The organism is Bacillus sp. FSL R7-0166, assembly GCF_038008935.1.
GTDB classification, from domain to species: Bacteria; Bacillota; Bacilli; order Bacillales; family Bacillaceae; genus Bacillus; species Bacillus altitudinis.
This window is the reverse complement of sequence record NZ_JBBPAC010000001.1, coordinates 3,683,022-3,725,624: the sequence shown is the minus strand read 5'-3', so window position 1 is coordinate 3,725,624 and position 42,603 is coordinate 3,683,022. Positions and strand designations below refer to the sequence as shown.

Sequence of the window (42,603 nt, the reverse complement as noted above, 5' to 3'; positions counted from 1 at the left end):
AAGGCTTCTCCCCCCTCCTTTTCTTTTTAAAATGACCAGTATCAAACTGTTATAGAACACGAAAAAGAGCAAATGGTCATCACCATTCGTGCACATACTTTGTTGAAAACAATTAATATAGTAGAAAAACGTCTTTTCGACAAATTACACAGGTTGTGGATAAACAATTCAACAAGCTGTGTAATAACTTTCCACAGGTTATCCACAAATTGTGGATAAGATAAATAGGCCAGATAAGTAATTAAGAGTTAAAACACAAATATAATATCAAAATAAACAAGATGGTGCAATGGGTGTCACAAACTTATCCACACACTTTACATCCTGTTGAAAAATAATTATCCACATAGGTTATTTGTGTGAAAAAAATGTCGATAATGGATGTGGATAGTCAAAATATGCCGGAAAAATATCCACAATCTTGTTTTGAAGGTTTTTTTGAAGGAAAAAAAGAATAAAATGCTGGAAACTAAAAAAGAAGGTTTCTTCACTTGATAACTTGTGTTATGCTTATAAGGTTGATAATAAGAGTTTTATCATTGATATTGACAATCGATGGGTTACACAAATATAATGAGTTAGACTGTCTTAAACAGCTATTCCTCAGGGAGGTGTCATAAATGAAAAGAACGTTTCAACCAAATAACCGTAAGCGTAGTAAAGTTCATGGCTTCCGCAGCCGTATGAGTTCTAAAAACGGACGTCTAGTTTTAAAGCGACGCCGCAGCAAAGGTAGAAAAAAATTATCAGCTTAGGCCACTGAATAATGTCAGTGGTCTTTTTTACATAAAATCGTAAATGAACTGTCAGTTTTTATCGGAGTGGAAGAAAACATGAAGAAGCGAAACAGGCTAAAAAAAAATGAAGAGTTTCAAACAGTGTTCAAAAAAGGTCAATCAATGGCTAATCGCCAATTCGTCATTTATCAGCTGGACCAACCAAATCAAGAAGAACTGCGTTTAGGATTGTCTGTCAGTAAAAAGATAGGGAATGCAGTGATAAGAAACCGGATTAAACGACTGATCCGTCAGGTGTTCTTAGAGGAAGGTCATAAGCTAAAGCAAGAAAAAGACTACATTGTTATCGCACGAAAACCAGCAAGCGAATTGACCTTTGAAGAAACAAAGAAGTCTCTCCAGCATTTATTTAGAAAATCCGCTGTTTATCAACAACAACCGAAAAAGTCTTCGTAATAGAAACTTTCGTTGAATCAATTTTTAAAAGCGCTTCCTTCATCTAGTGAATTAAAATGAAACCACCACTTTGTAATGAAAAAATGTTACCATACTGATTAGGTGAGTCACTTTCGTAATCAATTCCAACTTAAATAAAGTTTGAAGTAATGGGAGGAATCTTGTTGAAAAGGCGATTATTACTAATATTTAGCTTGATTGGCGTGTTGGTTCTATTGGCAGGATGTACACAAATCAATGAACCAATCACATCAGATAGTAAGGGATTCTGGAATTCTTACATTGTATACCCGCTATCTCAATTAATCACTTACATGGCAAACTTAACTGGTGAAAACTATGGTGTAGCGATTATTATCGTAACTCTTTTAATTCGTTTGCTTATTTTACCATTAATGATTAAACAATTAAGAAGTACAAAAGCAATGCAAGCACTTCAGCCAGAACTAAAGAAGCTTCGTGAAAAATATAGTTCAAAAGATCAAAAAACACAGCAACAGCTTCAACAGGAAACAATGGCTCTTTTCCAAAAGAATGGTGTAAATCCATTAGCAGGGTGTTTCCCAATCTTAATTCAAATGCCAATCTTAATTGGTTTTTATCATGCGATCATGAGAACAGCTGAAATCAAGAAACATACTTTCTTATGGTTTGACTTAGGCAGTCCAGATCCATTATTCCTGCTACCGATTATTGCAGGTGTAGCTACTTTTATTCAGCAGAAGCTAATGATGGCTGGAAATCCTTCGGACAACCCTCAAATGGCGATTATGCTTTGGGTGATGCCAATTATGATCATTGTATTTGCAATCAGTTTCCCAGCGGCACTTTCACTGTACTGGGTTGTAGGTAACATTTTCATGATCATTCAAACTTTGGTCATTAAAACACCTCAAGTAAAAGTTGATACAAAAGAAAAAGCTGGCGGGAACAAAAAATGAAGGAAATAACTGCTGTCGGTCGCACAGTCGAAGAAGCAGTAGATTCCGGACTGAAACAAATTCAACTACTACAAGAAGAAGTAGATATCACAATAGTAGATGAAGGAAACAAAGGGTTTTTAGGATTATTTGGTAAAAGACAAGCTGTTGTCAAGTTAGTAGAAAAGCGAGATGCGCTCAAATTAGCAACACAGTATTTAGATAAAATTGTTAAATCAATTGATCCTAAAGCAAACATTGTTTCGAAAAAAGAAACGAAAAAGATTTCTTTTCACATTAATGGAGACAAAACTTCATTAATGATTGGAAAAAGAGGACAAACACTGTACTCTTTAGAAACCTTGGTGCAGTTAGTGTTTAATCGTTATTCTGATCAGTATCATCATATTACAATTGATATTGGAGATTATAGGAAGAAACGACAAGAAGCACTTGAACAATATGCAATCAAAACGGCAAACCGTGTTTTAAAAACGAAGAGAAAGGTTCATTTAGAACCGATGCCTTCGAATGAACGAAAAGTCGTTCATGATACGATTGCAGCATTTTCTAAAGAACTTGCCACGGCATCTGAAGATACGGGCACCAAGCGTCATGTTGTGGTGTTTTATAAAAAATAGCAGAAAGGCTAAGATTCAGCAAAGCTGGATTTTAGTCTTTTTTTATTGAAAAATTACCTTTTAATAGTAGATTCCTCCTTTATTTCTAAAAAGTTAGTGTGTTATTTAGATCGAAAACGTCATTTTCCCTTAGTTGCAAAGGGAGAAGGACGTTTTAATTTATTGGATTTAGGTGTAAGATGTGAAGACAAGTTTAGAACGTCGTTATTCACATGTGGATAAGTTAAGTGTTAAAATAGACAGGGTGCAAAACTGTGGATAATTAAATGTGGGCTACTTTCGCTTCGCATGCATTTGTGGTATCTTTAAATTTTGGATTAAGCGTTTTTGATATAGAGATGGACAACGTCCATTTAATAGATATAAGACTGTCTATTGAATAGAGAAAGAGGTGAATGAGCGGTGGATACAATTGCAGCAATTTCTACACCAATGGGTGAAGGGGCAATTGCCATTATACGTTTAAGCGGGCCTGATGCAGTTCAGATTGCTGATCGCATGTATAAGGGGCCTAAGGAGAAAAAACTTGTATCAGTGGATTCTCATACCATTCATTATGGTCATATTGTAGATTCAAGTACCGAGCAAGTGATAGAAGAGGTCATGGTGTCTGTATTAAGAGCACCAAAAACATTTACGAGAGAAGACGTTATTGAGATCAACTGCCATGGCGGAATTGTCACGGTCAATAAAGTCTTGCAGCTTGCTTTAAAAGAAGGAGCGAGATTAGCGGAGCCAGGTGAGTTTACAAAACGTGCTTTCCTAAATGGAAGAATCGACTTGTCACAAGCAGAAGCCGTAATGGACTTGATTCGTGCAAAGACTGACCGTGCGATGAATGTCGCAATGACTCAAATGGAGGGACGTCTCTCCGGTTTGATTAAACGTCTTCGTGGTGAGATATTGGAGACACTTGCCCATGTAGAAGTGAATATTGATTATCCAGAGTATGACGATGTGGAAGAAATGACACATCGAGTCTTAGTTGAAAAGGCGACATCTGTGAAAAAGGAAATTGAATCGCTTCTAACGACTTCACAGCAGGGGAAAATCCTACGTGAGGGTTTATCTACTGTTATTATTGGAAGGCCAAATGTTGGGAAGTCTTCCTTATTAAATAGTCTTGTTCAGGAAACAAAGGCGATTGTGACCGATATTCCTGGAACAACCAGAGATGTCATCGAGGAATATGTGAATGTAAGAGGAGTGCCGCTCCGTTTAGTAGATACTGCAGGTATACGTGAGACTGAAGACATTGTTGAGCGTATTGGGGTCGAACGATCAAGACAGGTCTTAAAAGAAGCTGACCTGATTTTACTTGTGCTCAATTATAGTGAAGAGTTATCTGAGGAAGATATTAAGCTATTTGAGGCTGTCTCGGGTATGGATATTATTGTGATTGTCAATAAGACTGATCTTGAGCCTAAACTTGATGTAGAAAAAGTAAAAGAGTTAGCGAAAGATCGTCCAGTCGTGACAACATCTTTATTACAAGAAAAAGGGATTGATGAGCTTGAAATGGCCATTCAATCTTTATTCTTCACTGGCTCAATTGAAAGTGGAGATTTAACGTATGTAAGCAATACTAGGCATATTGCGCTCCTTCAAGAAGCAAAACAATCGATTGAGGATGCTCTAGAAGGAATTGAAATGGATGTACCGATCGACATTGTTCAAATAGATTTAACACGCTGTTGGGAGCAGCTAGGTGAAATTATTGGGGATGCTGTTCATGAAAGCTTAATTGATCAGTTATTCTCTCAATTCTGTTTAGGAAAGTAAAGGGAGGAACAAAAGAAATGGGTTATGAAGCTGGCCAATATGATGTAATCGTCGTCGGTGCCGGTCATGCTGGTGTTGAGGCTGCTCTTGCTTCTGCAAGACAGGGCGCCAAAACACTTGTATTGACCATCAATCTCGATATGGTTGCTTTTATGCCATGTAATCCGTCCGTAGGAGGTCCCGCTAAAGGGATTGTCGTCAGAGAAATTGATGCGCTAGGCGGGGAAATGGCACGAAATATAGATAAGACGCATATTCAAATGCGTATGCTGAATACTGGGAAAGGACCTGCTGTCCGTGCGTTAAGAGCGCAAGCAGATAAGTTTCAATATCAGCACGAAATGAAAAAAACAATGGAAAATGAACCAAACCTAACAATGCTGCAAGGGATGGTAGACCATTTAATTGTAGAAGATGATGAATGTAAAGGTGTTGTGACTCAAACAGGTGCAAATTATCGCGCGAAGTCTGTTGTTCTAACGACTGGTACTTTCTTAAAAGGCCGCATTATTTTAGGGGATCTTTCTTATTCAAGCGGTCCTAATAATCAGCAGCCTTCCATTAAATTATCGGATCATCTAGCAGAATTAGGATTCGATTTGGTTCGCTTTAAAACTGGGACACCACCTCGAGTAAACAGCCACTCGATTGATTATAGTAAGACGGAAATTCAACCAGGTGACGATGTACCACGTGCGTTTTCTTATGAAACTGTGGAATATATTACAGATCAATTACCATGCTGGTTAACATACACGAGTTTAGAGACTCATCAAATTATTGATGAGAATCTTCACCGTTCTCCTATGTATTCAGGTATGATTAAAGGAACAGGTCCTAGATACTGCCCGTCTATTGAGGATAAGGTGGTTCGTTTTAATGATAAACCGAGACATCAAATTTTCTTAGAGCCAGAAGGCCGTAATACGCAAGAAGTGTATGTTCAAGGTTTATCTACAAGTCTGCCAGAGGATGTACAGCAGCGAATGCTGTCAACCATTCCAGGGCTTGAAAATGTACAAATGATGCGAGCGGGTTATGCCATTGAGTATGATGCGATTGTGCCTACACAATTGTGGCCGACACTTGAGACGAAGAAAATTTCTGGATTATATACAGCTGGCCAAATTAATGGTACCTCTGGTTATGAGGAAGCTGCAGGTCAAGGAATTATGGCAGGTATCAATGCAGGAAGAAAAGCATTGGGTAAAGAAGAAGTCATTTTAAGCCGATCTGATGCATATATCGGTGTTCTCATTGATGATCTTGTCACGAAGGGTACAAATGAACCTTACCGTCTTTTAACTTCTCGTGCAGAGTACCGCTTACTTCTGCGTCATGACAATGCTGATTTAAGATTAACGGAACTTGGATATAACATTGGTTTAATTTCTAAAGAGAGATTCCAAGCATTCACACAGAAAAAAGAGGCTATTGAAGCAGAGAAAAAACGTTTATATTCTGTCATTATTAAACCTACAGCAGAGACACAGGAATATATCCGTTCTCTTGGTGGAAGTGAATTGAAGGACGGTATTCGCGCTAGTGATCTGATGAAGCGTCCAGAGATGAACTATGAATCTGTTGTGAAACTAGCTCCTGCTGACACACCGCTTCCTGCTGATGTGTGTGAACAGGTAGAGATTCAAATTAAATATGAAGGTTATATTGAAAAGTCGCTCCAACAAGTTGAAAAGCTGAAAAAGATGGAAAACAAAAAGATTCCGGATCGAATTGATTATGATGCCATCAAAGGGATTGCAACTGAAGCGAAGCAAAAGCTAAAAGAAGTCCGACCGCTTTCTGTTGCACAGGCTTCTCGTATTTCAGGCGTTAACCCTGCTGATATTTCTATCCTTTTAGTGTATTTGGAGCAGGGACGTATTGCGAAGATAGCAGAGTAGAAAGGATGTCGGCATGAACATTGAACAATTTACAGCAGCACTAGAGGAGAAAGGGATCACTCTTTCTCCAGTGCAGCTTGAACAATTTGAAACTTACTTCCATATGCTTGTAGAATGGAACGAGAAGATGAATTTAACGTCCATTACAGAAAAGGAAGAAGTATATTTAAAGCATTTTTATGACTCGATATCAGCAGCATTTTTTATTGATTTTCACAATGTGACAACAATTTGTGATATTGGAGCTGGTGCTGGTTTTCCAAGCATTCCTCTTAAAATTTGTTTCCCTCATCTACATGTGACCATTGTTGATTCTCTCCAGAAACGCATTACGTTTCTCAATGAGTTAGCAAAAGGGTTAAACTTACAAGATACTACTTTTTATCATGATCGTGCGGAGACCTTTGGACAACGTAAAGATCAACGTGAAAGCTATGACCTTGTCACCGCTAGAGCAGTTGCGCGCTTATCTGTCTTGAGCGAACTATGCCTGCCTCTTGTGAAAAAGGAAGGTTTGTTTGTTGCATTAAAAGCATCTGCTGCAGATGAAGAGATGCAAGCAGGAAAAAAAGCCGTCACTGTCCTCGGAGGAGAGGTTGTTGAAAAGCATTCCTTTGTTCTTCCTTTAGAAGAAAGCGAACGGAACATCATTGTCATTGAAAAGAAAAAACAAACACCAAAAAAATATCCTAGAAAACCAGGAACACCTAATAAATCACCAATAGAGGGTTGATCATGTAAAAGGTCGGTTTTTCTTCAATATTTATGATTTTACAGAAGGAAAAAACATGAGAAAATAGAATTATAAAAAGGTAGTTTTTAAAGGTGGTGTAGGTTCATGAAGCATTCACTCTCACGCTTCTTCGGGCTTGGTGACAAAGAACATCCAGAGCGTGATACCGAAATAGAGGCAGAGATTGCTGAGCATGAAACATTAAAGGAAGAGATACAGGAGCTCCCGGTCGACACAATTATGCCTAACCGTTTTCAGCCACGCACCATTTTTTCAGAAGAAAAGATACAGGAGCTGGCCACAACCATTCATACCCATGGCATTATTCAACCGATTGTTGTTAGACCAACAGAAGAAGAAGGAAAATATGAACTGATCGCCGGCGAAAGACGTTGGAGAGCGGTACAAACTCTTCAATGGGAGAAGATCCCCGCTATTATAAAAGATTTTACTGATACGGAAACGGCATCTGTGGCATTGATTGAAAATTTGCAAAGAGAAGAGCTGTCTGCAATTGAAGAGGCTCATGCTTATGCACGTCTTTTAGAGCTTCATGATTTAACGCAAGAAGCGCTTGCTCAGCGTTTAGGTAAGGGACAATCGACTGTTGCAAACAAACTAAGACTTTTAAAGTTGCCTGAAGAGGTACAGCAAGCCATTTTGGAGAAAAAAATCTCTGAGAGGCATGCCCGTTCACTTGTACCTCTAAAGCTTCCAGAATTACAAATCACGCTGTTGCAGGAAATCATTGAAAAGCAGCTAAATGTGAAACAGACTGAAGAGCGTGTAGTGAAGATGCTTGAACAAAAAACAGATCGCAAACCGAAGCCGAAACGTAAGGCGTTTAGCCGAGATACGCGAATTGCGATGAATACCATTCGTCAGTCTCTCCATATGGTAGAAGATAGCGGACTTAAAATAAATACCGAGGAAGAAGAATTTGAGGAATATATCCAATTAACCATTCGCATTCCTAAATAGAAAAAAGCTGATGAGCATTACTCGTCAGCTTTTTTTGTCTTTCCATCCCTTAAATTCATGATATTTACTTATTATTAATTAATTGGTAAAATATGATTTTCATAGTAGAAGGGAGGTGACATATAACCAATGAAAATGAAAAAGACTATTTTTGCTATTATCTGTTATTTACTAATCTCTTTTTCTCTTTTTTCAAATGAAACGACTGTGTTTGCTGTGAGCACGTCAACGAATCATGATACTCATTCAGCGGAAGAAACGATTACAAAAGAAGAACTCAGTGCTCTGAAGAAACAAGGTGTGGTTTCGACAGATGTAACGGTTCAACAATTAAATCAAGAGCAAGCGTCTCAGGACGATGCGATCGATGTCATCACAGCTGATGATGATTTGGAGAACTATGGCTTACGGCAAAACAAACAGGATGAAATGGTAACAGATGAAAGGCCGAATACCATTCGCCATCTTTTTGGTAAACCGTATCCTGGAACCGATATTATGCCTCAAAAAGGGGATATATTGGTGACGAGCACTGGTGCTTTGAATGGTTTAATTGGTCATGCAGGCATCGTCATTAATGAGAAAAGCTATGCATCCATTCCTGGGTTCCGGCAGCATCCAAATATTGATTCCATTCAAAGCTGGTTTCGCTATAGTGCCAATACAAAGGTGATTCGGATTAATCATCAGGAAAAGGCAGATTTAGCTGGGGATTGGGCGCACGATTACGTGAAAGACCATCCGAAGGCTCGATATTCGATCACTATGTCTATTCAATCCTTGGACCCTACTTATTGTTCAAAGATTGTATGGCAGGCTTACGCGAAAACCGGGGACGCTGTTGGACATGCCACATTTACCATTAAAGCACCCTATGGGTTTTTGAAAAAGAAGAACTATAAAACAGTGACACCTAAAGTCATTGTGAGCGAAGGCCGTAAAATTGGCGGGTTAAACTTTTGATTGTATCTCCCTCACTTTTCATGAAAAGTGGGGGTTTTTTGTCTCGTTATTTTCTTCAAAAAGATATATTAATATATCTTCTAAGCGCGTTTTTATGCATCTATCCATGTACGGAAACACAGATTCATTCACGAATTTATAATGGAGAAACAAAAAAAGCAAACGTTTCATACTTTTTTTGATAGAATAGGAAGTATGAATGAATGAGAAACTTGTTAAGTTGAAAGTGGGTGACATCGTGGGGAAAATCATAGCGATTACCAACCAGAAGGGCGGCGTTGGGAAGACGACAACTTCTGTTAATTTGGGTGCGTGTTTAGCATACATAGGAAAACGAGTGTTGTTAGTTGATATTGATCCGCAGGGAAATGCCACGAGTGGTATTGGGATTGAGAAGGCCGATGTAGAGAAGTGCGTGTACGATATTTTAGTAGACGATGCAGATGTACTTGATGTGATTAAGACGACAGAGGTCGAAAATCTTGATGTCATTCCTGCGACGATACAGCTTGCAGGGGCGGAAATTGAGCTTGTGCCTACGATCTCACGTGAAGTGAGGCTGAAAAGAGCACTTGAATCTGTGAAGCAAAATTATGATTATATGATTATTGACTGCCCGCCATCACTTGGGTTACTGACGATTAATGCGTTAACTGCATCCGATTCTGTTTTAATACCGGTTCAGTGTGAATATTATGCACTTGAAGGATTGAGTCAATTGTTGAATACGGTTCGTCTTGTGCAGAAACATCTAAATACCGACCTTGCCATTGAAGGTGTCTTACTGACAATGCTTGATGCAAGAACAAATCTTGGAATCCAAGTCATCGAAGAAGTAAAAAAATACTTTAGAGATAAAGTCTATCAGACTGTGATTCCGAGGAATGTGAGACTAAGTGAAGCGCCTAGTCATGGGAAACCTATTATCTTGTATGATCCACGTTCAAGAGGTGCAGATGTCTATTTAGACTTAGCAAAGGAAGTGGACGCGAATGGCTAAAGGTCTTGGAAAGGGTATTAATGCGCTATTTAACAATGTGGATGCCAATGAAGAAACTGTCGAAGAAATTAAGTTGAAGGATTTGCGCCCAAACCCTTATCAGCCAAGGAAAACGTTTGATGATGATGCATTGTCTGATCTCAAAGAATCAATTCAGCAGCACGGTGTTTTACAGCCGATTATTGTTCGTAAATCGATTAAAGGATATGACATTGTTGCAGGAGAACGCCGTTTCCGTGCAGCACAACAAGCTGGTTTGACAACGATTCCTGCGATCGTCAGGGAATTTTCAGAAACACTGATGAGGGAGATCGCTCTTTTAGAAAACTTACAGCGCGAGGATTTATCTCCATTAGAGGAAGCGGAAGCCTATGCCTCCTTACTAGATCACTTAAGTGTGACTCAGGAGGAATTAGCTAAGCGATTAGGCAAAAGCAGACCGCATATTGCGAACCACCTTCGTTTATTAACATTACCGGATGAAGTACAAAAGCTGATTGCGGATGGAACATTATCCATGGGACATGGACGCACGCTGCTTAGTTTGAAAAACAAAAAGAAGCTGGCGCCATTGGTAAAGAAGGTCGTGGACGAAGGATTAAATGTCCGTCAGGTTGAGAAACTTGTTCAGCAATTAAATGAAAATGTTCCACGTGAAACAAAGAAAAAAGAAGCACCAAAGGATCGCATGTTGAAAGAAAGAGAATCTTTCTTACAAAATTACTTTGGTACTTCAGTGACGATCAAGAAACAGAAGAAAAAAGGGAAAATTGAGATTGAATTTCTCTCAAATGAAGATTTAGAAAGAATCCTTGAATTGCTTTCTACGAGAGAATCATCGGAATGACCATCTTGATATGAGATGGTCTTTTTTATATTCTTCCCGTGATATTTTGAATAGGGGTGAAGAGAGAACGGCTTTTTTCTCTCGTCCAATCCATTTGATCAATGTGGGATAGACTTTCAGACAGTGTATTGGCCATAGACATCACAAGATGAAGACGTGTGTTTTGGAGAACGAAGTATTCCATAAAACCGCTCACGTTGACGATTCCATTAATATGAATATTGCCTACTTCTGGAAGATCTTTTTGCACACCTGCACCGGGCTTTAACGGTCCTTCTCCAATTTGAAACGATCCTACACTTTTCACTCTCCCTAAACAGGCATCAACGGCTACGATAAATGGATGTTTATGAGCTTGTTCAATTTCAGCGAGCTTTTCCTTTAAATTGACCGCATGCACTGGGTCAGAGAGAGTGCCGTATACATGCATCTTTTTTAAATCCAGACCTGAAAGCTTTGTTCCTACAAGTGGACCTAGAGAGTCACCGGTTGAGCGGTCTGTTCCTATGCAGACGATGGCAACGGGTCTTTTTCCTGCTTTCTGAAGATGCGAGAATAAAATACTTTTAAGCTGCTGAATGGCATTTGTATCCGTATGGGACACGTATTCTTTCACCCTATTTCTTAAAAAAAGACCGTTCTTGCTATTCATAGGTCTCACTTCCTTGTCATAGTAGTTAGTAACAGTATACGGAAACAAGCTTAATTCTATACCTATGAGGTGATGATTGTGTGGAAGGCTGGTTCAAGGTGGACGCTTTTAATTTTAGGAAGCTTGATAGGAGCGGGATATGCCTCCGGTCAAGAAATTTGGCAGTTTTTTGGCCTTGATAGCGGACTAGCCATTCTACTGTTTACGCTCATGTTTATGCTGTCGACCTATGTGGTGTTAAAAATCAGTTATGAGGTGCGTGCTGATCATTTTGTGCCGGTGTTAGAGCGTCTTGTAGGTCCTTGGCTGGCCAAGGTGTATGATATTTTAATTGTTCTTTATCTATTCACGACAACAACAGTCATGATTGCCGGTGGCGGGGTGACACTTGAGATGTATCATGTGCCATTTTGGGTTGGAATCGGTGCATTTTGTTTATTCTCATTTATGATTTTTTTCTGGGATGTGAAAGGACTCTTATCTGTGAATGCCTTCATTATACCAATTTTGGTGGCGGGGCTCATCTATGCGTTTGTTTTTTATTATATGAATCATGATCATATGTGGAGAATTGATTTTGGCCAGCAATACAATTGGCCTGCTAGTATCGTCTTTGCTTCTTTGAATATATTATCTGTTGTGGCGGTGCTATCTTCAGTGGGGAAAGAAATGAAGGGGCTTGGAGAGGCCAAGGTTGCAAGTATATTAAGCGGTTTGATTTTTGGAGTCATTTCTTATGTGTATAACGAAATACTAGTTGATATTTCTGGGAGTCTTTCAGCAGAAGGGATTCCTTTGTTTACAGTATTAGAGGGGGCACCAACATCATTGTTTGTGTTTATGACCATTGTTCTTTGTTTAGCGATTTATACAACAACCGCTGCGGGATTATTTGGTTTATCCAGCCGCATGCTCTCTTTTGTACGAATGCCCCGCTGGTTCATTGTATTCATCATGCTTCTTTTGATGGCACCTTTAACCTCTCTTGGATTTGCTGATTTGATTGCTTTCTTGTATCCGATTTACAGCTTGCTCAATCTTTATTTGCTTGTCTGTTTAATGCTGTATCCGATTTTAAGTAAAAAGATATTTTTCCGTTCTAAAAATTATACTGATAAAATAAAATAAACACCTCTCTTTTAAAGAGAAGTGCTTATTTTATCCGAATGGAATCAATCGCTTCCTTGATATCGTCATATACAGGCATGTGCTGGAGACGCTGCATGCGTTCCTCTATTTCTGAGATGGCTTGTCCCTTTAAATGCTGGGATACGTGCTGTTTGACAATGGTTGTCTGGTTTATCATGTCTTCGGTTTTGGACAATTGGTACTCCAAGTGCATGCGTGTGTTTGCCAATTCATCGTGAAGCCGCATTTTCAGCAATCGCTTTAAATCTTTTCGTTGTCCTTCTCTGCGCATGGCCTGAATAGCGGCAATTTCTTCAGGTGATTGCGATTGTGTTTGTGGTGCAGATTGACTTTCGAATACAGACATGGAGCGGCGGGCACTCACATTTTGCAAGAAACGCTGGGCGTCACTAGGAGGTTTATTTTGATTGATCATATGTCGACTCCTTTCTTAACGAATACCCATTTGCATCGCAAGGCGTCTATCTGCCTTGGCATAGTCATCACCCATTGTGTACATATGTCTTGAAAGGGTGGAAAGTTCTTGTTCGTAGTCTCTCAAGGTGTACAAGGCATTCAGTTGTTTTTCATGAGAATAAAAGGATGATTGCGGCTGCTCCATCCTTACTTCCTCTAACAGTGCTTCTACATCGCTATGGGTTAATAAATCATAGTGACCAAAGCCGACAAGTCCTTTCAGCTCTTGTTTTACATGATGGACGGCATCTTTGACACTATCATCAATTCCATCTATTTTCTCAAATACAGTGTGTACTTCATGTTCAATAATACTTTGTAGATCATAAGATGAATTTTTTAGTAAATGGGATTTTATGATAATTTCAATCCCGTTTTGTGCATATGCACGGCCTGAATGGATGTCTTGTAAAAGCATCGCTGTAAAACTTGTATTGTGATCAAGCTGTTCATCTAAAATACGAGCGGTTCCATTCGAATGGAATGAATGCCCATTTACTTTAAAATCTCCTGAAACGAGAGCTAAAAATGCATTTGTATCAAATGATTCGTTCCACTCTATATTCATTGATGCAAAAGCTGATCTTAAAAAGGTGTCAATTTCTCTTGGTTTATATTTTATGGATTCTTGGACCGATCCCTGCTCCCGGGGCGGTACGGTGTACTTGACTTGTCCAACTCCATGATCATGGCGATTGAGTAAACCTACATAATGATTGGGTTGAATATATTCTGTGAGAACATGGCTATATTTTCCTTCTACTGCTTTTTGCTGAATGGAAGGTGCCAGGCTGCTCCATATATTTGGGCTATCGAATGTGATGGCTTTTTTGACAGCTGGCTGTTCTGTCGCAATGTAAGCACAAACAGCACCGGCAAGCGCTTGTCCAGTGAGATAGATGGTTGCATTCGGGTGCTTCTGACAGACGTCCTTGATGTATTCCTTCCCTTTAAAAAAGACATGATCTTGTTTCCCGGCTAAGGATTTTCTTTCAATGGGGTAGGCATAATCCGTTTTTAACAATGATTGGGTAGCCGTTTGAACATCTTGTGTCGATGTCACCGTCATTTGTTTTGGCAGAGGACAGTGAAACGCGACAATGAACTCATCTGACTGTTCCTGCTGCATCGTTAAACCATATAATTGATGATCTATTTTTAGAAAATCGTTGACAGTGAGCGTATGCTGACCTACTTCTATCGTATGGTTCTGCTGGTAATTCTCTGCGTTTCCAGCGTGATCGGATATGATTTTATAATCTTTGTCGGTTAATCTATCCTTTCGATTGACCATCGTACCTGCTCCCTCACATAACATTTATGCAGATATCATAAATCAAAAAATATGGAAAAACCACAGCGTTCTACCAATAAAAACCTTTTGACCTACAGTGTTTGTGACAATATTGAAAAAAAGCGGAGTTTAAGTAACTATTGGTCACAAATAAAATGATCTAAAAGAAGGGTTTTTTCTATAAAAAAGAACGGGATTGATACATGACAGCGGCTCTTTATTTTGTGCATTGCTCTCTATCGGCATTTTTTTGTACAATAGATTTAATGAAGTGAGCAAGAGAGGTGAATGCTGATGGCAGACAAAGCATTTGGGTTACATGACGTCGTTGAAATGAAAAAACCCCATCCATGTGGTGCCAATCGGTGGAAAGTCATTCGTTTGGGCATGGATATTCGTATTAAATGCGAAGGGTGCGGGCACAGCGTGATGATCCCAAGAAGAGATTTTGAACGAAAAATGAAGAAAATTCTCGTCAAGCATGAGGAGCCAACTGCTTAAGTAGGCCTCATGCTTTTTTGATGAAATTTGTCTTTTGTTCAGAGAAACAGATGCAATTTCTTATTTTAAAGCTCCGATTTAGTCTTTTTGGTAATGTTTCTTCTATTGAAAATGCATGATGGTTAGCTTGTCTTTTCATGTAAACCTACTTATAATTGCTCTAGGTTCATATTACGCAGTATAACGAGCACGTTTCATATAGAGGAGATGAAAGAATGGCTTTAACAGCTGGTATTGTTGGCTTACCTAACGTCGGGAAGTCAACGCTATTTAATGCAATTACACAGGCTGGAGCGGAGTCTGCTAACTATCCGTTCTGTACCATTGATCCAAACGTCGGAATTGTAGAAGTTCCAGACGAGCGTTTGCAAAAACTGACAGAATTAGTGCAGCCAAAAAAGACAGTTCCGACTGCTTTCGAATTCACTGATATTGCTGGTATTGTGAAAGGTGCATCTAAAGGAGAAGGTTTAGGGAATAAATTCCTTTCTCACATTCGTCAAGTAGATGCAATCTGTCACGTGGTGAGAGCATTTGCTGATGATAACATTACACATGTGTCAGGTAAGGTTGACCCAGTGTCAGATATTGAAACGATTAATTTAGAATTGATTTTGGCTGATCTAGAAACGGTTGAAAAGCGTTTAACTCGTGTGAGTAAGCTAGCGAAACAAAAAGATAAGGAAGCGGTAGCTGAATTTGATATTTTGGAAAAGCTGAAGGACGCATTTGAAGCTGGAAAATCTGCAAGATCGGTTGAATTTACAGATGAGCAGCAGAAGCTTGTGAAGCAACTTCATTTACTCACGTCAAAACCTATTCTGTATGTAGCAAATGTGAGTGAGGACGAAGTAGCAGATCAGGACGGAAACGAATATGTACAGCAAATTCGTGAGTTTGCATCTGGCGAAAACGCTGAAGTCATCGTCGTTTGTGCGAAGATTGAGTCTGAAATTGCAGAGCTTGAAGGAGAAGAGAAGCAAATGTTCCTTGAAGAGCTTGGCATTAAAGAATCAGGTCTAGATCAGTTGATTAAAGCGTCTTATTCACTTCTAGGTTTAGCTACGTATTTCACAGCAGGTGAGCAAGAAGTACGTGCTTGGACATTTAAAAAAGGAATGAAGGCGCCGGAATGTGCTGGAATCATTCATACGGACTTCGAGCGTGGATTTATTCGTGCTGAAACGGTTGCTTATGAAGATTTACTAGCTGGCGGAAGTATGTCTGCTGCAAAAGAAGCAGGAAAAGTTCGTTTAGAAGGTAAAGAATATATAGTGAAAGATGGAGACGTTATTCATTTCCGTTTTAACGTATAGGTTCTTGTCATAGGCCAAGTAATTTGTTATAATATACAATTGTGAGTAATATAATTTATTGCTCCTTGCCCGTATAGGGCCGCTTAGACCAAAAGGAGGTGCAATCAGATGAGAAAGTACGAAGTTATGTACATCATCCGCCCAACAGTTGACGATGAGGCTAAAAAAGCAGTTATCGACCGTTTTAATAACGTGTTAACTTCTAACGGTGCGGAGATCACTGGAACAAAGGATTGGGGTAAACGTCGTCTTGCATACGAAATCAACGATTTCCGTGAAGGCTTCTACCAAATCGTAAACGTTCAATCTGACGCTGCAGCAGTTCAAGAATTTGACCGCTTAGCTAAGATCAGTGACGATATCATTCGCCACATTGTTGTTAAAGAAGAAGAATAAATCATTGAAATATATATTTAAAGGTGGTCTTTCAATATGCTAAACCGTGTTGTATTGGTCGGAAGACTAACAAAAGACCCTGAGCTTCGCTACACGCCTAATGGTGCGGCTGTAGCCACGTTTACTCTAGCTGTGAATCGTACGTTTACGAATCAATCTGGAGAGCGTGAAGCCGATTTCATTAACTGTGTTACTTGGAGAAGACAAGCCGAGAACGTGGCTAATTTCTTGAAAAAAGGAAGTCTTGCCGGTGTAGACGGTCGCTTGCAAACAAGAAACTATGAAAACCAGCAAGGACAGCGTGTCTTCGTGACAGAAGTTCAAGCTGAAAGTGTTCAATTTCTTGAGCCTAAAAGCGGCGGTGCTGGTTCAGGTGGATACAGCGGCGGTGGCAATAGCGGAGGCCAGTATTATGGCGGTAGCCAAAATGATCAGAATCCATTTGGAAATGAACCAAGTCAAAATCCATATGGCAATCAAAACAACCAAAATCGTAATCAGGGAAATAGTTTCAATGATGACCCATTTGCGAATGATGGTAAACCGATTGACATCTCCGATGATGATTTGCCATTCTAATTGATCTGAAAAAAATGACCAAAGGAAAGGTGTGAAAACAAATGGCAGGTGGACGCAGAGGCGGTCGTGCGAAACGTCGTAAAGTATGTTTCTTTACTTCTAACGGAATCACGCACATCGATTACAAAGATGTTGATCTTCTTAGAAAGTTTGTTTCTGAGCGTGGTAAAATTTTACCTCGTCGTGTAACAGGAACTAGCGCTAAGTATCAACGTAAATTGACATTAGCGATTAAAAAATCACGTCAAATGGCATTACTTCCATACGTTACTGGTGAGTAAGTCGTTGACTTAAAAGCGAAGGGCCTTGAGCTCTTCGCTTTTTTTTTATTTGTCTCACTTTTATGAGAAAGCCGTTTCTGGCAGTCTAACTAGGGGAAGTATGTAAAAAGAGAGTCAACGTGACAGTTTGTTCTATACAAATACTAGGTTAATCTGTCATATTGGTATTTTAAAATATACTTGCAGTCAGGGCGTGGGAAGATGATTGAATTTAAGAATGTATCGATGCAGTTTTCTGATGACCGCTATGCCGTTCAATCTGTTGATTTGGAGATTCAGAAAGGTGAATTTTTTGTATTGATTGGACCTAGTGGAAGCGGGAAAACGACGACTTTGAAAATGATCAATCGTCTCATCTCTTCTACAGAAGGTGAGATTTACATAAAGGGTCGAACCATCAGCGATTATGATATTTATGAGCTGCGCTGGGATATTGGTTATGTGCTTCAGCAAATAGCGTTGTTCCCTCATATGACCATAGAAGAGAATATTGCTGTAGTGCCAGAGCTGAAACAATGGAAGCGGACTGAGACGAATCAGCGTGTTGATGAGTTGATGTTCATGGTGGGGCTTGAGCCTTCTACCTATCGACATCGAAAGCCAGCAGAGCTTTCAGGAGGACAGCAGCAGCGAGTCGGCGTAGCACGGGCACTTGCTGCTGATCCTGAGATTGTCCTAATGGATGAACCTTTTAGTGCGTTAGATCCACTGACGAGAGAGAAATTACAAGATGATCTGCTTGAGTTACAGCGCCGTATTCAAAAGACCATCGTTTTTGTGACACATGATATGCAGGAAGCCATGAAGCTTGGAGATCGAATATGTGTGATGAATGAAGGAAAAGTGGTGCAGGTTGGACGCCCAGAGGAATTGATTCAGCATCCAGTTACTCCATTTGTGCGGGAGTTTGTTTCAGGAGCTGCCCGTCATGTAGACCATCAAGCATTTGAGCTGACAACTATTTATCAGCCCATGCCTCAAGATGATCTGTTAGGCGATGAGGCGGTCTCCATCCATGCGACGCTGGAAGAGGTTCTATCTCGACTGGCAGAGCATGAAGAGCTTGTTGTTGAAAAGGATGGGGAACGGATCGGGCTCATCACTCGTCAAGCGGTGATTCAGTATTTAGCCGGTACTTCTGCTGAGAGGGGCGAGACACATGAATGAATGGACCAGTGTGCTATGGGCTCGAAAAGATCAGCTCGGACACGCCTTACTTGAGCATATTCAAATTTCCTTCATTGCGTTATTTCTAGCGATTTTGATTGCCATTCCTTTAGGGATTTATTTAACGAGAGTCCCTAAGATAGCAGAGTGGATCATTGGGGTGACGGCTGTCTTGCAGACAATTCCGTCTTTGGCGCTGCTTGGACTGCTGATTCCTCTCGTTGGGATTGGTCAAGTGCCCGCAATTATCGCTCTTGTCGTCTATGCTCTTCTTCCTATTTTAAGGAACACATATACAGGCATTCGTGAGGTCGATCCGTCGCTGCGAGAAGCGGCGCTCGCTATGGGAATGAATCACCGCAAACGCTTATTAAAAGTAGAACTCCCTCTTGCTATGCCGGTGATCATGGCAGGTATCCGAACGGGGATGGTCCTGATTGTAGGGACAGCCACTCTTGCAGCTCTTATTGGGGCAGGTGGATTAGGGAGTCTGATTTTGCTTGGAATTGATCGAAATGATATGTCTTTGATCATCATTGGTGCTATTCCAGCTGCATTACTTGCGCTCTTATTTGATGTGGTCTTGCGGACACTTGAGAAAATCTCCTTTAAAAAAACGGTGATCTCTGTGACGGTCTTTGCTGTAATAGCAGGAGCAGTTGTCGCTGCCCCATTGCTGTTTCAACAAGAAAAGAAAGAGATCACCATTGGAGGGAAGCTGGGGTCAGAGCCTGAAATTTTGATCTCCATGTATAAGCTTTTAATTGAGCAGGATACAGATATCCAAGTCAATCTTAAGCCTGGTCTTGGTAAGACGTCCTTTGTTTTTCAAGCACTGCGGTCTGGTGATATTGACATCTATCCTGAATTTACAGGGACAGCGATTTCTGAATTTCTGAAAGAAACAGCGAAAAGCACGGATAAGGAAAAAGTGTATGAGCAAGCGCGCCAAGGTTTGGCGTCATCCTTTCAGCTTCAGCTTCTTCAGCCGATGGCTTATAACAATACATATGCTTTAGCCGTGCCTCAATCACTAGCGGATCAATATGATTTATCAAAGATTTCAGATCTGGGTCAAATCAAGAATCGTATACGTGCTGGCTTTACTTTAGAGTTTTCTGATCGTCAGGATGGATATTTAGGCATTCAAAAAGCTTATCAGTTTTCTTTTGACGATGTGGTCACGATGGAACCGAAACTTCGATATCGCGCCATTCAAAAAGGGAATATTCAGTTGGTCGATGCGTATTCGACAGACAGTGAATTGAGACAATACAAATTGAAGGTGCTTGATGATGATAAGCATGTTTTCCCGCCCTATCAAGGAGCGCCCTTGCTAAGACAGGAGACATTAAAAGAGTATCCTGAGATTGAGGCCTCTCTCAACAAGCTCGCTGGTCAAATCACAGATGATGAGATGAGAGAAATGAATTACGAAGTCAATGTGAAGGGGAAAGATGCATTCCAAGTAGCTGAAGCCTATTTAAAAAAGAAAAAATTGCTTCAATAATCAAGGGAAAGCAGGTCTGCTATATACAAAGCGGCCTGCTTTTGAAAAGAAAAAAACAAAAATCATTGACATCTATTTCAAAAAGGAATATCCTTAATTCGAGATAAATATATTTTTTGGTCATATATCTCGAATTCGAGATAATATAAAAGCGTCAGTCAAGACATAATGAGTAGGGACATGTTACGTCATGAAGAGGAGGTCATTAGAAGTGAAGAAAACAGCAGGAATTCACCATATCACAGCAATTGTTGGTCATCCTCAGGAGAACGTTGATTTTTATGCAAGTGTTTTAGGTCTGCGTCTCGTGAAAAAGACCGTCAATTTTGATGATCCAGGCACATACCATTTATATTTTGGAAATGAAGGAGGTTCTCCAGGTACCATTATTACGTTTTTCCCTTGGCCAGGTGCACAAAAGGGACAAATTGGAGCAGGTCAAGTAGGTGTGACAACATATGTCGTACCGACCGGTGCCTTCTCTTTTTGGAAGGAACGGCTTGAGCAGTTTGACGTTTCTTATGAAATGATTGAACGTTTTGGTGAGGCCTTTCTCTCATTTGAAGATCCGCACGGTTTATTGATAGAACTTGTAGAGCGTGAAGAAGGAAAACAGAATGACTGGACATTTAATGGGGTAACACCAGAAGTAGCGATTAAAGGATTTGGTGGAGCTGTTTTATTAACTTCACAGCCTGAGCAAACGATGCAGCTGCTAGAGCAAACGATGGGACTTGAAAAAGTCGGCACTGAAGGAGATTATGTGAGATTCCGTTCGTTTGGAGAAATCGGCAATGTCATTGATGTGAACAAGACACCTGTTGCACGAGGACGTATGGGCGTGGGTGTTGTACATCATATTGCGTGGAGAGCAACAGATGATCAGGATCAATTAGATTGGCAAAGACATGTGGCGCAAAGCGGATATCAAGTGACGCCTGTGCAAGATCGAAATTATTTCAATGCGATTTATTTTAGAGAGCTTGGCGGCATATTATTTGAGATTGCGACCGATCCTCCAGGGTTTGCACATGATGAATCTGTGGAAACGATGGGTGAAGCGTTGAAACTGCCACCGCAATATGAGGCGCAGCGTAGTCAAATTGAACAAATCGTGCTGCCGATTGAGGTAAGAGAAATCAAAGGGAAAGGAGATTCATGATGAAGCATCTTTTTCAAAAAGGAAAGAATGAACAAAAACCTGTCCTTCTCATGCTGCATGGAACTGGCGGGACAGAGCAAGACTTATTGCCGCTTGCAGAAGTGGTAGATCCTGAAGCATCTGTTCTTAGTGTGAGAGGAAATGTATCAGAAAACGGCATGCCGCGTTTTTTCAGGCGTTTGGCAGAGGGTGTTTTTGATGAGCAAGATTTAATTGAGCGTACAGAGGAATTATATACATTTATCGGGGAAGCAGCAGATAAGTATGGATTTGATCGTCACAATGTGGTAGCCATCGGCTATTCAAACGGGGCGAATATTGCTGGAAGTCTGTTATTCCATTACGGAGATGCGCTGAAAGGAGCGATCCTGCATCATCCTATGGTCCCAAGACGAGGGGTTTCATTACCTTCATTAGCGGGGAAACAAGTCTTTATAGCAGCTGGTGAAAATGACCCAATGTGTCGCCCTGAGGAATCTCAGGAACTAGAGCAACTGCTTCAGGAGGCGGGAGCATCCGTAACGCTTCATTGGGAAAATCGTGGACATCAGCTAACGAGAGAAGAAGTCGATGCTGCGGCATTGTGGTATCGTCGTCAATTTAAATAAGGTGGGGAATACAGGTGGGATTTTTACAGAAGCTATTTGGGCAAACCAAACAAAAGGAGATGGAACAAGTGGAAAACGTAAAACTAGCGATTATTTATTATAGTTCAACAGGTACAAACTATCAGATGGCAAAATGGGCTGAGGCTGGAGCGAAAGAAGCTGGTGCTGAAGTCAAAATTTTAAAGGTTCCTGAATTGGCACCAGAAGCAGTTGTTGCATCAAATCCAGCATGGAAAGCACATTTAGATGAAACAAAAGATGTCCCTGAGGTTCAGTTAAGTGACTTAGAGTGGGCAGATGCCATTATTTTCAGCATGCCGACACGTTTCGGTAACTTACCGGCTCAAATGAAGCAATTCTTAGACACAACAGGCGGTTTATGGTTCCAAGGGAAACTAGCAAACAAAGCAGTGAGTGCGATGACATCTGCACAAAACCCAAATGGCGGACAGGAGCAGACAGTTCTGAGCCTGTATACAACGATGTTCCACTGGGGAGCCATTATTGCCGCTCCTGGATACACGGATGATTCCCTATACGGCGCAGGGGGTAACCCTTACGGTGTGAGTGTGACTGTTGACCAAAATGGAAAGATCCAAGAGGATGCAGAAGCAGCCGCAAAACATCAGGCGAAACGTACAGTCAATGTAGCAGAATGGATCAAAAAAGGTCAAAACGCTTAATAGATGTATACAAAAAGAATGCAGCCACTCCGCTGCATTCTTTTTTCATTAATAAGGATCTGAAGGGGTGCTGTTGTTGATCGCATCGTTGACAGCCTGTGCCGCGCCTGTTGATCCAATTGGTCCGCTTGGCTCCTCTTGTTTGAAGGCTTTTAAGCCATCGGCCACACGTTTTCCGTAGTCAGGATCAGCTTTTGTAAAGTTTTCGATCATTTGGTCTTGGATGTCTTTTTGGCAGGTAGCTAAGGTGTTGACTAAGTTTTTAATCAGTTCCTCACGTTCCCAATCATTGAAGCGGCGATAGGTTTCTCCCGCTTGTCCGAAATTGTTCGGGCGGTCAATGGCTTCTCGTTTGACTTCACCCTCTACAAAAGGCGTATGATCCTTTCCATCTTGCTGCGCTTCTTTTAATCCCCCTAGAATGGACGGTTCATAATTCACATGGGGGTTTTGTCCTTTTCCTTGATCCACATGATATTCCATTTGCCCATCTCGCTGATTGGTGGCAACATGCTTTTTCGGTGCATTGATCGGCAGCTGTAAATAATTTGGCCCGACTCGATATCGCTGCGTATCAGAGTATGAGAAGGTACGTCCTTGCAGCAATTTATCATCTGAGAAATCTAATCCGTCTACAAGAACCCCCGTTCCAAAGGCAACCTGTTCCACTTCTGCAAAATAATTTTCTGGATTTTTGTTTAGCACCATTCGTCCGATCGGTTTCCATGGATAGTCATCCTTGTACCAGAGCTTTGTCGGATCGAGTGGATCAAAGTCTAGATGGGGGTGGGTGTCATCTTCCATGATTTGAGCGTATACTTCCCATTCAGGATGATCCCCTTGTTCAATGGCTTCATATAAATCCTGTGTGGCATGATTAAAGTTTTCCCCTTGAATGGCTTGGGCTTGTTCTTGTGTCAGGTTGCGAATCCCTTGCTTCGGTTCAAAGTGATATTTGACCAGTACTGCTTTTCCTTCATGATTCACCCATTTATAGGCATGGACGCCAGAGCCTTGCATGTGCCGGTATGTGGCGGGAATGCCCCATGGTGAGAAGAGAAATGTCACCATATGTGTTGCTTCAGGTGATTGTGAAACGAAATCAAAAATGCGCTCGCCATCCTGACGATTTGTGACAGGATCAGGCTTAAAGGCATGAACCAAATCAGGGAATTTCAAAGCATCTCGAATAAAGAAAATTTTGAGGTTGTTCCCAACGAGATCCCAGTTGCCGTCTTCTGTATAAAATTTGATCGCAAATCCCCGCGGATCGCGTAAAGTTTCTGGTGAATGTCCGCCGTGAATAACAGAAGAGAATCGAACGAAGACAGGGGTCTTTTTTCCTTTCTCTTGAAATAATTTGGCTCTTGTATAAGTGGAAATGGGTTCGTCACCGAATGTACCGTAGGCTTCAAAGTATCCGTGTGCGCCGGCACCTCGTGCGTGAACGACACGTTCAGGGATGCGTTCACGATCAAAATGACTGATTTTCTCTAGGAAATCGTAGTTTTCAAGCGTAGTCGGCCCTCTATTCCCAACGGTTCTCATGTTTTGATTATCTGTTACCGGGTGACCTTGTCGATTCGTCAAGGTTTCTTCTGACTCTGAAGATGATGTAGGCTGTTGATCTTCTTTCAAGGTAGAATCCCTCCTTCAATATCTCCCTAACAATATGGTCATGTTGCGCCCTATTTCATACAAGGATTGATATAATGAGTGAAAACTTTTATGAGGAGCGGACCTAATGATTCGATTACACTGCCTTCACGCACATCCATCTAATATTTCTTACATTGACGACGCTTTCTATGACACAGGATTTGATCTGCATCACATCGTCGATTCAACCTTTATGGAACGAGCCAAACAAGATTCCGCATTTGATCTTGAGCAGCAGCAAACCTATGCCATCAACAGACTCATGCAAGAAGGAGAGGCTGATCTTGTTTTATTAACGTGTACACAATACATTGCGGCTTTGGGGGAGCAGCAGCACCTGTTCAAACAACCAATTGTTCCGATAGATGAGCCGTTATTTGAGCAGATTTGTGAGCGAGAGGGTCCGCTTCAGCTTGTGTTTTCAAACCCAGATACAGTAGAAGGAACGATGAAGCGACTGTCTTCATATGCAAAAGAGAGGGGAAAGCAGTTGAAGGCAGAAGTGGTTGTGCTAGAGGATGTCTTTCATCTTTGCTTGAACGGTGATATACAAGCCTATCATGAGCGAATTATGGAACAGTTAAGGCAGCAGCATGGAGATATTTGTGTGATGCAGCTCTCGATGGTTCACGCTGCAAAGCAGGTGGAGCAGGAAACAGGAGTGTCCATCATTCATCCGCTATCACCACTCAAACCATTTGTTTATCAAAAAATAACGGCTTTAAAAGAGTGAACCCGTCAGGTTCGCTCTTTTTGTATAGAAACGTAAATGGGATGACATGTTAAAAAAATAATGGAGCGCAAACTATTTTTAACAGGTGCGCGTCTATCCAATGTAAGAAATAACAGATGCGCATTTAAGATAAAGGAGCTCTTTGTAAAATGAAGAAACGAAAGATTGATGATCAATTTGCGGATTACGTAATGGAGCATAAACACAGTTTTTATCGATTGTCCTATAGCTATGTCAAAAACCCAGAAGATGCGATGGATGTCGTTCAAGAGGCGATTCATAAAGCACTCAAATCTGTTCACCGATTAGAGGATGCGACTAAGATGCATAGCTGGTTTTATAAAATCGTCGTAAACGCTGCCCTCGACTTTTTACGAAAGAAGAAGCGTGTGCAAGTGACAGACGATGACACGCTTGAATTTTTATCACAGGGTGAATCGGATGTCTATGAGGATCAAGATGTCAGACGGGCGATAGAAGATTTGCCGGAGATGTATCGGGTCATCATTATATTAAGATTCTTTGAGGATTTAAAGCTAGAGGACATTGCTCATATTCTTGGAGAAAATGAAAACACCATTAAAACAAGATTATATAAGGCGTTGCGGCTTTTAAAAGTAGAATTATCGCAGGAGGAAATATAAATGGATAAGCATTTGGAACAGTTAAAAGAGGAATATTTAGAAATCCCTATTCCCCTGGAATACGATGCTATGGTTGAACGGACATTAAAACGAAAAAACAAGAAACCTCATTTTCAGAAATGGACGATCGGACTTGTTGCTGCGGCTGCTTTATTTGTCACCACTGTAAATGTCAGTCCGCAGGCAGCAAGAGCGATTTCAGAAGTACCCATCATTGGAGAGCTTGTGAAAGTCGTGACGTTCACAGAATTTAAAAAGAGCGATCAGGGAACAAATATTGATCTCAAAACACCACACGTTTCAGGGCTTGGGGACGGAAAATTACAAGACAGCCTGAATCAAAAATATTTAGCTGAAAACAAAAAGCTGTATCAAGATTTTGAAAAGGAAACAAAGGGTTATAAAAATGGTCATTTGAGTGTAGAGAGCGGATATGAAGTAAGAACAAATAATGATCAAATTCTTTCACTAGGTCGATACAAGGTGACAACTCAGGCTTCTGCGGCAGAGGAAATGACATATGATACGGTGGATAAGAAAAACCATGTACTCATTACATTACCAAGTCTGTTTAAAGATGACCGTTATATTGATGTGATTAGTGAAAATATTAAAGAACAAATGAAGAAACAGATGAAAGAGGATTCAAATAAGATTTACTGGATGACGAAGCAAGATACGGTTGATCCGTTTAAGAAGATTCAGCCAGATCAAAGTTTCTATATCAATTCAAAAGGCAAACTGGTGATTTCCTTCAATGAATATGATGTGGCGCCTGGTTACATGGGTGTAGTTGAATTCACGATTCCAACAAGCGTGCTAAAGGATATTCTTGTCAGCGATATGTACATTCACTAAAAGAAGAAAAAAGACTGCTGAACATGTCAGCAGTCTTTTAGTGTTTATTATGAAAGTGCGTCTGTCAGTGCAGGTACAACTTGTTTCTTTCTTGATACAACACCTTTTAGTAAAGCAGTGTTGTTTTCAAGTGTGACATGAAATGCTTTTTCTACTTTTGCTGCTTCAGCACCAAGGGCAAGCGCAAGAGAGTCATTTTCTAGAATGTCTGTGATCACTAAAACAAATAGATCAAGACCTTTCGCTGCGATGACTTCATTGATTTTTGCTTCGATGTCAGCTTGTCTTGCTGTTACTTCAGCGATATCAACTGTATTAACTTGTGCAATTTCGACTTTGCTGTTACCTAGTGCAAATTCTTTTGCATCCAGTGTGATTAATTCTTGGACTGTTTTTTGGCTTAGGTCAGCTCCTGCTTTCAGCATATCTAAACCATATACTTCAGGGTCTACTCCTGCGATTTTTGCCAGTTCATGCGCAGCATCAACATCCTGCTGTGTGCATGTTGGGGATTTGAATAGCAAGGAATCAGAAATGATCGCAGACAAAAGCAAACCAGCGATTTCTTTTTCAATTGTGACTTGGTGCTCTTTGTACATTTTGTTTAAGATCGTTGCTGTGCAGCCAACTGGCTCAGCACGATAGTAAAGAGGTTCACTTGTTTCAAAGTTGGCAATACGGTGATGGTCAATGACCTCTGTCACTTGTACTTGATCAATATCGCTTACACTTTGTTGGAATTCGTTATGATCGACAAGAATGACTTGTTTTGTTTCGTTTGCAGCCGTTTCAATGAAACGAGGTGCTTCTTGTTTAAAGAAATCTAATGCGTATTGTGTTTCTCCATTGATTTCTCCAAGTCTGACAGCTTCTGCTTGAACGCCAATTTTGTTTTTCAGATCAGCGTAAGCGATAGCAGAGCAAATCGTGTCTGTGTCAGGGTTTTTGTGTCCGAATACGAGTGTTTTTCCCATGTGAATTCTCCTTCTTACTTTTATTGATGATGTTTCTATTCTAACAGCTTTTGACCTTGAATTCAGGGTTTATAGCTAAGAATAATCTAAAAAATTGTAACATGCTGTCTGAAAAGTTGCATGTACAAGACGATCTAAGTTGTTCCACGTGAAACGCTCTTGGAATAGCCTGCATTTTACTTGCGATTTGCGGCTATGGTAAAATAAAGGTTGGGTCAAGATATGACGGAGCGTACATCGTACGTATACATAGAAGTACACATTGAGCAAGATATAGAAAAATGATTGGATTGAGGTGAAGGTGTGAAACAAACAAAAGCGTTAGTAGAAGGCGCTATCATGATCAGTATTTTTGCGGTGATGACGCTGTTTTATTTGTATGTGCCACTTTTATCCATTATTTTCTTCATGGCTGCTCCAATTCCGATCATTCTCTATACAATCAGGCATGGCTTGAAAAAAGGAATTGCGGCTGGCGCTATTGGCATAGTGATCAGCTTTTTAATTGGGTCTATTAATGGGCTGTTAAGTGCGCCAATGCTGATTGCTGTTGGAGTAGGTATGGGTGTTTTCTACAGCAGGAGGCAGCCAGGTCAGGCGATTATTACGGGTGCGCTGATCTACTTATTCAGTTTTCTCATTTACTTTGTTGTCAGTGTCCAGCTGTTTCAAGTAGATATACTGGGTGTCGCAAAGGAATCAATTGACCAAATCATGCCGATGGTAGAGAGTACCTTAAAACAATCAGGCGCTTCTGATCAGGACATAGCAAAACAACTCAAGCAGTTTAGAGAGATGCAGGATACGGCATTAAATTCTTTACCTGTAGCGCTTTTGATTTTTGTCACGCTGATGTCTTTCGTCAATCATTGGTTTGTTCGGCCGTTGATCAAACGGTTTGTTCCAGACATGCCAGCTCTTAAGAAATTTAAGGATATGCGACTGCCAAAAAGCATGGTATGGTATTATTTACTCACACTGCTTTTGATGCTGATTCAGCCGGAGAAAGGCAGCTTTTTATCGCTCGTGCAAACGAGTGCTTTTCAAATTTTATTTATACTGGTGCTTATTCAGGGCTTTTCTTTTATCTTCTATTATTGCCACGAAAAAAACATCTCAAAAGTGGTACCCATTTTTGCCGTCGTATTGACGATTCTCTTTCCGCCAATCGGTGTGATTGTGCGTATTATAGGGATTGCTGACATAGGCTTTGATTTAAGAGAAAAAGTAAAAACAAATAATTCACTCTGAATGTTGAGGAGTTGATATCAGTGCCAAGCTTCTATCGAAAACCTGTCATCAAGTATCCGATCTTCGCGTTAATTGTTCTTGCGGTGATCACAGTCCTCCTCAACCTTTATTTTAATTGGATCATAGGAGCGGTTGGTCTTTTAGTCCTTGCGGGTGTGCTCTACTTTTTAAAGTGGGCAGATACGCAGGTGCAAAAAGAGATTGATTCATATATTTCAACATTATCCTATCGAGTCAAAAAGGTTGGAGAAGAAGCATTAATGGAGATGCCAATTGGTATTATGCTGTTTAATGACCAGTATTATATCGAATGGACCAATCCATTTCTCGCTTCGTGCTTCCATGAAAGCACACTTGTCGGCAGATCCTTGTATGATACATTTGAATCCATTGTGCCTCTTATTAAACAAGAGGTTGAGACAGAAAATGTGACGCTGAATGACCGGAAATTCAAAGTCATTATTAAACGGTCAGAGCGCCTTTTATATTTCTTTGATGTCACGGAACAAGTGCAGATTGAAAGACAGTATGAAAATGAACGAACGGTGTTATCTTATATCTTTTTAGACAATTATGATGATGTCACACAAGGTCTCGATGATCAGGTGCGCAGCGCGATAAATAGTGAAGTCACATCGCTGTTAAACAATTGGGCACAAGAATACGGCATTTTCTTAAAAAGAATTTCATCTGAACGATTTATGGCGGTATTAAATGAGAGCATCTTAGCAGAGCTTGAAGCGTCGAAGTTTTCCATTTTAGACGAGGTTCGTGAGAAAACAGGGGCACATAGCGCCACGCTTACCCTTAGTATTGGAATCGGTGCGTCTGTTCCTTCTTTAAAAGAACTTGGCGCACTTGCGCAGTCGAGTCTTGACCTTGCCCTCGGACGGGGCGGAGATCAGGTAGCGATTAAACAGCCGAATGGGAAAGTGAAATTCTACGGTGGGAAAACCAATCCAATGGAAAAACGGACACGAGTACGCGCACGGGTCATTTCACATGCTTTAAAAGAAATTGTATCTGAAAGCGGTAATGTCATGATCATGGGGCATAAGTTCCCCGACATGGATTCTATCGGTGCCTCGATCGGGATTTTAAAGGTTGCTCAGGCGAATGGAAAAGAAGGTTACATCGTCATTGATGCCAACCAGATTGGGGATAGCGTTCAACGCTTAATTAGTGAAATTAAAAATTATGAAGAACTTTGGTCCCGTTTTATCACGCCTGAGGAAGCGATGGAGCTTGCAAAGGATGACACATTGCTTGTGGTCGTAGATACACATAAACCGTCCCTTGTGATGGAAGAACGACTGCTAAATAAGATCGAAAACGTCGTTGTCATTGACCACCATAGACGTGGTGAGGAATTTATCCGTGATCCTTTACTTGTCTATATGGAGCCGTATGCTTCATCTACAGCAGAACTTGTGACAGAGCTGTTAGAGTATCAGCCGAAGAAATTGCGGATTAACATGATTGAAGCCACAGCACTTCTTGCTGGGATCATCGTGGATACGAAGAGTTTCTCCCTCAGAACGGGGTCAAGAACGTTCGATGCAGCATCCTACCTTCGTGCAAAAGGGGCAGATCCTGTCCTTGTGCAAAAGTTTTTGAAAGAGACAGTCGATCATTACATCAAACGGGCAAAGCTCATTCAGCATACAGAGCTGTATCAAAATCAGGTAGCGATTGCTTCCTTGCCGTCTGACAGGTCTGAGTATTATGATCAAATTACGATCGCACAAACGGCTGATTCTCTCTTGTCGATGAGTGAGGTTGAAGCATCATTTGCTGTCGCAAGGCGAGATGACGATACGGTTTGTATTAGTGCAAGATCGTTAGGGGATATCAACGTTCAAATTATTATGGAAGCATTAGATGGTGGCGGTCATTTAACTAACGCTGCGACCCAGATTTATGGTATAACCATTGAAGAAGCGGTAGAGAAGTTAAAAGCTGCCATAGACGAATATTTCGAAGGAGGGGTTCAAAGATGAAAGTCATCTTTCTAAAAGACGTAAAAGGCAAAGGGAAAAAAGGCGAAGTCAAAAATGTAGCTGACGGATACGCTCACAACTTTCTCATCAAACAAGGGTTAGCTGTTGAAGCAACTCCAACGAACCTAAGTGCATTGGAAGGGCAGAAAAACAAAGAGAAAAAGAATGCCATCCAAGAGCTTGAGCAAGCGAAACAATTAAAAGAAACACTTGAGGCGCTGACAGTGGAACTCACTGCTAAATCAGGTGAAGGCGGTCGTCTATTTGGATCGATCACAAGCAAACAGATCGCTGATAAATTGCAAAAAGAACATCAAATCAAACTCGATAAGCGTAAAATCGAGTTGAATGATGCCATCCGTGCGCTAGGATACACAAATGTACCGGTGAAGCTTCACCCAGAAGTACAAGCAACATTAAAGGTGCACGTCACAGAACAAGCATAAACAGAAAAGAACCCGTCTCCTCGTGAGACGGGTTCTTTGTTTATGATGGATCTGAAATATAGACGCTTCGTCCAGCACGCATACCGGATATAAACATGAAAAATAGGACGATGATAAAGATGATAATGGCTGGCGTCCATGTATGTGTCACATCAAAAAGGATACCGATCATGAATGGACCAACAGCGGCTAATAAATAACCGAGTGACTGCGCCATTCCAGAGAGGGCAGCTGCTTGTTCCATATTGGTTGTTCTTAATCCAATAAATGTGAGGGCAAGACTGATACTGGCCCCTTGTCCGACGCCGATGAATAGCACAGAGATGACAAGAATAGGCGTCGATCCTCCGAGAAGGAGACCAATCATGCCGAGTAAATACACAAGGACAAGGCCGACGACAAGCGGTCTTTGCGTTTTTAATTTTTCTGCAAAAACGGGCGTTAAGAAGGTCGATGGCAGACCAGTGAACTGCATAATGGACAGCATCCATCCCGCTGTCGCTAAGTTCATGCCATGTGATGTTAAAATATCAGGAAACCATGCGATACTGCTGTAGAAAAGGAATGATTGCAAGCCCATAAAAAAGGTCACCTGCCATGCGACACGTGAACGCCATATTGGCTGCTCTTTGAGTGAAATGCTTTTGACAGCCGCTGTGTTCTGATGAAGAAGCTGCGGCGCCCACACCATCATCGCAAGAAGGGCAAGTCCGGCCCAGACAAGGAATGATGTATTCCAGCCGCCAGGCATTGCATGACTGAGCGGAACGCTGACACCAGATGCAAGTGCAGCAAAAACGGACATCGATGTCGTATACACGCTTGTCATTAATCCAGCATGTGCAGGGAATTTATGTTTCACAAGTCCAGGTAAAAGCACATTACAAATCGCAATCCCGACGCCGACTAGCGCCGTTCCCATCATTAAAAAGGTGATGCTACCAAATGAACGAATGACAATCCCAAAGAGCAGGACAGCAAGCCCAAGCCAAAGTGTTCGTTCATTCCCAAGACGTTTTCCGATTTTAGGTGCAATAGGAGAAAGCAATGCGAATGAGAGCAGTGGTAATGTCGTGAGGAAACCAGCAAGTCCATTTGAAAGCTGTAAATCAGAACGAATGGCACCGATCACAGGACCAACAGACGTAATGGCTGGCCTCAGGTTAAAGGCAATGAGTAAAATCCCAGCAATCAGCAAAATGGTTTGCCCTGTACTGCGAGGATGAAATGTTGATTTTTCTAGTTGTTGTTCCATGAATGTAAACTCCTTTATTTCTTTAAGAACGATCTTTCTTCTGTTCAAGCTCCGCTAATTTAGCTAATAAGATGTGCTGCGGCATATGCATGATTTGCTCTAACGGTACATTGAGTGATGCAGCAAGCTTTTGTGCGGTATCGGCTGAGATTTGTAAAGGTCTCATGCGCAAATCCCTCCTCTTTCAATCTATACGTTCCAATATACCATATCGACTTTGTGACTTGCTGATAAAAAATTTGGGTTTTCTTTTATAAAACCACTTGATGGCCGATAAGAAATTTTTTTGAAATTGTTTCAGATGGTGGCCCTCTCCTTGTTCAATGTGAAAGTGAAGCTTTCGTTCCTGCATCCCTTTCTGTAATAAAAGATCATGGAGTTGTTTGTTGAATAAAGGCATGTGCTGTTGGGCAGATGTTTTGCCTTTCCCTTCTTCACTGCCTACAGACAAATAGACAAGGTGGTCCACAGACTGAATGCTTTGTTGTTTAGCAAACGATAGAAAATCTTGATACCAAAATGACCCGGAGAGGGACGCGATGTTTTTAAAAAGGTCAGGGTACATGAATAAGGTATAAATAGCAAAGAGTCCACCTAATGAAGCACCTACGTGGCTATGTTCATGACCGGTCTGTTTAACTGGGTATTCTCTTTTGATATATGGAAGCAAGTCATTTGCTAAAAATGACACATATGTCTGTGCCTCACCTTTAAAGTCAGGGAATCCAGAATGCAGTGATGATGCTTTCCATGGTGTATATTCGTCAAGTCGATTGAAGGGGTGTATACCGACGATGATGATTGGCGAGATGGTTTTGGCTTCAATCATGCTTTCGATCTCTAGCAGGTGGGTTCTAAACAAAGAAGAGCCATCTTGTACAAAGACAGCTGGAACATCAATAGAGGTGTCTGGTGGAAGGTAAATATCAAGCTGACGCCCGTTCAATTCGTCATATAGAAACGTTCCGTTCATGTGTATTCTCTCCTTCAAGTTTTCAAGCTCCGCTGAAAAGAAGAACAAAGGACTAAAATGTTTAGCCCTTTGTCAAGATGCGCATCTTTTTAGTTGGTTTGATCTAGCCATTTGACAGCCTGATCAAGGAAGGTGGTTTTGCTTAGTGCTGTTCCTCCCTGAAGCATAGGATCAACGACATTTTCATTGATGTGTCCATTTTTCACAGCTTTTAGGCTGTTCCAAATTTTATTTCCCTCTAAGTCCTTCAATGCATTTGGATTCGATGAGTTTTCCTCTTGGGAGAATTGAACAAAGATATAATCAGGATTGAGTTCACCTAGGCGTTCCAATGAAATCATTGCTTGTGCTTTGGCTTTTTTGATATCACTTGGTGCTGTAAATCCTAAGTCCCCATATAAAGTAGAGTTGAAGTATACGTCTTCAGGGTACACGTACAGGTCGCCCTGTCTAATGCGTAAAATGACAGCTGTTTTGTTGTTGCTTTTGTCTTTCAGGGTTTCTTTCGCTTGTTTGAGATCTTTCTGATAATCAGAAATGATGCTTTTCGCTTCTTCACTTTTTCCAGTCAGTTCACCGAGTAATAAAAGGTTGCTTTCCCAGTCGGAAGAGACATGTGATACTGGGATCGTCGTTTGAACTTTATCTAGTTTTTTAATTGTTGCAGGCGGGAACTTGGTTGATCCGAGTATCACGTCTGGTTTTAGTTTTAAGATTTTTTCTAGGTTCGGTTCTGTTTTTTCCCCAATGCCTTCTGTTTTTGCTGTAATGTCTTTAAATAATTCAGGGAAAGTGCCGCCGACAGTAGAAGCACCAATAGGCTCGATACCAAGTAGTTTTGCATCTTCCATCGATTCTAGGCTTCCAGCAATGACGACTCTTTTCACTGGTGTTTTGAGTTTGTACGTTTGATCTAAATATTTGATGTTTGTTTCTGCTGCTTCAGCTGACTTGCTTTTGGTTGTGTTTGAAGCCGGTTTATTTTCTGCAGCACCACAGGCTGCTGCGGTGATCGTCATGATACAAAGGATAAGCAATGCGAACCATTTTTTCATTTATTTTCTCCTTTAACTGATAATTGTTCTCAATTAAAGATTGTAGTAGTCATTCGTCCTTTTATCCATAGACAATGATCTGTCTAGTGATGGACTTTTTACGGAAAAAAAGATAAAAGGTCCTGAATGACTCGTTGATGACTGGCTGCTGTGTATTCACGCCAAGGGTCAGAAGCGAGTGGATAGACGGCTTGTTGCGTCACAGCCTTGAGATTTTGCCAAGCCTCCTGTTGCTTTAACTTTTGATAAAAAGCAATGGTTTTTGGTTCTTTATGCAACAAGAGGAAGATGGCATCTGGGTCTAACTGCTGTATAGAGTGAATGCTGATTTTTTTTTCGATGAGCTGTCCATCATTCTGAAAAGCTGGTAGAAGGCCAATGTCATGAAAAATTACTTCTGACATGGTGCGATTGACAGATAAGTAGAGCTGATCTTGAAAGATACGAAGAGGCAGGACGGTTCTTGGTGGATGATCAATAACGCATGCCTTTTTCGCTTGATTAACGAGTTTTTCGTAATGAAACAGCCATTCTTCTGCTTCTCTTGTTTCGTTTAAGAACAGAGCTATTTGTCTGAATTGAGTGCGCCAATCCAATTGTGTGAATGGAGCAAAGTGCACAGGACAGATGGTTTTCAACACTTGTTTTTCTTCCTCTGTCACATGATCATTTGCAATGATCAGCTCAGGTTGTGCTTCCTTCAATTGCTGTAAATTGGCTTCAGCGTGTTCGTTGATACGATGTGCACTCAGATGAATCGGAATTTCTTCTGCATAATGCTCAAAATCATGTGCTGTCCATTTAGGGTGAAGAGGGGCAGCATATGGGATGATATGAATGGGTGTGAGCTGCCCGAGTATGGAATGACCATAGGCAGCCATTTTCCGTTGACGGCTTTTCATATAAGCAGAAGGAGTGATACCCGTTTTTTTCTTAAAGATGCGGCTAAAGTAATAGGGGTCTTGATAGCCGATGTCCTGTGCAATGTCTTTGAGCTTTGCATGACCTTTTGCCATGAACTGTTTGGCTCTAGCCAGTCTTTTCTTGGTGATATAATCAGTGACACTCACATCAAAATGCTTTTTAAATAACTCGCTGTAATGATTGGCGCTGATACCAGCCATATGAGATAGACTTGTAAGGCTGAGAGGTTCTTCGGAATGTTGATCGATATATTGTTTTGTTTTGAAAAGGGCGTGTGTTGTGTCACAAATGTCTTCTTTATGCAGTGTGAAAAGCTGCAGGATGAGCTGTTGAAAAAGGGTTTGGCTTCTAAAAAAGCTAATGGATTCAGGTTTTTGCCATTTTGCTGTCATGTCGGACAGTAAAGAATGAATGTGTTCAATCGAGCTAATATCGATAAATTGCCATACATTCAGTAAAGATCGGGCTTGTTCAGTTGATACTTCTTCTATGCTTTGACCTTGTGGCGTGTACATCTGAAAGCGAAACAGATAGAGCTCGTGTTTTTGATGTGGCTCTGTTTTCAACATAAATGTTTCCCCAGGCATCATCGTATAGAGTGTCAGATTTTTCAATCGCCATCTTTGATCATTCAATGTAAGTAAACCGCTGCCGCTTATGTTAAAGAGGAGGCAGAAAGTATCTGAAAACTGCTGCTCCGTATGTGGAAGATCTGCATTATTTATTTTTTCAGTATATGTTAATCGATAAATGCATTGTTCAGCATTTACCTTTGTACATAATTGATGATTGTTTCCCATAAAACCACCTGATCTCTTATTAATTGATAAATATTCTCAATTGAATTGTATCAGAAAGAGCTGGAAAATGGTGTGTTTATTCTGTCAAAAAAGCACCCTGATGGAGATCAGGGTGCGTAGGGTGTAGAGAAATACTTGCATTCGTTGTCCGTCCTGCGCCTGTGATAAGGGCAATCTTTTGAGATAGATCACTATATTTCGTGTGTTCACTAGCTTTTTTTCATGTCTGTGGTTGTTAAAGGATCATCATGATAGAGTGCAAAACGAAAAGCATAATTCATCAGCACCGGCAAAACGGACGTATGTCCTTCTTCAGGGAACTCGTGATAGGCAGTATGCAAGCCGTATGACGATAAAGGCAACATACGATTTGCTAGTGAATTGGCATGATCATTCATTTGACATGGATGATGTTTTTCTAACTCACCTACACCTACAAGTAGCCTTACATCCATAGGCACTTGACGGATGCGGCTGGTAAATTGGTGTTCTTTTTCTAGAAATAATTCTTTGTTCCAGTGGATAGAAGGACTGCCCGCAATATATGTCTGATAAGCGTCAGGGTGCTCAAATAGTGTGTGTAATACAAAAAGCCCGCCAAGAGAATGGCCAAATAGTGTTTGACGACTCTGATTAATCGGAAAGCGCTGCTCAATGTATGGCTTAACCGTCTTTTCTAAAAAAGAAAAGAAAGCAGAGGCGCCGCCATATGTATGGATGGAGAAGTCCTTTCTTTTACCTCCAATGGAAACGTCAGGGCCGGTAAGAGTGAGATCATAATGCCTAAGCGGATGATAGGGCGCTTCTGTCTGATAGCCAATTCCAACAATGATAGCAGGTACGACACCTGTTTTTTCAGGTCTTCTTGACTGTAAACGGATGGCTTCGACCATTGTGCCAAAAAGTGAATTCCCATCAAGCACGTACATGACTGGAAAACCAGTTTCGGGAGGAGTGGTATTCGGTTTAAATATAAAAAGTCTGTATGGGTGTGTTGTGATATCTAGTTGCTCCGTCCCATGTATAAAAAAAGGCCGGCTTTCTCCAAAAAGTGAATCATCAGTACCCATTCCTTCAGTGCGTTTGGCCATATGTGAAAAATCCCCTTTCTCAAATTGACCTCATATGATGATAAAGGCAGGCTTGCGGATATTGGATGAGTGTAGTAATAAAAATTTAAATGAAAATGATTCTCAATTATCACGCAAGCAAATCAAATGATAATGTTTATCAATTAGGAAGTCAAATGTTCATAAAGTTGTATAATCGATAATTTGATCTAAATATTCAGAAAATAAAGGACTAACTAACTACCAAATGATTGGAAATAGAGAATGCCGGATTTTGTCATTAAAACAGAGTAGAAATGCCAAAAAACCTTGACAGTCTCAAAAATTTACCATTTTCTTCTGTTTGAATCAGGATTAAATATAGGTTTTTCTTCTTGAAATAATTTTGAGAAAAATAAGTCTATAGACCTTCTTGTGTTTTTAGAAAAAAAGAGGTGGGTTTTGGGGAAAGTTAGTGTTTTTAATTCACAACTTATTCAATATCATGCTTAAATTCATAGACAATTTGAAGACAAGATCGCAGGGAATGTAGGTAGAATGAAACCCCCATTAGGAAAACTGAGGCTAAATCTGCTTGAAAATCAGCTCAAGCTGAAAAATACGTTTACAGTGGCGAAATATCATGAAGTGAAGCAATCATGACAAGCACTGTAGAGTGACGAAATAACATATATCATCAAAAATGAGGCAATAAAAAAAGTAAGGGATGTGCCCTTACTCTTTGATCAATTGGTGTACATATCTGTTAACATCATTCACTTAAAATCCATCTGTGACATCATATTCGTAACGGATATCGGCTTTGACATTGCTCATAGTAGATCTCGCGGTAGCTTTTGCGTTGTACTTAAAGCTCCATTTTTGAGCGACTCTTAATTGATCATCCAGAGATATACGATAAGAACCACTTGTTGCAGAGGAGAAAAGTGATTGATACCAAATGTTACTTTCACTATCCATTAATTTGTGTGTGACATTCCCTTGGTTAGGTGTTTGAGTGCTAGTTGTCGTAATCGATTTAACGATTGCACTTTTAGGAATAGAAGAATTATTCGTTAAATCCATTGTAATGACAGAAGAATCAACTCCTAAAAAATTTAAAGAAGAATTCCCCAAGTTTGTAGCCGTCCCCGTAAAATTGAATGTCCCATTTCCAGATTTAATACGATCTTGAATGGAAACAGTAAAATACATATTCCCAGTATATGTACCACGGGTCACTTTCACAAAATAAGTTTCTGAAGTTGAAGTCACGTCACCAGTATTTGCAAAAATAAAGGGCGTTACTGAATCAGGATTAATGACTCTAGACCTCCCATCAGAATTTTTTGAATTATACACCTCGATTTTCATACCCGTATATTGCTTATTATACGAACTTCTGACATAAACTCTTTCACCTTTATTGATCGTAAACTGATAATACGCTTCATTTTCACCTTCAGGTAAGATTGTCGTGTCTGAACGACTATTTTTCCAATATCCCATTGAACTTGCAGTGTTAGGACTGTTATTCCCCGTAATTGCTGCTTCTGCTGACGTAGGTGCGAAAAAACTAGTAACAAGCGCCAATAATAATGCTGGTAATAATAAACGTTTAAAGATAGTATTTGTCATATATTAACCCTCCTTGTAATAATTACTATATCGACATTAAACTAACAAATTTTAACTGAAATGCCGATATATTTAATAATCACTATTTTCTTAAAAAAGGAGAATCAAAATGAATATTAATACGTCATACACAGCCAGTTCTTCGAACAATTTGAACCAAATAGACTCTAAAGGCCAATCAGCTATTAAAAGTACAAACGAAGTGATGACCGAATCTGATAGACGAATGAAAATATTAGATGAAAAATACGAAAAAATAAATGAACAAAATAAACGATTTAAAGATCCTCATGGTCATATATACGATAAGTATCGAAATCAACACTCCCCTTATTTCAGAAGTGATTTAACCAAATCGGAAAGAGAAGCAGCTTACTCTATTGAGATTGGTTGGGCTAATAATGGAACAGGAGGACATTATAATTCTAATGATGCCGCCTTCCGTAATGAAAAACGGTACGATCCTACCCAAGAAAGTGTAGAAAAGAAACTATTAAATCGTCAAAAGGTGAATGAACAACTGCAAGCTTTGTTTTCTACCAATGGTTTGAACATTCCTAAAAACGCCAATTTAACTTTTACCATTGACCCAAATCATTTCAAATTAGTGGTGAGTGGATCAACTGATGAATCACTGATCAACCAAATAGAAGACATATTAAATACAAGCAACAATACAAGAGAACTATTTTTCCATATTATGAAAAGTAGAAATGATGATTCGACTCAATTCACGCCGGATTCACTTGCAAAGTTCCACCTTGTCAATCAAATCAAAACGGTGACAGGCTACAATTTAAAAGATTTAAGCATTGTAAACGGTCAATTTGTAACGGATACCGGAGCGAATATTTTCGATATCTACAAAGAAGAACTTCTGAAAAATCCATACACAGCAGAAAATGCCCGCATTGCTGCATCACATTATGGTGCACAGCTCTTTGATCTAGCGAAGAACGGGTATGATTCTATTCCTGATTTGGTGCTATCTATTGGTTATGAAAACGGGTCTTTATATGATATTGGACAAAAGGTGAATTACGGAGTTAAGAAAACGATAGATTAAAAAAACGCACCTGATATTTGCAAGGTTTGATCATGTGCGTGTACATGCCGTGTTAGAATATCAATCACATGTTTGAACAACAACAGCTACAAATCCCATAAGCGATACAAAGGACTCTATAACAATTTATGTTACAGAGTCCTTTCTATTTGAAGTGTGTTGTTTCGCTGTTCAATGAAACAGCCACATGGTAATTTTGACTATAGTTGATGTTTTTCACTTTTTTATTGATGAAAATGTTAAAATGATGAGTAGCGTATTTTTTTATGAAAGGACGGTGCTTGGCATGACGGAACTTCTCGATGACCGGCTGCCGCCGCAAAATATAGAAGCCGAGCAGGCCGTATTAGGTGCTGTTTTTTTAGAACCATCTGCGCTAACGCTCGCTTCTGAAGTATTAATTCCAGAGGATTTCTATAGAATGTCGCATCAAAAGATTTACAATGCGATGCTTGTACTTGGTGATAGAGGGGAACCGGTTGACCTTGTCACGGTGACATCAGAACTTGCCAATACAGACTTACTAGAAGAGGTAGGCGGGATTTCGTATTTAACAGATATTGCGAACTCTGTCCCAACTGCCGCTAACATTGAATATTATGCAAAAATTGTAGAAGAAAAATCCATTTTAAGACGTCTGATCCGTACAGCGACAACCATTGCACAGGATGGATATACGCGTGAGGATGAAGTAGAAGATCTATTGAGTGATGCTGAAAAAACCATTATGGAAGTGGCTCAGCGTAAAAACTCAGGAGCTTTCCAAAACATTAAAGACGTTCTTGTTCAGACATATGATAATATTGAACAGCTTCATAATCGAAAAGGTGATATCACTGGGATTCCAACGGGTTTCTCAGAGCTTGACCGGATGACAGCTGGCTTCCAGCGAAATGACCTGATTATTGTAGCGGCTCGTCCGTCCGTAGGGAAAACAGCCTTCGCGTTAAATATTGCACAAAACGTTGCGACCAAGACAGATGAAAGTGTCGCCATCTTTAGTTTAGAGATGGGCGCTGAGCAGCTGGTCATGCGTATGCTTTGTGCCGAGGGAAATATCAATGCACAAAACCTAAGAACCGGTAACCTCACAGAAGAGGACTGGGGTAAGCTGACAATGGCGATGGGTTCGCTATCAAACAGTGGGATTTTCATTGATGATACACCTGGCATTAGAGTCAGTGAAATTCGCTCGAAATGCCGCCGTTTGAAGCAAGAAAACGGGCTTGGTATGATCCTGATTGACTACTTACAGCTCATCCAAGGGAGTGGCCGATCAAGCGATAACCGTCAGCAAGAGGTATCTGAAATTTCTAGGGCTTTAAAGTCACTAGCAAGAGAACTTGAAGTGCCAGTCATTGCCTTATCACAGCTTTCTCGTGGGGTAGAGCAGCGTCAGGACAAACGTCCGATGATGTCTGATATTCGTGAATCAGGAAGTATTGAGCAGGATGCCGATATTGTGGCGTTCCTTTATCGTGATGATTACTATGACAAAGAATCAGAGAATAAGAACATTATTGAAATTATTATTGCGAAACAGCGTAACGGTCCAGTTGGAACGGTATCACTGGCTTTCGTGAAAGAATATAACAAATTCGTCAACTTAGAAAGAAGATTTGACGATGCGGGTGTTCCGCCCGGTGCTTAAAGCCCAGCTCAAGAAGCTGGGCTTTTTTTGATCCATCTACATCGAAAGAATGACTGAAAAACAGTCGAAATGAGGAGGAGTGGGAGAAAAATAGAGCGTATACTAAAGGGAGAGAAAAGGAGTGATGACTGATGAAGTTTCAACAATTCGAAGCCGCTCAATTACGCATCGCACGTCCGACCGTCAACATGAAAGAGGTTGTTTCTTTTTATGAAGAAGGTTTAGGGCTGAAACGAATTGGCTCATTTGATCAGCATGAAGGGTATGATGGGATCATGCTTGGGCTTCCTCACCAGCATGTTCATCTGGAAATCACCAAACATGAAGAAGACGAAAGCTTGCCTGTTCCCCACCCAGAGCAGCTGCTTGTATTCTATATTCCGGATGAAGAAGAATTTCAGCAGATGAAAAAGAGACTGATCGCATTTGGTGGACGGCATGTCACCTCTACGAACCCGTACTGGGATCGAGGAGGCGTGACGATTGAAGATCCAGATGGATATCGAGTGGTGCTCATGAATACAGAAGGAATTACACCTGATTAAGAAAGACTCCCATCTTGTGGGAGCCTTTTTTGTTAGCAACGAGGCGTGACACGGAGCTTCAGTTCTTTTAGTCCATACATACCGCTGCTTGTCATTGGGACGTAAGAGAGAAGCTCTAGTGATTCATATCGTGACTGTATGGCTTTGATGGCAGTGTATGCTTCCAGGCGAGCAAGTGGTGCGCCTAGGCAGAAATGAATGCCGTGGCCAAAGCCAATATGGGGATTAGGGTGCCGGTGTATATCGTACTCATGTGCGTTTGGAAATTGACGCTCATCCCGGTTCGCAGAAGCAAGAAAGACAATCACACTGTCTCCCTTTTTCAAGACTTTTCCTCCAAGTTCGGTGTCTTCTGTGACATACC

Annotated in this window: 44 protein-coding genes (1 of these 44 cut by a window edge); 31 read left to right on the top strand and 13 right to left on the bottom strand. The window is 40.6% G+C overall.

Features of this window, described 5'->3' with window-relative positions; all coding sequences use genetic code 11:
• The first annotated feature begins 620 nt into the window (after positions 1 to 620).
• From rpmH to NST01_RS19275, 11 genes are all read left to right on the top strand, one after another.
• A complete protein-coding gene (rpmH, locus tag NST01_RS19325) occupies positions 621 to 755 on the top strand; it encodes a 50S ribosomal protein L34 (protein ID WP_008360908.1) in 135 nt (44 codons plus the stop codon).
• Between the two features lie 78 nt (positions 756 to 833).
• On the top strand, positions 834 to 1,193 hold the full coding sequence (gene rnpA / locus NST01_RS19320) for a ribonuclease P protein component (RefSeq protein WP_008347592.1): 360 nt from the start codon (positions 834 to 836) through the stop codon (positions 1,191 to 1,193).
• Positions 1,194 to 1,351: 158 nt separating this feature from the next.
• Positions 1,352 to 2,134 (top strand): YidC family membrane integrase SpoIIIJ, encoded by a 783-nt coding sequence (gene spoIIIJ / locus NST01_RS19315; RefSeq protein WP_089374159.1) that lies wholly within the window; start codon positions 1,352 to 1,354, stop codon positions 2,132 to 2,134.
• Complete coding sequence (gene jag, locus NST01_RS19310; RefSeq protein ID WP_050826820.1) at positions 2,131 to 2,754, top strand: RNA-binding cell elongation regulator Jag/EloR; 624 nt, start codon at positions 2,131 to 2,133, stop codon at positions 2,752 to 2,754. The genes spoIIIJ and jag overlap by 4 nt, the downstream gene beginning before the upstream one ends.
• Before the next feature lie 402 nt (positions 2,755 to 3,156).
• On the top strand, positions 3,157 to 4,536 hold the full coding sequence (gene mnmE / locus NST01_RS19305) for a tRNA uridine-5-carboxymethylaminomethyl(34) synthesis GTPase MnmE (RefSeq protein ID WP_017359868.1): 1,380 nt from the start codon (positions 3,157 to 3,159) through the stop codon (positions 4,534 to 4,536).
• A gap of 17 nt (positions 4,537 to 4,553) precedes the next feature.
• On the top strand, positions 4,554 to 6,440 hold the full coding sequence (gene mnmG, locus NST01_RS19300; RefSeq protein WP_050826819.1) for a tRNA uridine-5-carboxymethylaminomethyl(34) synthesis enzyme MnmG: 1,887 nt from the start codon (positions 4,554 to 4,556) through the stop codon (positions 6,438 to 6,440).
• 13 nt (positions 6,441 to 6,453) lie between these two features.
• Entirely contained in the window at positions 6,454 to 7,173 is a 720-nt protein-coding gene (rsmG, locus tag NST01_RS19295; RefSeq protein WP_007497477.1) for a 16S rRNA (guanine(527)-N(7))-methyltransferase RsmG, read from the top strand.
• Positions 7,174 to 7,278: 105 nt separating this feature from the next.
• Complete coding sequence (gene noc / locus NST01_RS19290) at positions 7,279 to 8,154, top strand: nucleoid occlusion protein (protein ID WP_024718432.1); 876 nt, start codon at positions 7,279 to 7,281, stop codon at positions 8,152 to 8,154.
• 129 nt (positions 8,155 to 8,283) lie between these two features.
• A complete protein-coding gene (locus NST01_RS19285) occupies positions 8,284 to 9,117 on the top strand; it encodes a YiiX/YebB-like N1pC/P60 family cysteine hydrolase (RefSeq protein ID WP_017359870.1) in 834 nt (277 codons plus the stop codon).
• Positions 9,118 to 9,355: 238 nt separating this feature from the next.
• On the top strand, positions 9,356 to 10,117 hold the full coding sequence (soj, locus tag NST01_RS19280) for a sporulation initiation inhibitor protein Soj (protein WP_008360890.1): 762 nt from the start codon (positions 9,356 to 9,358) through the stop codon (positions 10,115 to 10,117).
• The gene (locus tag NST01_RS19275; RefSeq protein WP_035390144.1) at positions 10,110 to 10,964 is read left to right on the top strand and encodes a ParB/RepB/Spo0J family partition protein; all 855 of its coding nucleotides are present in this window, start codon (positions 10,110 to 10,112) and stop codon (positions 10,962 to 10,964) included. Before soj ends, NST01_RS19275 begins: the two co-directional genes overlap by 8 nt.
• A 25-nt stretch (positions 10,965 to 10,989) precedes the next feature.
• Here NST01_RS19275 and yyaC read toward each other — a convergent pair whose 3' ends face one another.
• Positions 10,990 to 11,616: a spore protease YyaC gene (yyaC, locus tag NST01_RS19270; protein WP_050826818.1), complete on the bottom strand. Its 627-nt coding sequence runs from the start codon at positions 11,614 to 11,616 to the stop codon at positions 10,990 to 10,992.
• Positions 11,617 to 11,688: 72 nt separating this feature from the next.
• Here yyaC and NST01_RS19265 point away from each other — a divergent pair, with 72 nt between their 5' ends.
• Complete coding sequence (locus NST01_RS19265) at positions 11,689 to 12,744, top strand: YkvI family membrane protein (protein ID WP_079919768.1); 1,056 nt, start codon at positions 11,689 to 11,691, stop codon at positions 12,742 to 12,744.
• Between the two features lie 25 nt (positions 12,745 to 12,769).
• On the opposite strand, the gene NST01_RS19260 is transcribed toward NST01_RS19265, so the two are convergent.
• Together NST01_RS19260 and NST01_RS19255 are read right to left on the bottom strand one after the other, a co-directional pair.
• Positions 12,770 to 13,180 (bottom strand): hypothetical protein, encoded by a 411-nt coding sequence (locus NST01_RS19260; RefSeq protein ID WP_035390143.1) that lies wholly within the window; start codon positions 13,178 to 13,180, stop codon positions 12,770 to 12,772.
• Between the two features lie 15 nt (positions 13,181 to 13,195).
• Entirely contained in the window at positions 13,196 to 14,515 is a 1,320-nt protein-coding gene (locus tag NST01_RS19255; RefSeq protein WP_050826817.1) for a hydrolase, read from the bottom strand.
• 294 nt (positions 14,516 to 14,809) lie between these two features.
• On the opposite strand from NST01_RS19255, the gene NST01_RS19250 reads away from it, so the two are divergent.
• The 10 genes from NST01_RS19250 (at position 14,810) to wrbA (ending at position 22,718) form a co-directional block, all read left to right on the top strand.
• Positions 14,810 to 15,016, top strand: coding sequence for a DUF951 domain-containing protein (locus tag NST01_RS19250; RefSeq protein WP_008347561.1), 207 nt, complete (start codon positions 14,810 to 14,812; stop codon positions 15,014 to 15,016).
• 215 nt (positions 15,017 to 15,231) lie between these two features.
• Positions 15,232 to 16,332, top strand: coding sequence for a redox-regulated ATPase YchF (ychF, locus tag NST01_RS19245; RefSeq protein WP_007497458.1), 1,101 nt, complete (start codon positions 15,232 to 15,234; stop codon positions 16,330 to 16,332).
• 108 nt (positions 16,333 to 16,440) lie between these two features.
• Entirely contained in the window at positions 16,441 to 16,728 is a 288-nt protein-coding gene (rpsF, locus tag NST01_RS19240; protein WP_008347557.1) for a 30S ribosomal protein S6, read from the top strand.
• A gap of 36 nt (positions 16,729 to 16,764) precedes the next feature.
• Positions 16,765 to 17,307 (top strand): single-stranded DNA-binding protein SsbA, encoded by a 543-nt coding sequence (gene ssbA / locus NST01_RS19235; RefSeq protein ID WP_007497456.1) that lies wholly within the window; start codon positions 16,765 to 16,767, stop codon positions 17,305 to 17,307.
• A 41-nt stretch (positions 17,308 to 17,348) separates the two neighbouring features.
• Positions 17,349 to 17,588, top strand: a complete 240-nt coding sequence (gene rpsR, locus NST01_RS19230) for a 30S ribosomal protein S18 (protein ID WP_008347556.1) — start codon at positions 17,349 to 17,351, stop codon at positions 17,586 to 17,588.
• Between the two features lie 201 nt (positions 17,589 to 17,789).
• Positions 17,790 to 18,755 carry an ABC transporter ATP-binding protein gene (locus NST01_RS19225; protein WP_326114718.1) on the top strand — a complete coding sequence of 322 codons (966 nt, stop codon included), beginning with the start codon at positions 17,790 to 17,792 and terminating at the stop codon, positions 18,753 to 18,755.
• Positions 18,748 to 20,265 carry an ABC transporter permease/substrate-binding protein gene (locus NST01_RS19220; protein ID WP_008347552.1) on the top strand — a complete coding sequence of 506 codons (1,518 nt, stop codon included), beginning with the start codon at positions 18,748 to 18,750 and terminating at the stop codon, positions 20,263 to 20,265. The genes NST01_RS19225 and NST01_RS19220 overlap by 8 nt, the downstream gene beginning before the upstream one ends.
• A 190-nt stretch (positions 20,266 to 20,455) precedes the next feature.
• Entirely contained in the window at positions 20,456 to 21,427 is a 972-nt protein-coding gene (locus tag NST01_RS19215) for a ring-cleaving dioxygenase (RefSeq protein ID WP_171465983.1), read from the top strand.
• Positions 21,424 to 22,035 (top strand): alpha/beta hydrolase, encoded by a 612-nt coding sequence (locus tag NST01_RS19210; protein WP_024718443.1) that lies wholly within the window; start codon positions 21,424 to 21,426, stop codon positions 22,033 to 22,035. Before NST01_RS19215 ends, NST01_RS19210 begins: the two co-directional genes overlap by 4 nt.
• Positions 22,036 to 22,094: 59 nt before the next feature.
• Positions 22,095 to 22,718, top strand: coding sequence for an NAD(P)H:quinone oxidoreductase (gene wrbA / locus NST01_RS19205; RefSeq protein WP_045034926.1), 624 nt, complete (start codon positions 22,095 to 22,097; stop codon positions 22,716 to 22,718).
• Positions 22,719 to 22,766: 48 nt separating this feature from the next.
• Here the strand turns inward: wrbA and katX are convergent, their stop codons facing one another.
• On the bottom strand, positions 22,767 to 24,266 hold the full coding sequence (gene katX, locus NST01_RS19200; protein WP_230677060.1) for a catalase KatX: 1,500 nt from the start codon (positions 24,264 to 24,266) through the stop codon (positions 22,767 to 22,769).
• A gap of 196 nt (positions 24,267 to 24,462) precedes the next feature.
• Between katX and NST01_RS19195 the strand changes: the two genes are divergently transcribed.
• The 3 genes from NST01_RS19195 (at position 24,463) to NST01_RS19185 (ending at position 26,612) form a co-directional block, all read left to right on the top strand.
• Positions 24,463 to 25,110, top strand: coding sequence for a hypothetical protein (locus NST01_RS19195; protein ID WP_212339410.1), 648 nt, complete (start codon positions 24,463 to 24,465; stop codon positions 25,108 to 25,110).
• 149 nt (positions 25,111 to 25,259) lie between these two features.
• A complete protein-coding gene (locus NST01_RS19190; protein ID WP_007497431.1) occupies positions 25,260 to 25,754 on the top strand; it encodes an RNA polymerase sigma factor in 495 nt (164 codons plus the stop codon).
• Positions 25,755 to 26,612: a DUF3298 and DUF4163 domain-containing protein gene (locus NST01_RS19185; protein ID WP_212339401.1), complete on the top strand. Its 858-nt coding sequence runs from the start codon at positions 25,755 to 25,757 to the stop codon at positions 26,610 to 26,612.
• A 47-nt stretch (positions 26,613 to 26,659) separates the two neighbouring features.
• Here NST01_RS19185 and NST01_RS19180 read toward each other — a convergent pair whose 3' ends face one another.
• The gene (locus NST01_RS19180; protein WP_206114136.1) at positions 26,660 to 27,586 is read right to left on the bottom strand and encodes a manganese-dependent inorganic pyrophosphatase; all 927 of its coding nucleotides are present in this window, start codon (positions 27,584 to 27,586) and stop codon (positions 26,660 to 26,662) included.
• Between the two features lie 303 nt (positions 27,587 to 27,889).
• Here NST01_RS19180 and NST01_RS19175 point away from each other — a divergent pair, with 303 nt between their 5' ends.
• The 3 genes from NST01_RS19175 to rplI are packed head-to-tail and all read left to right on the top strand — an operon-like array spanning position 27,890 to position 31,283.
• The gene (locus NST01_RS19175) at positions 27,890 to 28,837 is read left to right on the top strand and encodes a YybS family protein (RefSeq protein WP_025208334.1); all 948 of its coding nucleotides are present in this window, start codon (positions 27,890 to 27,892) and stop codon (positions 28,835 to 28,837) included.
• A 20-nt stretch (positions 28,838 to 28,857) separates the two neighbouring features.
• Positions 28,858 to 30,837 carry a DHH family phosphoesterase gene (locus NST01_RS19170; protein ID WP_017359884.1) on the top strand — a complete coding sequence of 660 codons (1,980 nt, stop codon included), beginning with the start codon at positions 28,858 to 28,860 and terminating at the stop codon, positions 30,835 to 30,837.
• The gene (gene rplI, locus NST01_RS19165; protein WP_007497423.1) at positions 30,834 to 31,283 is read left to right on the top strand and encodes a 50S ribosomal protein L9; all 450 of its coding nucleotides are present in this window, start codon (positions 30,834 to 30,836) and stop codon (positions 31,281 to 31,283) included. The genes NST01_RS19170 and rplI overlap by 4 nt, the downstream gene beginning before the upstream one ends.
• Before the next feature lie 40 nt (positions 31,284 to 31,323).
• On the opposite strand, the gene NST01_RS19160 is transcribed toward rplI, so the two are convergent.
• The 7 genes from NST01_RS19160 to NST01_RS19130 form a co-directional block, all read right to left on the bottom strand.
• Positions 31,324 to 32,538 carry a CynX/NimT family MFS transporter gene (locus NST01_RS19160; RefSeq protein ID WP_017368453.1) on the bottom strand — a complete coding sequence of 405 codons (1,215 nt, stop codon included), beginning with the start codon at positions 32,536 to 32,538 and terminating at the stop codon, positions 31,324 to 31,326.
• A gap of 22 nt (positions 32,539 to 32,560) precedes the next feature.
• The gene (locus NST01_RS19155) at positions 32,561 to 32,704 is read right to left on the bottom strand and encodes a YycC family protein (RefSeq protein WP_008347524.1); all 144 of its coding nucleotides are present in this window, start codon (positions 32,702 to 32,704) and stop codon (positions 32,561 to 32,563) included.
• An 18-nt stretch (positions 32,705 to 32,722) separates the two neighbouring features.
• Positions 32,723 to 33,511: an alpha/beta hydrolase gene (locus tag NST01_RS19150; protein WP_025208333.1), complete on the bottom strand. Its 789-nt coding sequence runs from the start codon at positions 33,509 to 33,511 to the stop codon at positions 32,723 to 32,725.
• 89 nt (positions 33,512 to 33,600) lie between these two features.
• The gene (locus tag NST01_RS19145) at positions 33,601 to 34,566 is read right to left on the bottom strand and encodes an iron-hydroxamate ABC transporter substrate-binding protein (protein WP_017359887.1); all 966 of its coding nucleotides are present in this window, start codon (positions 34,564 to 34,566) and stop codon (positions 33,601 to 33,603) included.
• A gap of 98 nt (positions 34,567 to 34,664) precedes the next feature.
• On the bottom strand, positions 34,665 to 36,290 hold the full coding sequence (locus tag NST01_RS19140) for an ABC transporter substrate-binding protein (protein ID WP_212339398.1): 1,626 nt from the start codon (positions 36,288 to 36,290) through the stop codon (positions 34,665 to 34,667).
• Positions 36,291 to 36,499: 209 nt separating this feature from the next.
• Positions 36,500 to 37,381: an alpha/beta hydrolase gene (locus NST01_RS19135; protein WP_212357633.1), complete on the bottom strand. Its 882-nt coding sequence runs from the start codon at positions 37,379 to 37,381 to the stop codon at positions 36,500 to 36,502.
• A gap of 738 nt (positions 37,382 to 38,119) precedes the next feature.
• Complete coding sequence (locus tag NST01_RS19130; protein WP_017359891.1) at positions 38,120 to 38,977, bottom strand: hypothetical protein; 858 nt, start codon at positions 38,975 to 38,977, stop codon at positions 38,120 to 38,122.
• A 109-nt stretch (positions 38,978 to 39,086) separates the two neighbouring features.
• Here NST01_RS19130 and NST01_RS19125 point away from each other — a divergent pair, with 109 nt between their 5' ends.
• The 3 genes from NST01_RS19125 to NST01_RS19115 all read left to right on the top strand — a co-directional run bounded on the left by NST01_RS19125 (position 39,087) and on the right by NST01_RS19115 (position 42,239).
• Complete coding sequence (locus NST01_RS19125; RefSeq protein WP_129548008.1) at positions 39,087 to 40,043, top strand: DUF4885 family protein; 957 nt, start codon at positions 39,087 to 39,089, stop codon at positions 40,041 to 40,043.
• Positions 40,044 to 40,329: 286 nt separating this feature from the next.
• Positions 40,330 to 41,694, top strand: a complete 1,365-nt coding sequence (gene dnaB, locus NST01_RS19120; RefSeq protein ID WP_003214779.1) for a replicative DNA helicase — start codon at positions 40,330 to 40,332, stop codon at positions 41,692 to 41,694.
• Between the two features lie 131 nt (positions 41,695 to 41,825).
• Complete coding sequence (locus tag NST01_RS19115) at positions 41,826 to 42,239, top strand: VOC family protein (RefSeq protein WP_341042484.1); 414 nt, start codon at positions 41,826 to 41,828, stop codon at positions 42,237 to 42,239.
• Positions 42,240 to 42,271: 32 nt separating this feature from the next.
• On the opposite strand, the gene NST01_RS19110 is transcribed toward NST01_RS19115, so the two are convergent.
• Positions 42,272 to 42,603, bottom strand: the end of a protein-coding gene (locus NST01_RS19110) for a cytochrome P450 (RefSeq protein ID WP_008347506.1). It continues 874 nt past the right edge of the window; 332 of the gene's 1,206 nt are visible here — the last part of the coding sequence; its start codon lies beyond the right edge, outside the window — the gene reads right to left on this strand; the stop codon is at positions 42,272 to 42,274.

Bases quoted from the DNA above. Each gene is read 5' to 3' on its own strand.
- NST01_RS19195 (WP_212339410.1), top strand. From the start codon at position 24,463: ATGATTCGATTACACTGCCTTCACGCACATCCATCTAATATTTCTTAC.
- NST01_RS19150 (WP_025208333.1), bottom strand. From the start codon at position 33,511: ATGAACGGAACGTTTCTATATGACGAATTGAACGGGCGTCAGCTTGAT.
- wrbA (WP_045034926.1), top strand. From the start codon at position 22,095: ATGGAACAAGTGGAAAACGTAAAACTAGCGATTATTTATTATAGTTCA.
- NST01_RS19145 (WP_017359887.1), bottom strand. From the start codon at position 34,566: ATGAAAAAATGGTTCGCATTGCTTATCCTTTGTATCATGACGATCACC.
- NST01_RS19275 (WP_035390144.1), top strand. From the start codon at position 10,110: ATGGCTAAAGGTCTTGGAAAGGGTATTAATGCGCTATTTAACAATGTG.
- NST01_RS19250 (WP_008347561.1), top strand. From the start codon at position 14,810: ATGGCAGACAAAGCATTTGGGTTACATGACGTCGTTGAAATGAAAAAA.
- NST01_RS19185 (WP_212339401.1), top strand. From the start codon at position 25,755: ATGGATAAGCATTTGGAACAGTTAAAAGAGGAATATTTAGAAATCCCT.
- mnmG (WP_050826819.1), top strand. From the start codon at position 4,554: ATGGGTTATGAAGCTGGCCAATATGATGTAATCGTCGTCGGTGCCGGT.
- NST01_RS19225 (WP_326114718.1), top strand. From the start codon at position 17,790: ATGATTGAATTTAAGAATGTATCGATGCAGTTTTCTGATGACCGCTAT.
- NST01_RS19160 (WP_017368453.1), bottom strand. From the start codon at position 32,538: ATGGAACAACAACTAGAAAAATCAACATTTCATCCTCGCAGTACAGGG.
- NST01_RS19155 (WP_008347524.1), bottom strand. From the start codon at position 32,704: ATGAGACCTTTACAAATCTCAGCCGATACCGCACAAAAGCTTGCTGCA.
- NST01_RS19220 (WP_008347552.1), top strand. From the start codon at position 18,748: ATGAATGAATGGACCAGTGTGCTATGGGCTCGAAAAGATCAGCTCGGA.
- NST01_RS19260 (WP_035390143.1), bottom strand. From the start codon at position 13,180: ATGATCAATCAAAATAAACCTCCTAGTGACGCCCAGCGTTTCTTGCAA.
- NST01_RS19285 (WP_017359870.1), top strand. From the start codon at position 8,284: ATGAAAATGAAAAAGACTATTTTTGCTATTATCTGTTATTTACTAATC.
- NST01_RS19130 (WP_017359891.1), bottom strand. From the start codon at position 38,977: ATGACAAATACTATCTTTAAACGTTTATTATTACCAGCATTATTATTG.
- rnpA (WP_008347592.1), top strand. From the start codon at position 834: ATGAAGAAGCGAAACAGGCTAAAAAAAAATGAAGAGTTTCAAACAGTG.
- rsmG (WP_007497477.1), top strand. From the start codon at position 6,454: ATGAACATTGAACAATTTACAGCAGCACTAGAGGAGAAAGGGATCACT.
- dnaB (WP_003214779.1), top strand. From the start codon at position 40,330: ATGACGGAACTTCTCGATGACCGGCTGCCGCCGCAAAATATAGAAGCC.
- yyaC (WP_050826818.1), bottom strand. From the start codon at position 11,616: ATGAATAGCAAGAACGGTCTTTTTTTAAGAAATAGGGTGAAAGAATAC.
- NST01_RS19265 (WP_079919768.1), top strand. From the start codon at position 11,689: ATGATTGTGTGGAAGGCTGGTTCAAGGTGGACGCTTTTAATTTTAGGA.
- rpmH (WP_008360908.1), top strand. From the start codon at position 621: ATGAAAAGAACGTTTCAACCAAATAACCGTAAGCGTAGTAAAGTTCAT.
- noc (WP_024718432.1), top strand. From the start codon at position 7,279: ATGAAGCATTCACTCTCACGCTTCTTCGGGCTTGGTGACAAAGAACAT.
- NST01_RS19190 (WP_007497431.1), top strand. From the start codon at position 25,260: ATGAAGAAACGAAAGATTGATGATCAATTTGCGGATTACGTAATGGAG.
- rpsF (WP_008347557.1), top strand. From the start codon at position 16,441: ATGAGAAAGTACGAAGTTATGTACATCATCCGCCCAACAGTTGACGAT.
- ychF (WP_007497458.1), top strand. From the start codon at position 15,232: ATGGCTTTAACAGCTGGTATTGTTGGCTTACCTAACGTCGGGAAGTCA.
- NST01_RS19115 (WP_341042484.1), top strand. From the start codon at position 41,826: ATGAAGTTTCAACAATTCGAAGCCGCTCAATTACGCATCGCACGTCCG.
- NST01_RS19125 (WP_129548008.1), top strand. From the start codon at position 39,087: ATGAATATTAATACGTCATACACAGCCAGTTCTTCGAACAATTTGAAC.
- rpsR (WP_008347556.1), top strand. From the start codon at position 17,349: ATGGCAGGTGGACGCAGAGGCGGTCGTGCGAAACGTCGTAAAGTATGT.
- NST01_RS19140 (WP_212339398.1), bottom strand. From the start codon at position 36,290: ATGGGAAACAATCATCAATTATGTACAAAGGTAAATGCTGAACAATGC.
- katX (WP_230677060.1), bottom strand. From the start codon at position 24,266: ATGAGAACCGTTGGGAATAGAGGGCCGACTACGCTTGAAAACTACGAT.
- NST01_RS19180 (WP_206114136.1), bottom strand. From the start codon at position 27,586: ATGGGAAAAACACTCGTATTCGGACACAAAAACCCTGACACAGACACG.
- rplI (WP_007497423.1), top strand. From the start codon at position 30,834: ATGAAAGTCATCTTTCTAAAAGACGTAAAAGGCAAAGGGAAAAAAGGC.
- NST01_RS19135 (WP_212357633.1), bottom strand. From the start codon at position 37,381: ATGGCCAAACGCACTGAAGGAATGGGTACTGATGATTCACTTTTTGGA.
- jag (WP_050826820.1), top strand. From the start codon at position 2,131: ATGAAGGAAATAACTGCTGTCGGTCGCACAGTCGAAGAAGCAGTAGAT.
- NST01_RS19215 (WP_171465983.1), top strand. From the start codon at position 20,456: ATGAAGAGGAGGTCATTAGAAGTGAAGAAAACAGCAGGAATTCACCAT.
- ssbA (WP_007497456.1), top strand. From the start codon at position 16,765: ATGCTAAACCGTGTTGTATTGGTCGGAAGACTAACAAAAGACCCTGAG.
- NST01_RS19255 (WP_050826817.1), bottom strand. From the start codon at position 14,515: ATGGTCAATCGAAAGGATAGATTAACCGACAAAGATTATAAAATCATA.
- NST01_RS19210 (WP_024718443.1), top strand. From the start codon at position 21,424: ATGATGAAGCATCTTTTTCAAAAAGGAAAGAATGAACAAAAACCTGTC.